This window comes from Streptomyces sp. NPDC087428, assembly GCF_044744085.1.
Lineage (GTDB): Bacteria > Actinomycetota > Actinomycetes > Streptomycetales > Streptomycetaceae > Streptomyces.
In genome coordinates, this window is record NZ_JBIUXR010000011.1 from 317,411 (window position 1) to 361,541 (window position 44,131).

Annotated in this window: 30 protein-coding genes (1 of these 30 only partly in view); 16 read left to right on the forward strand and 14 right to left on the reverse strand. The window is 71.8% G+C overall.

Annotated elements, in window-relative coordinates; all coding sequences use genetic code 11:
* Both ACIO3R_RS25070 and ACIO3R_RS25075 read right to left on the reverse strand, forming a co-directional pair.
* Positions 1 to 640: the 5' portion of a Rossmann-like domain-containing protein gene (locus ACIO3R_RS25070; protein ID WP_402108825.1), read on the reverse strand. Its footprint begins 212 nt before the window's first position; 640 of the gene's 852 nt are visible here — the first part of the coding sequence; it begins with the start codon at positions 638 to 640; the stop codon falls past the left edge of the window.
* The gene (locus tag ACIO3R_RS25075; RefSeq protein ID WP_402108827.1) at positions 637 to 1,893 is read right to left on the reverse strand and encodes an ATP-grasp domain-containing protein; all 1,257 of its coding nucleotides are present in this window, start codon (positions 1,891 to 1,893) and stop codon (positions 637 to 639) included. Before ACIO3R_RS25075 ends, ACIO3R_RS25070 begins: the two co-directional genes overlap by 4 nt.
* 267 nt (positions 1,894 to 2,160) lie before the next feature.
* On the opposite strand from ACIO3R_RS25075, the gene ACIO3R_RS25080 reads away from it, so the two are divergent.
* Positions 2,161 to 3,072, forward strand: a complete 912-nt coding sequence (locus ACIO3R_RS25080) for an NADP-dependent oxidoreductase (RefSeq protein WP_402108829.1) — start codon at positions 2,161 to 2,163, stop codon at positions 3,070 to 3,072.
* 30 nt (positions 3,073 to 3,102) lie between these two features.
* On the opposite strand, the gene ACIO3R_RS25085 is transcribed toward ACIO3R_RS25080, so the two are convergent.
* From ACIO3R_RS25085 to ACIO3R_RS25100, 4 genes are read right to left on the reverse strand one after another with little or no spacing between them, the layout of a single operon-like run.
* Positions 3,103 to 3,735 carry an isochorismatase family protein gene (locus tag ACIO3R_RS25085; RefSeq protein ID WP_402108832.1) on the reverse strand — a complete coding sequence of 211 codons (633 nt, stop codon included), beginning with the start codon at positions 3,733 to 3,735 and terminating at the stop codon, positions 3,103 to 3,105.
* A 60-nt stretch (positions 3,736 to 3,795) separates the two neighbouring features.
* Positions 3,796 to 5,421 carry a (2,3-dihydroxybenzoyl)adenylate synthase gene (locus ACIO3R_RS25090; protein ID WP_402108834.1) on the reverse strand — a complete coding sequence of 542 codons (1,626 nt, stop codon included), beginning with the start codon at positions 5,419 to 5,421 and terminating at the stop codon, positions 3,796 to 3,798.
* A complete protein-coding gene (gene dhbC / locus ACIO3R_RS25095; protein WP_402108836.1) occupies positions 5,418 to 6,623 on the reverse strand; it encodes an isochorismate synthase DhbC in 1,206 nt (401 codons plus the stop codon). Before dhbC ends, ACIO3R_RS25090 begins: the two co-directional genes overlap by 4 nt.
* 57 nt (positions 6,624 to 6,680) lie before the next feature.
* Positions 6,681 to 7,511 (reverse strand): 2,3-dihydro-2,3-dihydroxybenzoate dehydrogenase, encoded by an 831-nt coding sequence (locus tag ACIO3R_RS25100; protein ID WP_402108838.1) that lies wholly within the window; start codon positions 7,509 to 7,511, stop codon positions 6,681 to 6,683.
* Positions 7,512 to 7,843: 332 nt separating this feature from the next.
* Between ACIO3R_RS25100 and ACIO3R_RS25105 the strand changes: the two genes are divergently transcribed.
* The 8 genes from ACIO3R_RS25105 to ACIO3R_RS25140 all read left to right on the forward strand — a co-directional run bounded on the left by ACIO3R_RS25105 (position 7,844) and on the right by ACIO3R_RS25140 (position 24,202).
* Complete coding sequence (locus ACIO3R_RS25105; RefSeq protein WP_402108841.1) at positions 7,844 to 8,083, forward strand: phosphopantetheine-binding protein; 240 nt, start codon at positions 7,844 to 7,846, stop codon at positions 8,081 to 8,083.
* The gene (locus ACIO3R_RS25110; protein ID WP_385026976.1) at positions 8,080 to 8,931 is read left to right on the forward strand and encodes a siderophore-interacting protein; all 852 of its coding nucleotides are present in this window, start codon (positions 8,080 to 8,082) and stop codon (positions 8,929 to 8,931) included. Before ACIO3R_RS25105 ends, ACIO3R_RS25110 begins: the two co-directional genes overlap by 4 nt.
* Positions 8,932 to 9,031: 100 nt before the next feature.
* Positions 9,032 to 10,030 (forward strand): ABC transporter substrate-binding protein, encoded by a 999-nt coding sequence (locus ACIO3R_RS25115; RefSeq protein WP_385026979.1) that lies wholly within the window; start codon positions 9,032 to 9,034, stop codon positions 10,028 to 10,030.
* Entirely contained in the window at positions 10,027 to 11,052 is a 1,026-nt protein-coding gene (locus ACIO3R_RS25120; RefSeq protein WP_385026982.1) for a FecCD family ABC transporter permease, read from the forward strand. Before ACIO3R_RS25115 ends, ACIO3R_RS25120 begins: the two co-directional genes overlap by 4 nt.
* A gap of 50 nt (positions 11,053 to 11,102) precedes the next feature.
* A complete protein-coding gene (locus ACIO3R_RS25125; protein ID WP_402108885.1) occupies positions 11,103 to 12,044 on the forward strand; it encodes a FecCD family ABC transporter permease in 942 nt (313 codons plus the stop codon).
* On the forward strand, positions 12,041 to 12,826 hold the full coding sequence (locus ACIO3R_RS25130) for an ABC transporter ATP-binding protein (protein ID WP_402108845.1): 786 nt from the start codon (positions 12,041 to 12,043) through the stop codon (positions 12,824 to 12,826). The genes ACIO3R_RS25125 and ACIO3R_RS25130 overlap by 4 nt, the downstream gene beginning before the upstream one ends.
* A gap of 1 nt (position 12,827) precedes the next feature.
* Positions 12,828 to 22,805: an amino acid adenylation domain-containing protein gene (locus ACIO3R_RS25135; protein WP_402108847.1), complete on the forward strand. Its 9,978-nt coding sequence runs from the start codon at positions 12,828 to 12,830 to the stop codon at positions 22,803 to 22,805.
* Positions 22,802 to 24,202: a DHA2 family efflux MFS transporter permease subunit gene (locus tag ACIO3R_RS25140; protein WP_402108849.1), complete on the forward strand. Its 1,401-nt coding sequence runs from the start codon at positions 22,802 to 22,804 to the stop codon at positions 24,200 to 24,202. The genes ACIO3R_RS25135 and ACIO3R_RS25140 overlap by 4 nt, the downstream gene beginning before the upstream one ends.
* Positions 24,203 to 24,274: 72 nt before the next feature.
* Here ACIO3R_RS25140 and ACIO3R_RS25145 read toward each other — a convergent pair whose 3' ends face one another.
* Complete coding sequence (locus tag ACIO3R_RS25145) at positions 24,275 to 24,874, reverse strand: YdcF family protein (protein WP_385037195.1); 600 nt, start codon at positions 24,872 to 24,874, stop codon at positions 24,275 to 24,277.
* Between the two features lie 395 nt (positions 24,875 to 25,269).
* On the opposite strand from ACIO3R_RS25145, the gene asnB reads away from it, so the two are divergent.
* Positions 25,270 to 27,111, forward strand: coding sequence for an asparagine synthase (glutamine-hydrolyzing) (asnB, locus tag ACIO3R_RS25150; protein WP_385037193.1), 1,842 nt, complete (start codon positions 25,270 to 25,272; stop codon positions 27,109 to 27,111).
* Positions 27,112 to 27,195: 84 nt separating this feature from the next.
* On the opposite strand, the gene ACIO3R_RS25155 is transcribed toward asnB, so the two are convergent.
* A complete protein-coding gene (locus ACIO3R_RS25155; protein WP_402108851.1) occupies positions 27,196 to 27,612 on the reverse strand; it encodes a Fur family transcriptional regulator in 417 nt (138 codons plus the stop codon).
* 340 nt (positions 27,613 to 27,952) lie between these two features.
* Between ACIO3R_RS25155 and katG the strand changes: the two genes are divergently transcribed.
* The gene (katG, locus tag ACIO3R_RS25160) at positions 27,953 to 30,181 is read left to right on the forward strand and encodes a catalase/peroxidase HPI (protein WP_402108854.1); all 2,229 of its coding nucleotides are present in this window, start codon (positions 27,953 to 27,955) and stop codon (positions 30,179 to 30,181) included.
* Between the two features lie 67 nt (positions 30,182 to 30,248).
* Here the strand turns inward: katG and ACIO3R_RS25165 are convergent, their stop codons facing one another.
* The gene (locus ACIO3R_RS25165; protein WP_402108887.1) at positions 30,249 to 33,530 is read right to left on the reverse strand and encodes a GH92 family glycosyl hydrolase; all 3,282 of its coding nucleotides are present in this window, start codon (positions 33,528 to 33,530) and stop codon (positions 30,249 to 30,251) included.
* 444 nt (positions 33,531 to 33,974) lie between these two features.
* On the opposite strand from ACIO3R_RS25165, the gene ACIO3R_RS25170 reads away from it, so the two are divergent.
* Positions 33,975 to 35,153 (forward strand): acyltransferase family protein, encoded by a 1,179-nt coding sequence (locus ACIO3R_RS25170; protein ID WP_402108856.1) that lies wholly within the window; start codon positions 33,975 to 33,977, stop codon positions 35,151 to 35,153.
* A gap of 87 nt (positions 35,154 to 35,240) precedes the next feature.
* On the opposite strand, the gene ACIO3R_RS25175 is transcribed toward ACIO3R_RS25170, so the two are convergent.
* The 3 genes from ACIO3R_RS25175 to ACIO3R_RS25185 are packed head-to-tail and all read right to left on the reverse strand — an operon-like array spanning position 35,241 to position 36,949.
* Positions 35,241 to 35,696: a tellurite resistance TerB family protein gene (locus ACIO3R_RS25175; RefSeq protein ID WP_385355520.1), complete on the reverse strand. Its 456-nt coding sequence runs from the start codon at positions 35,694 to 35,696 to the stop codon at positions 35,241 to 35,243.
* A 49-nt stretch (positions 35,697 to 35,745) separates the two neighbouring features.
* Complete coding sequence (locus tag ACIO3R_RS25180; RefSeq protein WP_385041879.1) at positions 35,746 to 36,327, reverse strand: TerD family protein; 582 nt, start codon at positions 36,325 to 36,327, stop codon at positions 35,746 to 35,748.
* Positions 36,328 to 36,373: 46 nt separating this feature from the next.
* Entirely contained in the window at positions 36,374 to 36,949 is a 576-nt protein-coding gene (locus ACIO3R_RS25185) for a TerD family protein (protein ID WP_385041881.1), read from the reverse strand.
* 216 nt (positions 36,950 to 37,165) lie between these two features.
* On the opposite strand from ACIO3R_RS25185, the gene ACIO3R_RS25190 reads away from it, so the two are divergent.
* Both ACIO3R_RS25190 and ACIO3R_RS25195 read left to right on the forward strand, forming a co-directional pair.
* Positions 37,166 to 37,591: a BlaI/MecI/CopY family transcriptional regulator gene (locus tag ACIO3R_RS25190; RefSeq protein WP_385041885.1), complete on the forward strand. Its 426-nt coding sequence runs from the start codon at positions 37,166 to 37,168 to the stop codon at positions 37,589 to 37,591.
* A gap of 3 nt (positions 37,592 to 37,594) precedes the next feature.
* Positions 37,595 to 38,527, forward strand: coding sequence for a M56 family metallopeptidase (locus tag ACIO3R_RS25195; RefSeq protein ID WP_402108860.1), 933 nt, complete (start codon positions 37,595 to 37,597; stop codon positions 38,525 to 38,527).
* 57 nt (positions 38,528 to 38,584) lie between these two features.
* Here ACIO3R_RS25195 and ACIO3R_RS25200 read toward each other — a convergent pair whose 3' ends face one another.
* Together ACIO3R_RS25200 and ACIO3R_RS25205 are read right to left on the reverse strand one after the other, a co-directional pair.
* Positions 38,585 to 40,795, reverse strand: a complete 2,211-nt coding sequence (locus tag ACIO3R_RS25200) for a HelD family protein (protein WP_402108890.1) — start codon at positions 40,793 to 40,795, stop codon at positions 38,585 to 38,587.
* Positions 40,796 to 41,005: 210 nt separating this feature from the next.
* Positions 41,006 to 42,106 carry a GH25 family lysozyme gene (locus tag ACIO3R_RS25205; protein WP_402108863.1) on the reverse strand — a complete coding sequence of 367 codons (1,101 nt, stop codon included), beginning with the start codon at positions 42,104 to 42,106 and terminating at the stop codon, positions 41,006 to 41,008.
* A 154-nt stretch (positions 42,107 to 42,260) separates the two neighbouring features.
* Between ACIO3R_RS25205 and ACIO3R_RS25210 the strand changes: the two genes are divergently transcribed.
* Both ACIO3R_RS25210 and ACIO3R_RS25215 read left to right on the forward strand, forming a co-directional pair.
* Complete coding sequence (locus tag ACIO3R_RS25210; protein WP_402108865.1) at positions 42,261 to 43,133, forward strand: peptidoglycan DD-metalloendopeptidase family protein; 873 nt, start codon at positions 42,261 to 42,263, stop codon at positions 43,131 to 43,133.
* Between the two features lie 81 nt (positions 43,134 to 43,214).
* Complete coding sequence (locus ACIO3R_RS25215) at positions 43,215 to 43,790, forward strand: GNAT family N-acetyltransferase (protein ID WP_402108867.1); 576 nt, start codon at positions 43,215 to 43,217, stop codon at positions 43,788 to 43,790.
* Positions 43,791 to 44,131: the final 341 nt, after the last annotated feature.

Consider the following 44,131-nt stretch of genomic DNA (forward strand, 5'->3'; position numbering starts at 1 on the left):
GCGTCATTCCGGACACGAGCAGGGCGTCACAGCGGCCGGCCGCGGCGAGCGCGTCGGTGACGACCGCATCGCCCCACTCGGTCAGTCCGCCCTTCAGGTCGCACGGCACATAGCGCAGTCCGCGCGAACGCAGCTGCTCCAGGAGGGAGTTGACGACACCGACCACCAGCACGGTCGCCCCCGGCGGCAGATCGAGCAGCTCGACGACGGCGTTCGCCCGGCGCCGGGACTTCTCCAGCGACGTGCCGGCGGGCAGCGGTGCGGGCCGCGCCCCGTTCTGCGGAGTGTGCGGGGTGACGTGCATCAGATAGGCGTCCAGCGCGGCCACACGCACCGGGAGCAGGGGATGGTCCAGCAGCCGGGCCACGTCCGCGCCCACGCAGTCCTCGACCGCACCGTCGGGCAGTGCCCCGGGCTCGACCGCGCACGATCCGACGGCCCCGGCCAGCCGCAGGCTGAGGACCTCATTGCGGTATCCGGTGCCCCGGCCCGCGTGCCGTACGGCCTGCCGCGTGGTGAAGGCGACGGAGACGCGCTCAGAGGCCGGATCCGGCCCCAGCCCGCCGGCGCGGGCGTGCGCCACGAGCTCGTCGTACGACGCGTACGTCACGGACGCCGCCGTGCGGGTCGCCGCGGTCATCGGATCACCATCGCGGAGCGCAGCTCGTCGAGGAGCGCCTCGGCACGGTCGCGGGCGCCAAGTCCCTCGGTGTCGCCCGTCATGATGTGTCCGAGGTAGTCGTTGTTGCTGCCCGCCGCCGTCACTTGCGCGCCCGGCTCCGCGAGCCGTACCTCCAGGACACCCGGCGCGGCCCGGAGCCCGCCACCGTCCAGCGAGGTGAGCGTGCCCGAGGTCTCCGGCACGAGGAAGCCGATGGCCGCGCTGCGCAGCCCGGTGCGGCCGCCCCGCACATCGGGCTCACGGCCGAGGGACACCTCCACGAAGCACGCGGTCAGGTCGATGCCGGTCACGTGGCGGACCAGCTCGGTGATGCGGTTCCCGGCGGGCCGGGGGTTCACCTCGACGACCCGCGGACCGGCGGAGGTCAGCTTGACCTCGGTGTGCGCCACGACGCCGTCGATGAGGCCGAGGGCCGTGACCGCGGCGAGCGCGGTCTGCTCGGCGGCCTCGGTGTCCGCGGCCACCAGGGCGGCCGGGAACATGTGCCCGGTCTCGACGAACGCGGGCGAGCCGCCGATGCTCTTGTCGGTCACCCCCACCACCTGGACCGCGCCTCGGTGCGACACCGTCTCGACGCTCACCTCGGGGCCGTCCAGCAGCTCCTCCAGCAGGACGGCGGGATCCCGCCGCTGCCCGCGGGCGTTGACCGGGAACGCGGTCAGCGCCCCCACGGCGGCCGCCAGTTGCGCCTCGTCGTCCACGCGGCGCACGAACATCCCCGCGCACAGGTCGACGGGCTTGACGACCAGCGGGTAGCCGATCCCCCGCGCGGCCCGCGCGAGGGCGGCCCACTCCTCGTGCACGGCGAAGCGCGGCCCTGGAACTCCGGCGGCGGCGAGGACCCGGCGGGTGGCGTCCTTGCGGCAGGCGTTCGCGACCGCGTCCGGCGCCGGGCCCGGCAGGCCCAGACGCCCGGCGATCCGGGCCGCTGCCGGCAGGTAGTAGTCGCAGGACGTGAGTACGCCGTCGAAGCGGAGCACCTCGTGCAGCCGCTCGATCAGGGGAAGCAGGGTGTCCAGGCCGTTCGTGTCCGCGGTGATGACATGGCGGGCGCCGAGCAGCGGGTGCGCCGCCCCCTCGGGCGCCGAGCGGAGGTAGTGGCGCAGGTCCCGGGTGAGGAAGGTGAACGTGTGCCCGCCCTCCCGGATCGCCCGTGGCAGCAGCCTGCTCATTGACCCGACCCAGCTCTCGACCATCAGCAGATGAGCCACAACTCCCCTTTTCACGCACTTGGTTCAGACGGCAGAGCGGTAGCCCGGAGCACCCCCGGAGGGAAGTGCCGGACACCGTGCACCACATACGGTATCGATAATCATTTTCATTTACCACTTCCGTGCCGCCTTCGGTCCACTGCGCGCAGAGCATGATCGGGTACGTTGACGGTGGTCCTCGCGGAGATGTACGGACTCCGGCAGGGCAGTCCCGGCCGCCGGATCCGGCCGAGGAAGCCGCGACACCCGGGGCGGGATCGGAGCACGATGAAGGCAGTACGTTTCAGCCGGTTCGGAGGCCCTGAGGTCCTTGAGGTCGTCGATCTCCCCGATCCGCGTCCGGGCCCCGGCCAGGTCCGGATCGCGGTGTGCGCGGCAGGCGTCAACCCGAGCGACTGGAAGAAGCGCCAGGGCCTGATGGACCAGGAACTCCCGCAGACCATGGGGTACGAGGCGGCGGGCCGCGTCGACGAGCTCGGTGAGGGCGTCACCGACGTGGCCGTCGGCGATCGCGTGTTCGGCTTCTCCGCCGACGGGGTGGCCCAGGCCGAACTGGCGGTGCTGTCCACCTACGCGCCGGTCCCGCCGTCGCTCGACTTCCCCGGCGCCGCCGCGCTGCCGGCCGCGGTCGAGACGGCCACGCGCGCGCTCGACCAGCTCGGCGTCGGGAGCGGCGGCACGCTGCTCATCAGCGGCGCCTCCGGAAGCGTCGGCAGCGCAGCCGTACAGCTCGCCGTGGTGCGCGGTGCGCGCGTGATCGGCACCGCCAGTGCGGCGAACCACGCGTACCTGCGTTCGCTGGGCGCCGAGCCCGTCGCGTACGGCGAGGGACTTGTCGAGCGGGTCCGCGCCCTCGCGCCCGGCGGCGTCGACCTCGCGCTCGACGTCGCCGGGAGCGGTGTCCTGCCCGAGCTCATCGGGCTCGCCGGCGGCCCCGGGCACGTCGTGACGATCGCGGACTTCGCCGGCGCGCGTGAGCACGGGGTGCGGTTCAGCAGCGGGGACGCCGGCCGCGCGGTCCACGCGCTCGGCGGAATCGGCGAGTTGATCGAGTCCGGGCGCTTCTCGCTCCCGGTCGCGCGGACCTTCCCGCTCACCGAGGTCGCGGAGGCGCACCGGGCCGGCGAGGACGGCCGGGTGCGCGGGAAGCTCGTGCTGGTGGTCGGCGCTCCGGCCTGATCCGCACGAGCGGCCCCGGGGCCGCCGAGGTCAGCTCCCTTCGAAGACGGCCCGGGTGCTGGTGACGACGGCGCACTTGCCGGCTGCCCAGCGCAGTGCCATCGCATGGTCCCCGGCGGAGAAGTCGGCCACCGCGTCGGCCACCACGAAGGCCTGGATGTCCTGCATCCACGCGTCGCACGCCGTCATGAGGACGCCGATGTGGGCGTAGACACCGGTGATGACGATCTGGTCCCGGCCCTGTTCGCGCAGCCGCTCCAGGAGATCGGTGCGCACGAAGCCGCTGTACTTCCACTTGGTGAGCACCGTGTCGGACCCGGTGGGCGCGACGTCATCCGCGATGGCGGCGGCGTGCGGGTCGTCCGGCAGGCCCGGCCCCCAGAAGTCCTGCTGCAGGCCGCGCTCGTCCGGACTCTGGCCGCCGGGCTGCGCGGTATAGAGCACCGGTACGCCGATTCGAGCCGCCTCCTTCTTCAACTGGGCCACGTTCGACAGCAGTTCGGGGATCGGTGAGGACCGGCGGTCGTAGGCCGAGAGGAAGTAGTTCTGCAGATCGTGGACGAGGAGCACCGCACGCGCGGGGTCGACGGTCCACTCGACCCGGTTGGCGGGCAGTTCGCCGGCGATCGGCATGGGGTACGGGGCAACGGCGGGCAGGGCCATGGTGCTGGAGTTCCGTTCAGGGTTGGGGGAGGGCCGGTGCGGCGGCGGGCCAGGGAGGGTTCAGGCGGTCGTGCCGCGGGCCGCGGCGGTGCGCAGGTCCTTCTTGGAGATCTTCCCGACGCCGGTCTGCGGGAAGGTCTCCACGAACTCGACCCGGTCCGGCACCTTGTACGCGGCCAGACCCCGTTCCCGTACGAACCGTTTGATGTCCACCGGCTTCAGCGGGGCCGCGCCCGGGTGCGGGATCACGTAGGCGCAGACGCGTTCGCCCAGATACGGGTCGGGCTCGGCCACCACGTTGGCGTCGTGCACGGAGGGGTGGGCGAGGATGTGGTTCTCCACCTCCTCCGCGGCGATCTTCTCGCCGCCCCGGTTGATCTGGTCCTTGGCGCGCCCCTCGACGACGATGTGCCCGCTCCCGGTGACGCGGACGATGTCGCCCGTGCGGTAGAAGCCGTCCTCGGTGAACGAGCGGGCGTTGTGCTCCGGGGCCCGCCAGTAGCCGCGGATCGTGTAGGGCCCCCGCGTCAGCAGGTGGCCCGTCCCGCCCGGCGCGACCTCGCGGTCCTCGTCGTCGACGACCAGGATCTCGTCGTCCGGCGAGATGGGCCGTCCCTGGGTGGTGACGATCGTCTCGACGGGGTCGTCCAGCCGGGTGTAGTTGACCAGCCCCTCGGCCATCCCGAAGACCTGCTGCAGGGTGCAGCCGAGCGCCGGCCGGACTCGCCGCGCCGCCTCCTCGCTGAACTTGGCGCCACCCACCAGCAGGACGTCCAGGCTGCTGAGGTCGTGCGCGGTGGTGGTGGTCGCCCGGGTCCACAGCAGGGCCAGCGGCGGGACAAGCCCGGTGAGGGTGACCCCCTCCCGCTCGATCAGCGGGAAGGCGGTCTCCGGGGAGGGCTGCGGGCACAGCACCACGCGCCCGCCGGCGTAGAGCGTGCCGAGCGAACCGGGCGAGGAGAGCGGGAAGTTGTGGGCCGCGGGCAGGGCGCAGAGGTAGACGCTCCCGTCGTCGACCCCGCAGATCTCGTTGGAGCCGCGCAGCGAGTAGATGTAGTCGTCGTGGGTGCGGGGGATCAGCTTCGGTACGCCGGTGCTGCCGCCGGAGAGCTGGAGGAAGGCGAGATCGTCGGGGCGCGGGGTGTCGTGGCCGACCGGATCCCGCGCCACGTCGTGGAGTGCCTCGAACTCGCCCGGGTGCCCGGTCGCGACGAACACGTGCCGCAGTGAGCCCGCACCGGCGCGGGCCTTCGCCGCCAGCTCGCGGTAGTCGAAGCCGTCGTGCTCCGCCGCGATGACGTACGCGACCGCCTCGGTGAACTCGCAGAAGTACGAGATCTCCGTCTCGCGGTGGGCAGGCAGCGCGAAGACGGGCAGTGCGCCGATCCGGAACAGGGCGAAGACGACCTCGAAGAACTGCGCGATATTGGGCAGTTGCACCACCACCCGGTCGCCCTTGGTGATGTTCCGGGCGAGGAGGCCCGCGGCGAGCCGGTCGGCGCGCCGGTCCAGCTCCGCGTAGCTCCACCGCGTTCCCGCGACCGGATCGACCACGGCGATCCGGTCCGGATGTGCCTCTGCGCGCTCGCGGAGCACGGAGCCGAACGTCTCTCCGCGCCACCAGCCCGCACGCCGGTACCGTTCGGCGAAATCGGACGGCCAGGTGGGTGCGTCGTCCGGGCTCACAGCTCGGCCCCCACGGCGCTGAGGAAGGTACGGAACTTGGCCGCCGTCTCGGCGGTCTCCGCCTCGGGCTCTGACGCCGCCACGATGCCGGCGCCCGCGTAGAGGCGCAGTGTGCGCTCCTCGGCCTCGGCGCAGCGGATCGTGACGACCCATTCGCCGTCGCCCCGGTCGTCGCCCCAGCCCACCACTCCGGTGAAGAAGCCGCGGTCGAACGGCTCGGTCTCCGCGATGACCTGACGTGCCGTCGTGGTGGGGGTGCCGCACACGGCGGGGGTCGGATGCAGGGCGCAGGCGAGGGCCAGGGCCGAGATGCCGGGGGAGGCGAGGGTGCCGGTCACCGTGGTGGACAGGTGCCACATGGTGGCGGTGCGGATCAGCGTCGGCCGGGCGGGGACGGTCAGCTCGGAGCAGTGCGGGGCCAGGGCCTGGTGGACGGCGTCCACCACGACGGCGTGCTCGTGCAGGTCCTTCACGGACTCCAGCAGAGTGGCGGCACGGCGGACGTCCTCGGCGAGGTCGCTGCTGCGCGGGGTGGACCCGGCGAGCGGATTGGCGACCACCCGCTGTCCCTGCCGGGAGACCAGCAGTTCGGGGCTGGCGCCGATGAGGGTGCGGCCGGCACCGGTCGGCAGCGCGAAGGTGTGGCCGACGGGGTCGCGGCGGGCCAGGCGCTGGAGCATCGCGGGCAGGTCCAGCGGTGCGGAGGAGGTGAGTTCGAGGGTGCGGGCGAGCACCACCTTGCTGAACTCCCCGCGCCACATGCGCTCCACCGCGGAGGCGACGCCCGCTCCGTAGACCTCGGGTCCGGGCACCGGGCGTATCCGCCAGTCCGCGGTGCCGGACACGCGGACGGGCAGCGCGATCAGTGGATCGGTGGCGAGCGGTGGCGCGATGCGCAGCGCCGCCGGCACGCTCAGGGCGGCCGGTGCCTTGTGGTCGAACGGGATGGCGCCGATGACCACGGGCGATTCCTGCCCGGCCGTGCGGGCCTCGGCCAGGGTGGCGGTCACCCGCTCGTCCAGGGGCCGCGCGTCGTGCGGTACGGGGCGTGCCGCACCGTGGGCCAGCAGGGTGCGGCCCGGAGTGGCGAGGAAGCGGTCGCCGGGTCTGTAGCCGTCCAGCAGCGAGGTGGCCGCGCCTACGGCCGGGTGGGCCGGAGGGGCCGGGGGTACGTGCGTGGCGACCTTGGATGCCGTCGGCACAGGGACTCCATTCTCGGTGTTCCGTCAGTGGGGGTGTACGGAAGGGCTGGGCGCGGTTCAGCGCAGGGTCGCGCCGCCGTCGACGTACAGCTCCTGCATGGTGATGTGGCGGGCGCGGTCGGAGGCGAGGAACGCGACGGCGTCCGCGATGTCCTCGGGGGCGGCGATCCGGCCCAGCGGTATGCCGGTCCGGTAGGTCGCCGGGTCCCCGTCGATGACACGCTGTTCGGCGCCGGAGTCGGTCCACAGGGCGCGTTGCATCGCCGTGTCGGTGGACCCGGGTGCGACGACATTGCAGCGGACGCCGCTGCGGGCGAGTTCGAGGCCCAGACATTTGGTGAACATGACGGCCGCCGCCTTCGACGCCGCGTAGGCGGCCATGCCGGTGCGGGGGATCCCGGCGGCGTTGGAACCGACGGTGATGACGCAGCCGTTGCCCCGGCCGGCCATCAGGGGTGCGACGGTCTGCGAGACATGGAACACGCCGTCCGTGTTCACGGAGAAGGTCTCCGACCATTCCTCGGCGGAGAGTTCGGCGGCGGGGCCGGTGCGCAGGACGCCCGCGACGTTCACGAGTACGTCCACGGGGCCGAGTTCGCGCTCGACCCGCGCCACGGTGCGCTGTACCGAGAGCCGTTGGGTGACGTCCATGACGTACGGCTCCAGTCGGCCCGCCGAGCGTTCGCTCCCCGGGCTCTTCGTCTGCCCTTGATTCCACTGGGCGGCCAGGGCGTCCACGCCGTCCTGTGCACGGTCGGTGACGGCCACCCGGGCGCCCAGGTCGGCGAGCAGTTCGGCGACGGCCGCTCCGATGCCTTGTGCGGCACCGGTCACCAGGGCGGTACGGCCGTCGAACTCACCACTTCTGCCCGGTATGTGCTCATGCATGAGCAGCCTCCTGCGGGTTGCTTAGGTAAGGGTAACCTAACTTAAGTGGTCGATCGATGCGAGTGGGGTCGACGCGTCTGTGCGCGTGGCGATGTGACGGACAGTCACTTATGGGGGTGCGGGTTCGAGGGGGCGTGTGGGGTCGAAGTCGCGTTCACGCGTTCGGCGCTTGTGGGTTAGGTTAGCCTTGCCTGACCTTAAGGTCGACGGGGTCGCTGAATTCCCCCGTGAACGCCATGACCGGGTGCGCGCGTGCGCCGCCCGTCGCGTCGTAACCATCGCCGCCGACGCGCTCACCGCGCTGTCGGCGCCCGTCCCGCAGGAGCCGTCCGATGAACCAGACCATGTCGCCCGAACGGGTCCGCACCGATGTCGCGGAGATGCTCGACTGCGACCCCGCCGAGATCGCGCCCGGGGAGAACCTGGTCGACCTCGGCCTGGACTCCATGCGGATCATGGTCCTGGTCGAGCGCTGGCGGGCCGCCGGAGCGGCCACGCTGGAGTTCCCCGACCTTGCCGAACAGCCCGAACTGGCCCACTGGACAACGCTGCTGACGGGTCGTGCCGCATGAGCGGGGCCGATCACCGACACCGGCACCTGGACCGGATCGCGGAGGTCCGGACGGGGTCGCACGCCGAGAAGGTCGGCTACCCGATCGGTATCCGGGCGACCGAGGTCGTACGCACCGCCATGGTCGGCACCGGCCTGCTGCGGGTGACCCTGGGCGGGGCGGGCACCGAGGGGTTCGAGGCCCACTCACCGGACGAGCACGTGAAGCTGATCTTCCCGGATCCCGACGGGACACTGCGGCTGCCAGAGCCGAACGGGGCGATGCTGCGCTGGCCGCGCCCGGCGCTCGTCTCGCGCGAGTACACCGTGCGGCGCTACGACCGGGTCGCGGGCGAGATCGACATCGACATCGCCCCGCACGACGGCGGCCTCGCCTCGGACTGGGCGCACGCGGCCCGGCCGGGCGACGTCATGCATGTCGCGGGGCCGCCCGGCGGGCTGATCGTCCCGGACTCCTACGACCGGTATCTGCTCGCCGGTGACATCACGGCGCTGCCCGCGATCGCGCGCCGGCTGGAGGAGTTCCCGAGGGGTGCGAAGGGCTGGGCGTTCATCGAAGTCGCCGATGCCGCACAGGAGATCGAGCTGTCGGCGCCCGAGGGCTTCGAGGTGCGCTGGCTGCACCGCGGCGACCTGCCGGCGGGGGCCGGTGACGCGCTGGCGCGGGCCGTGACCGCGGTGACCGTACCCGATGGCGAACGGGTGTACGTGTGGGTCGCGGGGGAAGCGGGCCAGATCAAACCGCTGCGCCGCTGGGTCCGCGACGAACTGCGGCTGGAGAAGGCGGACCACGACATCACCGGCTACTGGAAGTGCGGCGTCGCCGACTTCGACGAGGACGAGCACTGACTGACCGGCCGGAGGGGGCAGGCGTGACGCCGGCCGCTGGTTGCCCTGCCGAAAGATCATCAAATAAGGTAAGCCTTACCTAAGTAACAAGGAGTTTCGCATGTCCATACGCAGATCGTCCGTCCTCGTCGGCGCGGTGTCGCTGACCCTCCTCCTGGCCGCGTGCGGGTCGTCCTCCGAGGGCGGGTCGGACGCGTCGGGGGAGGCCGGGACCCGGGTGTTCGCCGCGGACAACGGCAAGATCACCATCCCGGCCGACCCGAAGCGGGTCGTCGCCACCGGCTACGCCGTGCCCGCCATGATCGAGGCCGACGCACCGCTGGTCGGAATCTCGTCGTGGCAGCGCGGCGAGCCGATGATGACCAAGGACGACCTGGCCACGTACAAGAAGCTCCCCAAGGTGGCGGGCGAGCAGGCGGCAGAGACCAACTACGAGGCCGTCGCCGAGGCCGAGCCCGATCTGATCATCATCGGGGTCCCCGCCCCGGTGCTGGGCGACATCGACATCAAGCGCCTGGAGTCCATCGCCCCGGTCGTGGCGATCGGCCCGACCGTGCCGTCCGCCTGGCGCGAACTGTCCCGCAAGCAGTCCGACGCCGCGGGCGCGCTCAAGCAGTTCGACGTCGCGAAGAACGCGTACGAGGAAAAGGCCGCCGCGCTCACCAAGAAGTACAAGGACGTGCTGCCCCAGCTCAAACTGGGCCACGTCGGCGCGTACGGTGACGCCGCCAAGGGCACCTTCCAGCGCGAGTTCGACGGTTCGTGGGGCACCAACATCGCCGTCGACATCGGCGCGAAGTACTACGGCAAGGTAAAGAAGTCCGGCCCCGGCTCGCAGTCGGTCAGCGAGTACCCGTCCATCGAGGAACTCCCGGCCGCCTTCCGTGAGGCCGACGCCATCACCTACTCGGTCAACGCCGACGGCAGCGTCCCCAAGCCCGTCAGGTACGTCCTGGACTCGAAGCTCTGGAAGAACCTGCCCGCCGTCAAGGCCGGGAAGGTCTTCCCGTTCCGCTACACAGAGGCCGCGACCTACGGGGAGGCCGTGAAGACCCTGGACGCGATCGACACGTCGCTCGCTCCGCTGCTGAACCGGTGACCGTCGCGGGCCGCGCGTCCGGGGCGGCGAGATCCGGGCGGGCCGTGCCACGGATCGGCCTGCTCGCCGGCGGACTGGTGCTGCTGGCCCTGGTCGCCGTACTCAGTATGGGCATCGGGGCCCGCCACGTTCCGCCCGGCGAAGTCGTGCGGGCACTGTTCGACTTCCGGGGCGCCGACGACGACCACGTGATCGTGCGGGACATCCGGGCGCCGCGCGCACTGCTGGCCGTCGCGGTCGGCGCCGCGCTCGCGGTGGCCGGCGCACTGATCCAGACACTGGCCCGCAACCCGTTGGCCGAGCCCGGCATCCTCGGGGTCACCGCGGGCGCCGGGTTCGCCGTCACCGTCGGCTCGGCGCTCGGCCTGGCCACCGGCCAGACCGGCGAACTCGGCTTCGCGATCACCGGCTCCGTCCTCGCGGCGCTGCTCGTCGCCGCGGTCGGGCAGCGCTCACCGCTGCGCCTGGTGCTCACCGGCGTGGCCCTGACCGCGGTACTGGGCGGTGTCGCGCTGGGCATGCGGCTGATGCTCCCGGACATCTTCGACAGCTACCGGTTCTGGTCGGTCGGGTCACTGGCCGGACGCGAACAGGCGCCCCTGGCGCTGCCGTTGGCTGCGATCGGAGTGTCCCTGTTCGGCGCGCTGCTGCTGAGCCGGGCCCTCAACGCCCTGATGCTCGGCGAGAACGTGGCGCACACGCTGGGCGCCGGCGTGGGCCGGGTACGGGCCGCGGCCCTGGTGCTGATCACCGTGCTCAGCGGGGCGGCGACAGCGGTGGCCGGCCCGATCCTGTTCGTCGGGCTGATCGTGCCGCACCTGGCCCGCAGGCCGGCGGCCGGCTCGGTGCCATGGCTGATTCTCTACACGATGGTGCTGGGCCCGGTCCTGCTGCTGGTCGCCGACATCGCCTCGCGGGTACTGCTGCCCACCGGCGAGGTGCCGGTGGCCATCGTGACCGCCTTCCTCGGCGGCCCCATGCTGATCTGGGCCGTCCGCCGACACGGGGCGGGATCGCTGTGAACGCGCTCGGACCGAGGGCCGAACGCCGCACGGTGGTGCTCGTCGCCGCGATGGTGACCCTGATGCTCGCCCTGGGCCTGCTCGGACTGTGCTACGGGGCGTCATGGTCCTCCCCGGGCAAGGTGTTCGCCGTGCTGACCGGGGCGGACCACTCCGTGGTCATCCGGGACTGGCGGCTGCCCCGGGTACTGGCCGGGCTGGTCTTCGGCGCCGCACTCGGTGTGGCGGGGGCGATCTTCCAGAACCTCACCCGCAACCCGATGGGCAGCCCGGACGTCATCGGCCTCGACGCGGGCGCCTACACCGGCGCCCTGGTCGCCATGACCGTACTGTCGGGCACCTCCGCCCAACTGGCCACCGGCTCGGTGCTCGGCGGGCTGCTCGTCGCGGCCGCCATCTACCTGCTTTCGATTCGGAGCGGCTTCTCCGGACTGCGGTTGGTGGTCATCGGAATCGCGTTCAACGCGATGGTGACCGCGATCAACTCCTGGATCGTCCTGCGCGCCGAGCTGGAGGTGGCGATCGCCGCCGTCGGCTGGAGCGCGGGCTCGCTCAACGGCGTCGGCTGGTCCGACCTGGGAATTCCGTTCACGCTGATCGCCGTGCTGCTGGCCCTGATGACCGCACGGTCGCACGCCATGCACCAGGCCTCGCTCGGCGACGCGATCGCGGTCACCACCGGGGTCGGGCTCGGCCGGCTGCGCCTGCTGATGGTGCTGGTCGGCGTCGGCTGTACCGCCACCGTGACCGCGGTGGCCGGGCCCATCGCGTTCATCGCCCTGGCCGCCCCGCAGATCGGCCGCAGGCTCGCGGGCGCCGCCGGAGTACCGCTGCTCCCGGCCGCGCTCACCGGGGCGGTGCTCCTCCAGGGCGCCGACCTGATCGCCCAGATGCTGCTGGCGCCCGTCGCGCTGCCCGTCGGCGTGGTGAGCACCGCGATCGGCGGCTGCTATCTGATCTGGCTGCTGACCAAGGAGGTGAGGCGCGCGTGACCGCACGCCTGACGGCGCGGGAGATCACCCTGCGCTACGGAGACCGCGTCGTGTCCACACGGCTGAGCCTCGACATCCCCGACGGCGCGTTCACCGCCATCGTGGGACCCAACGCCTGTGGAAAATCAACCCTGTTGAGCGCACTGGTCCGGCTGCTGCGCCCGGACTCCGGCCAGGTGGAACTCGACGGCCGCGACATCGGCGGCTACGCGACCAAGGCCCTGGCCAGACAGCTCGGCTTCCTGCCGCAGGACCCGCTGGCACCCGACGACATCACGGTCCGCCGGCTCGTGGGCCGGGGACGGTTCCCGCACCAGTCGATGCTGGCCCTGTGGTCCGCGGACGACGAGGAGGCCGTCACCGTGGCGATGGCCGCCGCCGGCGTCGCGGACCTGGCCGACCGGCCGGTGCAGGAGCTGTCCGGCGGACAGCGGCAACGGGTCTGGATGGCCATGGTGCTCGCCCAGCAGACGTCCTGGCTGCTGCTCGACGAGCCGACCTCGTTCCTCGACATCACCCACCAGTACCAACTGCTCGCCCTGCTCGCCCGGCTGCGCAACGAGGGCCGCACGGTGGTCGCCGTCCTGCACGACATCAACCAGGCCTGCCGGTTCGCCGACCACCTGGTCGCGATGAAGGACGGCCGGGTGGTCGCGGAGGGCGACCCCGGGGACATCGTGGACGCCGCGCTGATCAAGGACGTGTTCGACCTGCCGAGCGTCATCATCCCCGACCCCGTGACCGGCACGCCGATGGTCGTACCCACACTTCAAGGAGAGTAAGTTGAGCACCGCAAGCGCGCCCTCGGACGGTCTTCTCGCCCTGACCAGTGCCCAGTTGGGCATCTGGAACGCGCAACGCCTGGAGCCCGACTCGCCGTACTACGTGGTCGGCGACGTGGTGGAGATATCCGGCACGGAGCCGGTCGACGCGGACGCGCTGGCCGAGGCGGTCCGGGCGACCACCGAGGAGGCCGAGACCCTGCGGCTGCGGGTCCGCGACACCCCGGACGGACCCCGCCAGGCAGTGAGCGAGGAACCGGTCGCGCTGCCCGAGATCCTCGACGTCAGCGGCGCGGCCGACCCCGCGGCCGCGGCCCAGGCGCTCGTCGACGCCGAGCGGGCACGGGCGGGCGAGGCCTGCCGGGGGATGGTGGACCGGGTCCTGTACGCCCGTACCGTCATCAGGCTGTCCGACCGCGAGGTCTGGTACACCCAGCTCGGCCACCACCTGGTCTTCGACGGCTACACCGCCGCGATGCTCGCCCGCCGCACGGCCGCCCACTACACCGCCCTGGTACGGGGGACCGAGCTGCCGCGATCGACCTTCGGCGGGTTCGCGGACCTCGTCACCGCGGACCGGGCCTACCGGGAGAGCGACCGGTTCGCCGAGGACCGCGCCTACTGGGTCGAGCGGTTCACCCCGCTGCCCGAACTCGGTCACCTCGACGGCCCCGGCACCGCCGCCGGCGCCCCCGACCGCACCCTGACCGCCCGCGCCGTCGTCACACCCGAGGAGACGGCCCGGCTGCGCGCGTTCGCCGGGCGGGAGGGCGTCGCGTGGGGCGAGGCGCTGATCGCCTGTTACGCCGCCTTCCTGCACCGCATGCTGGGCCGCACCGACGTGGTGTTCGCGCTGCCGCTGATGTGCCGGGCGGGCTCGGCCGAGCTGCGCACCCCCGCCATGGCCGTCAACGTACTGCCGCTGCGGGTGACCGTGCACGGCGGAGACGGGCTCGGGGAGCTGAGCCGGCGGGTCGCCTCCGCGATGCGCGAGATGCGCGACCACCAGCGCTACCGGGGCGAGGACCTCCCCCGGGACCTCGCAGCGCCCGGCGCGGGCGCGCTGCTGCACGGACGCGGGATCAACCTCAAGGCGTTCGACCTGGCGATCGACTTCGCCGGGGCCGGCGGTGTGATGCGCAACGTCGCGGGCGGACCGCCGGAGGACATGGGCCTGAGCGTCCTGCCCACCCGCGACGGCGGGCTGCTGCTGGGCTTCGAGGTCGACGCCCGGTCCAAGGACCAGGCCGCGGTCGACAGTCTGCTGACCGGGCTCCTGGCCCTGCTGTCCGCACTGACCGACGGCCTGCCCGTCGGCCGGATCGCCCTGACCGACGACGTGGACGGGCTGCTGGCCCAGTGGTCCCCGCCCGCCCTGCCCGGCACTCCGGTGGACCTGCCGGCCGCGTTCGACGCGATGACCGCCGCCGGACCCGGGCATACCGCCCTGGTCTGCGGTGACGACCGGCTGACCGCGGCGGACCTGGCGGACCGGGTGCACCGGCTGGCCCGTGCGCTGCGGGCCCGCGGGATCGGACCCGACGACGTCGTGGCCCTCGCGCTGCCGCGCTCCGCCGACTCGGTGGTCGCCCTGCTGGCCGTCCTGGACGCGGGCGCCGCGTTCCTGCCGCTGGACGCCGCACACCCGCCGGAGCGGCTGCGCGAACTGATCGACGACGCCCGCCCCGCGCTGGTACTGACCGCCGGCGCGACCGACGGACTGCCGTGGACCACGCTCCTCGCCGAGGCCGCCCCACTGCCCGGCGCCCCGCTGGCAGCCGACGAACTGGCCGCGCCCCGGCACCCCGAGCACCTCGCCTACGTCATCCACACCTCCGGCTCGACAGGACGCCCCAAGGGCGTCCTCGGCCGGTCCGGCGGCCTGGCCGCACTCCTGCACCACCAGCGGTCGACGGTCGTCGCCGAGGCCGAACGGGCCTCGGGCAGGCGGCTGCGCGCCGCGCACACCTACTCGTTCGCCTTCGACTCCGCGTTCGACCACCTGGTGTGGCTGCTGTGCGGGCACGAACTGCACGTCTACGACACCGAGACCGCCCGCGACGCGGACGCCCTGCTCGCCGCGTACGCGCGCGACGGCATCGACATCGTGGACACCACGCCGTCGATGGCGGCGCCGCTCGTCGACGCGGGCCTCCTGGACCGGCGGCCCACGCTGCTGGTCCTCGGCGGCGAGGCCACCCCGCCCGCGCTGTGGCGGCGGATCGCCGGGTCGGGCGTCACCGCACGCAACATCTACGGGCCGACCGAGGCGACCGTCGACAGCACCACCGCACGGATCGAGGGCGACGAGCCGATGATCGGCCACCCGCTCGCGGGCACCCGGATCTACGTGCTGGACAGCGCGCTGCAACCGGTGCCGCACGGCACGGCGGGCGAACTGTACCTGGCCGGACCGCACGTGGCCCGCGGCTACCTCGGCATGCCCGGGGCCACGGCCGAACGCTTCGTCGCCGACCCGTTCGGCCCGCCGGGCGAGCGCATGTACCGCACCGGCGACCTGGCCCGGTGGGTGCCCGGCCACGGACTGGAGTACCACGGACGGGGCGACGGCCAGGTCAAGATCCGCGGCCACCGGGTGGAGACCGGCGAGGTTGAGGCGGCGCTCGCCGCACTGCCCGGGGTCACCGCGGCGGCCGCCGGGGTGCGGTCGTCCCGGCTGGTCGGCTACATCGTGTCCGCCTCGCTCACCGGGGACCAGGCACGTGCCCGGCTGGCCGGGCGGCTCCCCGAGCACATGGTGCCCGCGGCGCTGGTGGTGCTGGACCGGCTGCCGGTCACCCCCAACGGCAAGCTCGACCGCGCCGCACTGCCCGCACCCGCACTGCCCGGCGGCGCGGGCCGGGAACCGGGCACCGCGCGGGAACGGCTGCTGTGCGCGGTCCTCGCCGAGGTACTGGAGGTCGAACAGGTCGGCGTGGACGACGACTTCTTCGCCCTCGGCGGGGACAGCATCACCGCGATCACCGTCAGCAGCAGACTGCGAACGGCAGGCCTCTCCCTGCGCCCCCGGGACCTGCTGGCACGCCGTAGCTTCGCCGCGCTGGCGGCCTCCGCCGAACTGCCGGCACAGACAACGGAGACGGCGGACGAGCCGGTCGGGCCGGTCCCCGCGCCGCCCATCGCCCGCGGCCTGCTCGACCCCCATCCGGACATCGGCGTCGTCGCCGGATACGCGCAGTGGACCGCCCTGCGCGTCGGTGAACTCGACCACGGCGACCTGGTCACCGGCGTACAGACCGTGCTCGACCACCACGACGCACTGCGGCTGCGGGTGGCCGACGGCCTGGAGATCCTGCCCCGCGGCACGGTGCGGGCCGTCGTCGGCGAGGCAAGCGGCGAGGACGTGACCGCCCTGGCCCGGCGGCTGGCCGGCGAACTCGACCCGGGATCGGGCGACCTGCTGCGGACGGCCCTGCTCCGTACCGGCGACGGCACGCCGGACCGGCTGGTCGTCGTCGTGCACCACCTCGCCATGGACGGTGTGTCCTGGCGCATCCTGCTCCCCGACCTCCACACGGCCTGCACGGGCGGCGCTCTCGAACCGGTCGGGGCGTCCTGGCGACGGCACGCGCTGCTCCTCGCCGGCCAGGGGGAATCCGGCGAGCGGCGCGGCGAACTCGACTACTGGCGGACCGCGCTCGGCTCCGCGTCCCGGCTCGGCGCCCGGCCACTGGACCGGACACGGGACACCGTCTCCACCGCCCACCGGTCCGTCACCGTGGCCTCCGCGGAGGCCACGGAGGCGCTCCTGACCACCCTGCCCGCGGCGTACCGCGCCGGTGTCGACGAGGTGCTGCTCGCCGCACTCGTGCTCGCCCTGCGCGGCTGGGGTCTGACGGGCGACGCGCTGACCGTCTCGATGGAGGGCCACGGCCGCGAACACCTCGACCTGGCCCGCACCATCGGCTGGTTCACCAGCGAGTACCCGGTACGCGTACCCGCCTCCGACGACGTGGGGCAGGCGCTGCGCGCCGCCAAGGAGGCCCGGCGCGGCGTCCCCGACAGCGGGATCGGCTACGGCGTCCTGCGCCACCTCGACCCGGAGACAGGGCCCGAACTCGCCGCCACCCCGCCGCCGGACGTGCTCCTCAACTACCTGGGCCGGTTCTCCCCGTTGTCCGGAACCGGCTGGCGCCTGCCGGAGCACGACGCCTTCTCGGTGATCGAGCCCGGTGCCAAGGCCCTGGAACAGATCCTGGCCCTCAACTGCTTCGTCCACGAGGAGGGCGCACCCCGGCTCGCCGTCGAGTGGACCGCCGCGACCGGCGTACTCGGCGCCGACGCCGTGACGGCGCTCCAGCAGTCCTGGGCCGCCGCCCTGGACGCGCTGACCGCGCACGCGCTCCACACCGCGGGCGGGCTCACCCCGTCGGACCTGCCGCTGGTCGACCTCGACCAGCCCGCCATCGACGCGCTCGAACGCACCGGCCGCATCACCGACGTCCTGCCCGCCACCCCCCTTCAGGTCGGGCTCTCCTTCCACACCCTGGTCCGCGACGACCAGGACACCGATGTCTACGTCGTCCAGGCCGTGACCACCCTGGCCGGTGAGCTGCGGCCGGACCGGATGGCCGAGGCCGCCCGCGAACTGCTGCGCCGCCACCCCGCCCTGCGCGTGTACCTGGGCACGGCGGGCGACGACGTGGTCCAGGTGATCCCCGCCGAAGTCGCCCTGGAATGGCGGCAGGACGACCGGTTCCCCGAAGCGGCCCGCGCCGATCTGGAACGCCCCTTCGACCCGTCCCGGCCGCCGCTGATCCGCTTCCTGCTGTCCCGTGCCGGGCCCGCCGAGCACAAGCTGGTGATCACCAACCACCACGCCCTGCTCGACGGCTGGTCGATGCCGCTGGTCGGCCGTACCCTGCTCGCCGTCTACGCCGAGCTGAGCGGCGGACCCGCCGCACCCGCCGCCCCACCGCTCTCGGAGTACTTCCGCTGGTTGGCGGGCCGGGACCGCGAGGCGTCCCTCGACGCCTGGCGGGACGCGCTGGCCGGCGTCGACGACGCGACACGGCTGGCACCCGCGAACATCGGGACCGGCGTCGAGCGGCCCGGCCGCGAGACCATCGGGCTGGGTTCCGAATTCAGCGACCGGCTGCGCGCGTTCGCCCGCGAACAGGGCGTCACCCTGACGACCGTGCTCCAGACGGCGTGGGGCCTGCTGCTGGGCCGGCTCACCGGCCGCCGCGACGTCGTGTTCGGCTGCCCGGTGTCCGGGCGGCCCGCCGAGGTCGACGGTGTCGAGTCGATGATCGGCCAGCTCGGCACCACGATCCCGGTACGCGTCAGGCACACCCAGGACCAGACCGCGACGGACCTCATGGCACAGGTGCACGCCGAGAGCGTCGCCCTCGCCGAGCACCACCACGTCGGCCTGCCCGCCGTCCAGCGGGCCGTGGGCGTCGGCGACCTGTTCGACACGATGCTGGTCATGGAGAACTTCCCGCTCTCCAGCCGGAAGCGCACTGCGCTCACCCCCGGCCTCGACCTGGCCGGGGTGGACATCACCGACGCCACGCACTACGCCCTGACCGTCATCGTGATCCCGGACGAGGAGATCACGATCGGCCTCGGCTACCAGCCGCGCGCCTTCGCCGCGGAGACCGTGCGCGACTACGGCCGCTGGCTCCGCAACCTCCTGCGGGAGATCGTCGACGACCCGGCACGGCCCGCGCTCCGGCTGCCCGCACTCGACGCCGACGAGCGGGCGGTGATGCTGCGTACCGGCACCGAGACCGCCGCCGCCGGGGCCCGCGGCCACTGGCTGGACGAGTTCGCCGCCTGGGTACGCCGCAAGCCCGGCGCGGAGGCCCTGGTCTGCCGCGACCGCAGCCTGAGTTACGACGCGCTGGACCGGCAGGCCAACCGCCTCGCCCAGGCATTGATCGCCCGCGGGGTACGGCCCCAGGACCCGGTTGCCGTTCTGCTCGGACGCGACATCGAGATGACCGTGGCGCTCTTCGGCGTGGCCAAGGCCGGCGCGGTGTACGTACCGATGGACGCGAGCTACCCGCGCGAGCGCCTCGCCTACATGTTCGACGACATCGCCCCGGCAGCGGTTGTGACCACCGGCGCCGAACTGCCCGTCGACCGCGACGTCCCGGTCCTGCGGCTGGACGACCCGGCCACCCTCGCGTCCGTCCCCGACACCGACCCGGCCGACGCACGCGCCCGGCTCACCGAGGACGCGCTCGCCTACGTCATCTACACCTCCGGAACCACCGGGCGCCCCAAGGGCGTCGGGGTGACCCACCGAGGCGTGCCCGACCTGATCGCGCTCCAGGAGGAGGTCGTCGGGGTCACCGAGCACGACCGCTACCTGCACTTCGCCTCGACGAGCTTCGACGTCGCGTTCTGGCAGACCATGGTGCCGCTGCTCTCCGGCGGTACGTCCGTGATCGCCCCCGAGGAGGTGCGCGTCCCCGGCGACGAACTGCTCGACTACATCACCGAGCACCGGGTGACCGGCGTCAACCTGCTGCCGTCGTTCCTCGCCGCGATGCCCGACGACCGCACGGTCGGCCCCGACGTGTTCTTCGTCGTCGGCGCCGAGCGCCTCGACCCCGAACTGGCGCGGCGCTGGGGCGAAGGACGCAGGGCACTGTTCAACGCCTACGGTCCGACCGAGGTCACCATCAACTCCGTCACATGGCGGTACGACCCGGACGACACCGGACCGCTGCCCATCGGCCGCCCCGACCCCAACGTCCGCGCCTACGTCCTCGACGGCGGACTCCAGCCGGCCGGCACCGGTGTGACGGGCGAGCTGTACCTCGCCGGACCGAGCCTGGCCCGCGGCTACCTCGGCAGGCCCGGCCTGACCGCCGCCACGTTCGTGGCCGACCCGTTCGGCCCGCCCGGCGAACGGATGTACCGCACCGGCGACCTGGTGCGGTGGCGGCCCGACGGACAACTGGTGTTCCTCGGCCGCGCCGACCACCAGATCAAGATCCGCGGCTTCCGCGTCGAACTGGGCGAGATCGAGTCCACTCTGACCGGCCACCCCGACGTGCGCGCCTGCGCCGTCATCGTGCGGGAGGACAGGCTCATCGGCTACGTCATCCCGACCGACGACGCCGACCTCGACACCGCACGGGTCCGCGCGTACCTGGCCGGGGAACTGCCCGACCACATGGTGCCGACGGTGCTCGTGCCGATCGACCGGCTGCCGCTGAGCCCCAGCGGCAAGCTCGACTCCGCCGCGCTGCCTGCGCCCGAGACCGCCACCGCCGCCCGGCGCGAACCCGCCACCGGCGCCGAAGCCGTCCTGCTCGGCGTGTTCCGCGATGTCCTCGGCACCGACGACGTGGGCCCCGACGACAACTTCTTCGCCATCGGCGGGGACAGCATCGTGTCGCTGCAAGTGGTCTCGCGGGCCCGGCGCCAAGGACTCGGCCTGACCGCGAAGGACGTCTTCGAGGGAGAGACGGTCGCCGGTATCGCCGCACGGGCCCGCACCCTCGACGACGGTGACGCACCCGCCACCGGCGACGCCCCGCTGACCCCCGTCATGCGGGACCTGCTGCGCCGCGCGGGGACGGCCGCCGACGGATTCTGCCAGTGGGTGGAGATCTGCGTCCCGCCGGGCGGCGACCAGACAACCTGGCGGTCCGCCCTCGACGCGCTGCTGGCCCGTCACGACGTACTGCGGGCCCACTTGGCCGGCGACACCCTGCACATCCCGCCGGCCGGCGCGGTGACCGCCGCCGACGTCCTGACCCGCGTACGGGCCTCCGGCGACCTGCGGGCCCAGGCCGACTCCGCGACCGCCGAGGCCCGGGAGTCGATGGACCCGCGCACCGGCCCACTGCTGCGCGCGGTGTGGGTGGACGCCGGACCGGTCCGGCCCGGCCGGCTCGTCCTGATCGCCCACCACCTGATCGTCGACGGGGTGTCCTGGCGCGTCCTGCTGGACGACCTGGAGCACGCCCACTCCGGCGGCTCGCTGGCCCGGCACGGCCAGTCCTTCCTCGGCTGGGCGCGTTCGCTGCGCGAGGCCGACCGGCGGGCCGAACTCCCGCACTGGCAGCGGATGAACGCCACCCCGGCGCTCACCCGCCCGCTCGACCCCGCACGCGACACCGTGGCCACCGCGAGGCACCACGAGATCCGGCTCGACCCCGAATCGACCCGCGCCCTGATCACGACCCTGCCGGCCGCCCACCGCACCACACCGGACGCCGTCCTGCTGACGGCGCTCGCCCGTGCGGTACGCGACTGGCGCGGGACACCGGAGGTACTGGTCGCGCTGGAGAGCCACGGCCGCCCGCGACAGGTCGACCTGTCGCAGACCGTCGGCTGGTTCACCGCCGTCCACCCCGTCAGGCTCGACGCGGACGACGACGTGAGGGCGGTCGGGGAGCGGCTGCGCGCCCAGGGCGACGGCCTCGGCCACGGCATCCTCACCACGGCAGGTCTGCTGGACCCCGTGGAACCGGAGATCGCCTGGAACTACCTCGGCCAGTACCCGGGCGCCCCGGACCGCGAGACACCGTGGCAGGCACCCCCTGACGCCGGCCCGCTCGGCTCGAACGGTTCCGACGCGATGCCCCTGCCGTACGGCCTGATGGTCAACGCCCTGGTACGCGACGACGCGCTCGGGGTCCGGATCACCTGGCCGGCCGCGCTCTTCACCGCCGCCGAGGCCGAGGAACTGGGGGAGTGCCTGCGGACCGAGCTCCTGCGCGTCGCGGCCGCCCCGGAGATCAGCGGACTCGACCACGACAGTCCGGTCGCGGACATACAGCCGCTGACCCCGTTGCAGGAGGTGATGCTCCGGCACTCGCGCACCGAACGCCCCGACCCCTACACCGTGCAGTCGGCGTTCTCCCTCGCCGGCCCGCTCGACGTCGACGCCCTGCGCGCCGCCGGCACCGACCTGCTGAACCGCCACCCGAACCTGGGCGCCAGGTTCCCCACGGACCTGGCCGTGATCCCCGTATCGCCCCGGCCGGACTTCCGTGTGAGCGACGGACCGGTCGAGGAGGCGCTCGCGGCCGACCTGGCCGAGCCGTTCGACCTCGCTCGCGGCCCGCTCCTGCGGCTGACCGTGATCCGGTGCGGCCCCGAACGCGCCGACCTGGTTCTGACCAGCCATCACGTACTGTCCGACGGCTGGTCGGCCCCGCGTGTCCTCACCGAACTGTTCGCGCTGTACACGGCGAGGGTGCGCGGCGAGGCCCCGGAGCTGCCCGACCCCGTACCGTTCACCGGCTACCTGACCTGGTGCACCGAGCACACACCCGACCTCGGCGCCTGGGCGACGGAATTGAACGGTCTGCCCGAGGGCGACTACCTGGGAGGCGGCCGGCCCGGCCCGGCCTGGCAGGAACCCGAGGTCATCGAGTTCGACGCGGGACTGGTGGCGGACCTCACCGGCCTCGCCGCCCGGCGCGGTCTGACCCCGAACACACTGGTGCAGGGCGCCTGGTCGGTGCTGCTCGCGCGGCGCTCCGGTCACCGGGACGTCTGCTTCGGCGCCATGGTGTCCTGCCGTCCCCCGGAGCTGGAGGGCGTCGAGGAGATCATCGGCCTGCTGGCCAACACCGTGCCCGTACGCGCACGGCTCACGGGCACGCTCGCCGACACCCTCGCCCGGCTCCAGTCCGGGCAGCGGGCGTTGATCGAGCACCACCACGTCCCCCTGGCCGACCTGGAACGGCTGACCGGGCTGCGCGGCCTGTTCGACAGCCTGGTGGTGTTCGAGAACTACCCGGTCGACCCGGACCGGCTCCGCGAACCGGCCCCCGGGCTCACGGTCGTCGGAACCCGCTTCCGCGAGGCCACCCACCACCCGGTGACCCTGACCGTCATGCCGGACGGCGACGGCTGGACAGGCGTGCTCGCCCACCGGATCGGCCCGGCCGCCGACGGACTCGCAGAGGAACTGCTCGACCTGCTCCGCACCCTGGACAAGCACCTCGACAACGACGTGCTCGACCTCCTGGAGGGCCGATGAGCGCGAACGCCGCTCCGCCGGACGAGCGGGTCGACCGGGACCTGCTGCGGATCGCGTTCATCCTGGTGCTCGGCACCTTCATGGCCACCCTGGACGCCACGATCGTCAGCGTCGGAATCGACACACTGACCGACGAGTTCGACGTCTCCGTCGCCGAGGTCCAGTGGGTCACCACCGCCTACCTGCTGGCCGTGGTCGCCGCCGTGCCCGCGTCCGGCTGGCTGGCCGACCGCTTCGGCGGCCGGCGGACGTGGCTCGCCGCCGTGGGCGTGTTCCTGCTCGGCTCGGTGCTGTGCGCGTCGGCCTGGTCGGTGACCGGCCTCATCGTGTTCCGGGTGATCCAGGGCCTCGGCGGCGGACTGCTGCCCGCGACCGGTCAGGCACTGCTGGCCCGCGTCGCGGGCCCCGGCCGCACCGGGCGGGTGATCAGTGTCGTCGCGGTCGTGCCGCTGCTGTCACCGGTGTTCGGCCCACTGGCCGGCGGCTCCATCCTCTCCGTGGCGCCCTGGCCGTGGCTGTTCCTGGTCAACCTGCCGATCGGCGTGGTCGCCGCACTCCTCGCCCGCCGCCATGTGCCGGTGATACCCCCGTCGGACCGGCGGACCCCGTTCGACCTGCGCGGCGCCCTGCTGCTCTCACCCGGCCTGGCCGTGCTGGTGTTCGGCCTGACCGAGGTCGCCCACGGCCGCACCGTCCCGGCCACCGCCGGAGTGTCCGTGGGGCTGGCGATGCTCGCCGCCTTCACCGTGCACGGCCTGCGCACCAGCCGCACACCACTGGTCGACCCCCGGCTGTTCGCCCGGCCCCCCTTCGGGGCCGCCGCCGTCGCCCTGCTCGTCCTGGGCGCGTCGGTGTTCGGCACGATGTTCCTGCTGCCGCTGTACCTCCAGACCGGCCGCGGGATGTCGGCCTGGGAGGCGGGGCTGCTCCTCGCACCCCAGGGGGTCGGCGCGGCGGCCGGATCGGTACTGGTCAACCGCACCATCAACAAGGTCGCGCCGAGAACCCTGGTGGTCACCGGCATCGTGCTGATCCTCATCGGCACGGCCCCGTTCACCCAGCTCGGCCACGGCCTCCCGGACACCGTGATCGCCGCGTCGCTCGCGCTCCGCGGCGTCGGCATGGCCATGGTCGGCGCGCCCGTGATGAACATCGTCTACAGCCGCATCGAACCCGAGCGACTCCCGCGCGCGTCCGGGGCGCTCAACCTCCTCAACACGGTGGGCGGCTCGGTCGGCACCGCCGCCCTCGCCGTGGTCCTGCAGAACCGGTTGTCCGCCCGCGGCCCGGACATCCCCGCGGCCTTCGGCGACACCTTCTGGTGGGTCCTGGGCTTCTGCCTGTTCGCCGCCGCGGGAGCCACGAGACTGCCGCGGACGCGGGCGAGGGGGGCGTGACGGGCGCCTGCCGATCGGGTGGAGGCCTCGGGGGAGGGCCACCGTTCGTGATGCCGACGGGACAGCGGCTGTTCACAGCGAAGTCCTCTGTTCACCGGTCCTGATCCCGCGGAGTGTCCAGAGCCCGTACAGAGCCAGCAGTGGTTTGGCGAGAACCCACTCGCCGGGGCGGTAGTCGTCCGCGCGCACCAGCTTCTCGGCCAGATCAGGGCGCTGCCGCCGCAAGTACACCCGGGCCTTGAACGCGTGCGCCGGCTGGGAGGCGATCTTGATGCGATCGACGTCCTCGATCAAGGGGATCACATTCGTGATGTTCTCCCATGTCGTCGCACTTCGGTCTTCGAGGAGAACGGCGCCGTCGAACTTGAGCACCGACTTCGCGTACTCAGCCATCAACTGGGCCTCCGCGGCACGCCTGCCGGTGGGACCACCGCTGAAAATCACGCGAGTGCCCCGCACGTTGTCAGCGGCAACGGAGCGAACTCCGGCGCGGACTCGCCAGCGGTTGATGAGGTTGGCCGTCGGTTGGGGGTTCCGGTAGCCCAACACGACCACGGCTTCGGACGCGCCCCCACCGCTGCCCACGAGGGCTCTGGACCAGCGCCAGTTCAACCACTCGCCCCAGGCCAGGGCCGCGACCCCAGCCATTGCGAATCCTGCCCTTCGTCGCATCCGGCGACTTTAGGGCACCGCGCCCCCGGACGGCATGCCCGCGACGTTCGGCCCCGCCGACCTGCGCTCCGCGGAGCCCGTCGCAACATTGAGTAAGTCTTTGCCCGTGGCCGGAACGTGTCGCTCCGTCCGGTCCCGCACCCCCGCCCGCGCGGGTGGGGTGCGGCGTGGCCCGTGGCGACGTGGCCCCGCGCGGTGCGGCGGGCGGCCGAAAGGCTGCGGGTCACGGGCCCCGTCGTGTTACGGCCACATTGACCGTATGCAATGAAAGGACGCACCCTCGATACGTAACTGCGCAGTACATCTAGTTCGGCCAGGAGTGGCGCAGACCTCGAATCCGCTGTTCAGCTGTGGTTCCCGGGCCCCGGCCGACGACAGCACGCAGGAGGTAGCGCATGTGTGGCATCACCGGCTGGGTCTCCTTCGAACGCGACTTGCACAGCGCGTCCGCGACCGTGGACGCGATGACGGAGACGATGTCCTGCCGCGGCCCTGACGACCGCGGCACATGGATCAACGGTCCGGCCGCCCTCGGGCACCGTCGGCTGGCGATCATCGACCTGCCCGGCGGGCGCCAGCCGATGACGGCCGACACACCGCAGGGCACGGTGGCCCTCGTCTACTCGGGCGAGACGTACAACTTCACCGAGCTGCGCCGTGAACTGACGGGGCGCGGCCACCGGTTCACCACGGACTCCGACACCGAGGTCGTGCTGCGCGGCTATCTGGAGTGGGGCGAGGCGGTGGCCGAGCGGCTCAACGGCATGTACGCGTTCGCCCTGTGGGACGGGCGCCACGACAAGCTCGTCATGATCCGCGACCGGATGGGCATCAAGCCCTTCTACTACTACGAGACCCCGGACGGCGTCCTGTTCGGCTCCGAGCCCAAGGCGATCCTGGCCAACCCGCTGGCCCGCGCCCGCGTCGGTCTCGACGGGCTGCGCGAACTCTTCGCGTTCGTCAAGACGCCCGGCCACGCCGTGTGGGACGGGATGCGCGAGGTCGAGCCCGGCACGGTCGTCACGGTCGACCGCAACGGCCTGCGCCGTCACGTCTACTGGCAGCTGGAGACCCGCCCGCACACGGACAGCAAGGACGACTCCATCGCCCATGTGCGGTCACTCCTCGACGACATCGTCCGGCGCCAGCTGGTCGCGGACGTACCGCGCTGCACACTGCTCTCCGGCGGTCTCGACTCCTCCGCCATGACGGCGATCGCCGCCCGTCAGCTCGCCGCGAACGGTGAGACGGTGCGCAGCTTCGCGGTCGACTTCGTGGGCCAGGCCGACAACTTCGTCGCCGACGAGCTGCGCACCACCCCGGACACGCCGTACGTCCACGACGTGGCACGGGCATCGGGCACCGACCACCGTGACATCGTGCTGGACTCGCACGCGCTGGCCGACCCCGAGGTGCGGGCCCAGGTGATCAGGGCCCGGGACATCCCGATGGGCTTCGGAGACATGGACGCCTCGCTGTACCTCCTGTTCCGGTCCATCCGCGAGCACTCGACCGTCGCGCTCTCGGGGGAGTCGGCCGACGAGGTCTTCGGCGGGTACCTGCAGTTCTTCGACGAGGAGGCGCGGCGTGCCAACACGTTCCCGTGGCTCGTGCGCTTCGCTCAGCACTTCGGGGACGACTCCGATGTGCTGAGGCCCGATCTGACGGCCGCCCTCGATCTCCCGTCGTACATCCAGGACAGCTACGACACCGCGGTCGCCGGGGTCCAACGGCTGGACGGCGAGAGCGATTTCGAGTTCAGGATGCGCAAGATCTGCAATCTGCACCTGACGCGCTTCGTACGCGTCCTGCTCGACCGCAAGGACCGCGCGAGCATGGCGGTCGGGCTCGAGGTGCGCGTGCCCTTCTGTGACCACCGCCTCGTCGAGTACGTGTACAACACGCCCTGGTCGCTGAAGTCCTTCGACGGCCGGGAGAAGTCCCTGCTGCGCGAGGCGACGGCGGACGTGCTGCCGAAGTCGGTCTACGACCGGGTCAAGAGCCCCTACCCCTCCACCCAGGACCCCAAGTACGCGCTCGCCCTGCAGGGTCACGCCAAGGACCTGCTGGCGCAGCCCTCACATCCGGTCTTCGACCTCGTCGACCGCGACCGGGTCGCGCGCGCGGCGCGGCACGACGCACCGCAGATCACCCAGGCGTCCCGGCGCGGCCTGGAGCGCACGCTGGACCTGGCGCTGTGGCTCGACCTCTACAAGCCGGAGATCTCGCTCCCCTGAGCGGCTCCGCACCGACGCGGCGCCGGTGAACGCGTCGAGGGACCTCCGGGGCACGAACGCCTCGGAGGTCCCGGGCTGTCCGGATCACCCGCCGGCGCAGTCGGGGCACAGACCCCGGTAGGTCACCTCGACCTCGGAGACGGTGAAGCCGAACCGTTCGGAGGGCGGCAGCCCGGCCAGCGGGTCGGTGTCGGGGTGGACGTCCCGGATGGTGCCGCACACGGAGCACACCAGGTGCTGGTGCGGGTGGTGCGCGTTCGGGTCGTAGCGTCTGGCCCGGCCGTCGGTGCCCACCTCGATCACCTCGCCGAGCGAGACCAGCTCGCCGAGCGTGTTGTACACGGTGGCGCGGGAGATCTCCGGCAGCAGGGCGGTGGCGCGTTCGAGTACCTCGTCCGCCGTGAAGTGGACGTGCTCGCCGGCGAGGACCTCGGCAACCACCCGGCGCTGCGCGGTCATGCGCCAGCCGCGTCCACGAAGCCGTTCCAGCAGGTCACTCATGCCCACCAGCCTAACTGTGCGTTGTCCGACGAATGATGTGTGCAGAACCGTCTGCCGTATTGACTTGGACTAGGTCCATCGTAGGATCGGTTCCGGCTGACAGCCAAGGGACAGGTCGACAGCAGGAGAAATTGAGTGGCTTCAGGAGACGGGTGCGCTCACGCGGGCATCCGGTCCGCGATGCCACCGTCCTGGGCTGCACGCCCCCGAGCCGCATCCCCCTGACCTTCACCAACTTCAGCTCCCTCAAACTCAGTTCCATCGTTCTCAGTTCCACCACCTCAGTTCCACCACCCTCAGTTCCACAGCAACGTGATCCGCCCCGTTCGGAAGGATTTCCATGACTGAGAACCACGACGCGATCGTCACCGACCCGAAGGCGGAGGAGGCCTCCGGCTGCCCGGTGGCGCACGGTCGTGCGCCGCACCCGACCCAGGGCGGCGGAAACCGCCAGTGGTGGCCGGAGCGGCTCAACCTGAAGATCCTCGCCAAGAACCCCGCCGTGGCCAATCCTCTCGGCGAGGAGTTCGACTATGCAGAGGCCTTCAAGACCCTCGACCTGCCCGCCGTCAAGCGGGACATCGCCGAGGTGCTCACCACCTCGCAGGACTGGTGGCCCGCCGACTTCGGCAACTACGGCCCCTTCATGGTCCGGATGGCCTGGCACAGCGCCGGCACCTACCGGATCAGTGACGGCCGCGGCGGTGCCGGAGCGGGCCAGCAGCGCTTCGCCCCGCTCAACAGCTGGCCGGACAACGCGAGCCTCGACAAGGCCCGCCGGCTGCTGTGGCCGGTCAAGAAGAAGTACGGCAAGAGCCTCTCGTGGGCCGACCTCATCGTCCTCACCGGCAATGTCGCCCTGGAGTCGATGGGCTTCAAGACGTTCGGCTTCGGCGGTGGCCGCGCGGACGTGTGGGAGCCCGACGAGGACGTCTACTGGGGCCCCGAGACCACCTGGCTCGGCGACGACCGCTACACCGGTGACCGGGAGCTGGAGAACCCTCTCGGCGCGGTCCAGATGGGCCTCATCTACGTCAACCCCGAAGGCCCCAACGGCACTCCGGACCCGATCGCCGCGGCCCGCGACATCCGTGAGACGTTCCGCCGCATGGCGATGAACGACGAGGAGACCGTCGCGCTGATCGCCGGCGGCCACACCTTCGGCAAGACCCACGGCGCCGGTCCGGCGGACAACGTCGGCCCGGACCCGGAGGCCGCCCCGCTGGAGCAGCAGGGCCTCGGCTGGCAGAGCACGTACGGCACCGGCAAGGGTGCCGACGCGATCACCAGCGGGCTCGAGGGCATCTGGACGGACACCCCGACCACGTGGGACAACAGCTTCTTCGACATCCTCTTCGGCTACGAGTGGGAGCTGTTCAAGAGCCCCGCGGGCGCACAGCAGTGGCGGCCGAAGGACGGCGCCGGTGCGGACACCGTTCCCGACGCCTTCGACGCGTCGAAGACCCACGCACCGACCATGCTGACGACGGACCTCTCGCTCCGGTTCGACCCGGCGTACGAGGAGATCTCGCGCCGCTTCCACCAGGACCCCGACGCGTTCGCGGACGCCTTCGCCCGCGCCTGGTTCAAGCTGACCCACCGCGACATGGGCCCCGTCGTGCGCTACCTCGGTTCCGAGGTCCCCGCCGAGACGCTGGTGTGGCAGGACCCGCTCCCGGAGCGGACGTACGAGACGGTCGACGCCGCGGACGTCGCCTCCCTCAAGGCCCGCATCCTCGAATCGGGCCTGTCGGTCTCCGAGCTCGTCTCCACCGCGTGGGCGTCGGCCTCCTCCTTCCGCGGCAGTGACAAGCGCGGCGGTGCCAACGGCGCCCGCCTCCGCCTGGAGCCGCAGAACGCGTGGGAGGTCAACGACCCGGACCGGCTGGCGACGACGCTGCGTACCCTCCGGGGCATCCAGGAGTCCTTCAACACCGACCGGTCCGGCGGCAAGCAGGTCTCGCTCGCCGACCTCATCGTGCTCGCCGGTGCCGCGGGTGTCGAGAAGGCGGCCAAGGACGCCGGCTTCGACGTCGAGGTGCCCTTCGCGGCGGGACGCGTCGACGCGTCGCAGGAACAGACCGACGTGGAGTCGTTCGTCGAACTGGAGCCGGCCGCCGACGGGTTCCGCAACTACCTCGGCAAGGCCGGCCGGCTGCCGGCCGAGTACCTGCTGATCGACCGGGCGAACCTGCTGACCCTGAGCGCCCCCGAGCTGACGGTTCTCGTCGGCGGGCTGCGGGTGCTCGGCGCGAACCACCAGCAGTCCTCGCTCGGTGTCCTCACCGACACCCCCGGCGTGCTGACCAACGACTTCTTCGTCAACCTGCTCGACCTGGGTACGGCGTGGAAGGCGACCTCCGCGGACGCCACCACCTTCGAGGCCCGCGATGCCTCCGGCACGGTGAAGTGGACCGGCAGCCGCGCCGACCTCGTCTTCGGGTCGAACTCGGAGCTGCGCGCGGTCGCGGAGGTCTACGCGAGCGACGACGCCAAGGAGAAGTTCGTGAAGGACTTCGTCGCGGCGTGGGACAAGGTCATGAACCTGGACCGGTTCGACCTCGTCTGATCACCGCGAACGGGCCGTCGCGGCAGGGCAACCCCCTTGCCGCGACGGCCCGTTCCGTTCCGGTGGCTCAGGCCGTGGCCGCCGCGAAGATGTGGATCACACCGCCGTCCGTGGTGGACGGCAGGGTCACGCTCGCGAGCTGCTTTCCCGCCCGGAGCGCGATCGGTGCGGTGGCGAAGACCTCGGTACCCACCGGGTCCGTACCGCCGCCCTGGACATCGCGGTACGTGGTGTGGACGGCGACCGTGTTGCCGAAGGACGGCTGCTGCGCGCCGCCGCCCAGCGTCCAGTCGCTGAAGCCGATCTCCGCCTGCTGCGTGGTGCCGTCGGTGTACGTCAGCGTGGCCCGACCGGAGGCCTCGCCCTCGGCCGCGCTGCCCAGCAGGCTGAGCCGGGTGTCCCCGGAGGCGGACGGAACCTTCAGCACCTGCGGTTCGGTCCCGGCCACCTCGATGTTGTCCGGGTCGCCCGCTCCCACCTCGGGCCAGTCGAAGTCGAAGCCGCCGGACGAGACCGTCCCACCCGGTGCCGCGCCCGCCGCGGCGAGTGCCTTGGCCGAGTAACTCCAGCCCTCACCGTCGAAGTTGGCCTGCGGGTTGTCGTCGTCGGTGGAGACGCCGGTGCTGTTGCGGTTCCACAGCATGCTGTTCCGCTCGGCGACGGTCAGCGCGGCCGATGTCTTCGGCAGCTCCTCTCCCGTGGACGACTTCAGGGCCACCGGGACCGTGTAGTGGCCCTCGGCCGTGTCCGCCGCGGCCGACACGGTGAGCTCCGCACTCACCGAACCGCGGGCCGGGACCGTGAAGTCGCCCTCGGACGGGGTGACGGTGACCCCGGCCGGGGCCTTGGCCGACCAGTGCACGGTGGTGGCCTTCGTCTGGATGCTCTGCACCTTGACGGTCGTCCCCGCACTGCCGGAACCCGGCTCGACCTTCAACTGCTCGGGGGTGGCACCGGTGAAGTACTTCAGACCGCCGCCGGGGAAGGACGGCGGTGCGTCGGCCTTCGCGGTGCCCCAGGTCTTGTCCGCCGTCGAGCCGAGGGTGTAGTCGAGCCTGCCGCCGCGGGTGACGAGCGAGGCGGGGACCCACGGCTTCGTGGACGTCCGGCCGTTGACCTTCAGCCCGTGGATGTAGGAGTTGTCCGCCGAGGCGGCGGGTGCGTCGACCGTGATCGTCTTCCCGTGCCCGGTGTGCACCACGGCGTGCGGGAACAGGGGAGCGGAGAGGGTGAGATCGGCCCGGCTCGGGTTCTGCGGGTACATGCCCAGCGCCGAGAAGACGTACCAGGACGACATGGTCCCCGCGTCGTCGTTGCCGGGGATACCGCCCGGAGTGTCGGTCCACAGCTGGTCCAGCTCCGCGCGGACCGTCTCCTGCGTCTTGTACGGCGCCCCCAGGTAGTCGTACAGGTAAGGGGCGTTGATGTCCGGCTCGTTGGTCGCGTCGTAGCGCGTGTCGTCCTTCGCCGAGAAGTCGAACTTCCCGTCCGGCGTGCGGAAGAAGGCGTCCAGCCGCTTCATCGCCCGGTCGTCACCGCCCATCGCGCCGGCCAGGCCCGCCACGTCCGAGTACACCATCCAGGTGTACCGCGCGCTGGACCCCTCGACGAAGCCGCTGCCGGTTCCCGGCGTGAAGGTGCCCGCCCAGGTGCCGTCGGCCTTGCGGTCGCGTATGTAGCCGCCCTGCGGGGTGGCGTTGGCGTCGAAGACATTCGTCCAGTTGCCCGAGCGGTCCAGGAACCTCTTCGCGTCGGCGGTCCGCCCGGTCTGCCGGGACAGCTCGGACAGGCCGTAGTCGGCCGCCGCGTCCTCCAGGGTCTCGGCCGCGCCTCCCCAGCAGTGGCAGTTGTCCGCCGGCACGTAACCGAGCTCCAGATACTTGTCGAGCGCGGGCCGCTGGCCCACGCACTCGACGTTGCAGCCGGAGCTGTCCGAGTCGTTCGCCGTGGGCACCGTCGCCGCCCGTACCAGGGACTTCAGCGCCCCCTTGACGTCGAAGTCATGGCCGCCGAAGGCGTAGATCCCGGCGAGAGCCGCATCCGAGGGGTCACCCGACATCACGCTCGTCTTGCCGTTCTCCAGCAGCCAGCGGTCCCACTCGCCGCCGCGCTGCCCCGCATAGTTGTACAGCGACTGCGCGTAGTCGCTGCCGGCCCGCGGATTGAGCAGCGTCATGAGCTGCACCTGCGCGCGGTACTGGTCCCAGCCGGAGAAGGTGCCGTACTGGGCCTTCTGGCCCCTGGCGAGCCGGTGCGGCTCGCGGTCGGCGCCGAGATAGCGGCCGTCCACGTCGCTGGTCAGGGTGGGCTCCAGCATGGAGTGGTAGAGCGCGGTGTAGAAGGTGGCGCGCTGGGCGTCGGTGCCGCCGCCCACCTCGACCGACCTCAGCGTCCTGTTCCAGACGTCGGCGGCCCGGTTCCTGACGGAGTCGAAGGTCGCGCGGGGCCCGTTCTCGGCCCGGAGGTTGGCCTCGGCGTTCTGCGGGCTGACGTAGGAGACGGCGACCTTGGCCCCGGCCTCGGTGGTTCCGTCGGCGAAGGTGATGTACGCGCCCGAGCCCTTGCCCTCCACGGCGTTGCCGGACGAGCTGTACCCCGTACCGCCGGAGGCCGTGGTGGCGCCGGACCTGACCGTGCCGTCCGTCCAGGTGCCGGTCTTCGCGAACGCCTTGTCGAAGTGCGCGGTGAAGTAGAGCGTGTAGAGGTCCTTGCGGTTGTTCGCGCTCTGCGGACCGCAGAAGTTGCCCGCCGTGACGGAACCCGTCACGGTCCGGGCCGCCTTGTCGATCTTCACGGTGGCGTCGGTGCTGCCGCTCTCCGAGTTCGAGGTGCGGAAGAGCATGCTCGCGGGCTTGCCCGCCGGGAAGCCGAACTTCCCGGAGCCGGTGCGGGCGGTGGTGGTGAGCGCGGCGGACGCGCCGCTTGCCAGGCCGACCTTGTAGTAGCCGGGCGACGCCGTCTCGTCGCTGTGCGAGAAGGTGTCGGCGTACTTCGCGTCGGTGGTGTCCGCGCTGGGCGAGGAGTCGACGTCACCCACGTACGGCATGATCGGGATGTCACCATTGGCGCCCGAGCATCCGACACCGTTGAGATGGGTGAGGCTGAAGCCGCGGATCTTCGTGGCGTCGTACTGGTAGCCGCCGGGAGCGGGCGTCGAGACCTGCTTCCCCCTCGAGTTCTGCGGACTCCAGGCCAGCATGCCGAACGGCTGCACCGCGCCCGGATAGGTGTTGCCCGCGTTGGACGTGCCGATCAGCGGATTGACGTACGACACGGGGTTCTTGACGGTGCCGTGCGGCGATGCCGCGGAGGCGGGGGCGGCCGTGGTGGCGGTCCCCAGCGCGGCCATGGCGGCGACCGCGACGGAGCTGATGACTCTGAGCCCGGTGTGCGTCCGATGGTTGTGCGTGTCTGACACCGTTCCTGCCCTTCGTGTGTGACGAGCGGTCAACGCGGCGGGAGCGGGCCCGCCGTGACCAGTCCGGAACGGCGTCGCTCCGACAACGTTGTCAACGACGTGAGGATGCTCCTCCTGCCGATCCGGGGTGTCAAGGATTCCCGGAATCCCGCCGTCCGTACCGGCCGGGCCGCGGCGGAGGGGGTACTCGGACGAACGGTGCATACCCCACACGCGGCGGCCGTGAGCTGGGCGGTCTCGCGGACGGCGCCGGTTTACGGGACGGGGGATCAGTGACTACCGTGCGGGGAATGTTCCGCAGCCACTCCCTTCCCGTAAACCCTCTAAGACGAGCGATGGTGCGCGCAGGTTCCACCGTTGAGAGGGGAGAAATACGTGAGTGAGCCACGGCCGTCCGGGCATCGGGCGGCGGCGCTCCTGCCCGCACCGGAGACGCCGGGACGGGACGAGCGGTCGCCGCGATCCGCCTCCCCGGAGCCGGTGGCACCCGCCGGGACCGGTGGCGCCGGGGCGCGCGACGCGTTCTTCGACAACGCCAAGTACCTGGCGATCGTGCTGGTCGCGATGGCACACGCGTGGGAGCCGCTGCGGGGTGACAGCCGCGCCGCGGCCGCCCTGTACATCACGGTCTACACGTTCCACATGCCGGCGTTCATCGTGATCTCCGGCTACTTCTCGCGCAGCTTCGACGCGAGCCCGAACCGGGTCAGGCGGCTGGTCACGGGTGTGGCCGTGCCCTACATGATCTTCGAGGTCGCGTACACCGTCTTCAAGTGGATCGCCGACGACGACCCGGGCTACCCGATCAGCCTGCTGGATCCGTGGTACCTGACGTGGTTCCTCGTCGCGCTGTTCATCTGGCGGCTGACCACACCGCTGTGGAAGAACGTCCGGTGGCCGCTGTCGCTGTCCCTCGCGATCGCGATCCTGGCGGCGGTGTCGCCCGACATCGGGGACGACCTCGACCTGCAACGCGTGCTGCAGTTCCTGCCGTTCTTCGTACTCGGGCTGGTCCTGGGGCCCGAGCACTTCCGGCTCGTCCGCCGCCGGGAGGCCCGGATCCTGGCGGTGCCGGTCCTCGCCGCCGCGCTGGCCTTCGCCTACTGGGCGGCTCCCCGTATGAACGCCGCCTGGTTCTACCGCCGCGACAGCGCCCAGGAGCTGGGGGCGCCGGGCTGGACCGGCGCCGTCATGACGCTTGCCATGTTCGGCTGCTCGGTGGTCCTGGTCGCCTGCTTCCTCGCGTGGGTGCCGCGCCGCAGGACGTGGTTCACGGTCCTCGGCGCGGGCACGCTGTACGGCTACCTCCTGCACGGGTTCCTCGCCAAGGGCTCCCGCTTCTGGGGCTGGTACGACGCGCGGTGGCTCGGCACACCGCTCGGTGAGATCGCGGTGACCCTGATCGGCGCCGCGGTGATCACCGTGCTCTGTACGCCACCGGTGCGGCGGATCTTCCGGTTCGCGATGGAACCGGAGATGGCGTGGGCCTTCAAGGCGCCACGGCCGGACGCCGAGGCGTCGCGCCCCGGATCGTCCCGGGGGAACGGACGGTAGGTCCCGGCCGCGCCCCGCGGGCTCGTCGGGGCGGGAGCCGAGTGGGCGTGCCGCGTACGGACGGCGGCACGCCCGGGACCCTGAGGCCTACAGGTCGAATTCGTTCGGCGTGATGCCGGCCGCGAAGCAGGCTTCGCGGACCACGGCGCGCTCGGTGTTGTCGAAGTTGCCGTCGGCGCCGCCGATGACGATGCCGATCTGGATGACCGCGCGGGCCTCGGTGGGCTTCTTGCCGACCTTGCCGATGGTCTGGAGGAGGCTGACCTTCCCGAACTCGAAGTCGGAGGTCAGCTGCTGGCAGTAGTCGTTGAACCGGCGGTGCAGATCCTCGGCGGGGAAGTTCTGAAGAACCTCGTTCCCCGCGATCAGAGCGGCCACCCGCTGCCGCTCCGAGGGGTCGATGGAGCCGTCGGCAGCGGCCACGAGGGCGCACATCGCCATGCTCGCGTCGCGGAAGCCACCGCTCTTCAGGTCGTTCTTCTTGGCGTTGAGCTGCGTCTGCATCGTCGAGGCCGATTCCTTGATGCGGTCCCACAGTGCCATGCGAAATACTCCAGGGTCGGTCGTAGTGGTGAGTGCCGGCGGGCAGGTCCTACAGGTGCGCGGCGACGGCCGGCATCAGGTCCTGGAAGGTGCGCCCCTCGGCCGGGCTGCCGATGGCCGTCATCTGCCATCCCGCGCCCGCCCGCTGGACCTTGGCCATGATCTGCGCGGTGTGGCGCCCGCCGCCGGTCAGCGTGTACCGCGCCAGTTCCTGCCCGGTCGTCTCGTCGACCAGACGGCAGAAGGCGTTGTCGACCTCCTCGAAGGTCTGGCCGGTGAACGAGTTCACGGTGAAGACGATCTGGTCGACATGGGCCGGGACGCGCTCCAGGTCGACGACGATCGACTCGTCGTCGCCGCCCTCGCCCGCGCCGCCGACCCGGTTGTCACCGGTGTGCCGCACCGATCCGTCGTCGCTCGTCAGGTGCTGGAAGAAGACGACGTCCTGCGGGGCCTGGCCGGCGAAGAGCACGGCAGAGGCGTCGAGGTCGATCTCACGGGCGGTCAGCCGGGCGAGGAACCCCCTGCGTGGCGCGGACTTCCAGCCCAGCCCCATGCGGACGACGGTGAGTTCCCCGCCGCCGGACTTGGTGAGGCTGATCTGCTGGCCCTTGGTCAGATTGACGGTCATGGCTCCACTTTCGGCAGGGGGCGGTACGAGGGTGACCCGGAACGGGTCAGAGGCTGACTCCGAAGTCGGCGACGATGCCGCTGAGTCCGGTGGCGTAGCCCTGTCCGACGGCGCGGAACTTCCACTCGGCGCCGTTGCGGTACAGCTCGCCGAAGACCATGGCGGTCTCGGTGGAGGCGTCCTCGCTGAGGTCGTAGCGGGCGATCTCGGCCCCGCCCGCCTGGTTGACCACGCGGATGTACGCGTTGCGGACCTGCCCGAAGCTCTGGCCCCGGCCCTCCGCGTCGTGGATCGAGACGGGGAACACGATCTTGGCGACGTCGGCCGGTACGGCGGCGAGGTCGACCTTGACGATCTCGTCGTCGCCCTCGCCCTCGCCGGTGAGGTTGTCGCCGGTGTGCTCGACCGAACCGTCGGGGCTCTTCAGGTTGTTGTAGAAGACGAACCGGTCGTTCGAGGGGACCTTCCCGGCCTCGTCGCACAGCAGGGCGCTGGCGTCCAGGTCGTAGTCCGTGCCCGTGGTCGTGCGGACGTCCCAGCCCAGTCCGACGAGGACCGCCGTGAGTCCCGGCGCCTCCTTGGTCAGCGAGACGTTTCCGCCCTTGGCGAGGCTCACACCCATGTCTTCTCCCTTTACGCATCGTTGCGCCCACGCGTGACCGAGCGGGCACCGAATGACAGCACCTGAAATCTACAGCACTGTAGAGTTTGCGTGCGGGGGTGCGGCACCGGGCTCCGCCGGGCCCACGAGACGTCCGGGCGGCCGGGTAATATGCCCCGGCGCCCGGCACGTGCACGAGCTGCCGGGCAGTCGCGTGAAAGGGGCTGCGTCGTGGGCGTGGAGAAGGACGGCCGGCCGGGGGAGCCGCGGGCCCGCCGGCGCGGGCAGGGCGAACTGGAGACCCAGGTGCTGACCGTGCTGGGCGGGGCGAGCGAGCCCGTCACCGCGGCATGGGTGCAGGAACGTCTCGACGGTGGCCTGTCGTACAGCACGGTCATCACGATCCTGACCCGACTGCTCGACAAGCAGGCAGTCACCCGTACGGGTTCGGGGCGTCCGGTGCTGTGGCAGTCCACGGCGAACGGGGCGGGTCTCACCGCCTTCCGGATGCGCCGGCTCCTCGACCAGCGGGACGACCGGGACGCCGTGCTCTCCAGCTTCGTCTCCGCGCTGTCGCCGGACGACGAGGATCTGCTGCGGTCGCTGCTCGGCGAGAGCGGCCCCGGCCCGGCCGCCAGGCCCACGGACGAATCGGAGAGTTGACCGATGGGTGTCTTCGTCTGTCTGCCCCTGGTCCTGCCACTCACGGCGCTGCCCATCGCACGCCTGGCGGAGCAGCACCTGCACCCGCGAAGCGCCGCCCGTCTGCTCGCGACCATCGCCGTGATCCTGGCGTCGTGCAGCACCCTGTGCCTCGGTCTGCTGGTGGTGGTCGGCACGGCCCAGCTGCCCGGCAACCCGCTTCCTGACGGCTGGTCCGACGACGAGGTCAGGAAGGCCGTTCCGCACGACAGGTTCGTCGGCAAGACGGCGATCGCCGCACTCACGGCGGTGGCCGTGGCGTGCGCGGCCACCGTATGGCGCCACTGCCGATTCCGTTCCCGCGCGCACCGGACACTGGCCGGGCTGTCGACGACGGCCGAAGTCGCCGTGCTGCCCGACTCCGTGCCCTACGCGTACGCCCTGCCGGGCTCGCCCGGCAGGATCATGGTCTCCTCCGCGATGCTCGACTGTCTGACGCCGGCCGAGCAACGGGCGCTCCTCGCGCACGAGCGGGCCCATCTCGCCGGCCGGCACCACCGCTTGCTGCTCGCCGTTCAGCTGGCCGGGTGCGCGAACCCGCTGCTGCGGCCGCTGCGTGCGGCCATCACCTACAGCACGGAGCGCTGGGCCGACGAGGAGGCCGCCGTCACCACCGGGGACCGGCGGCTCACGGCCCGTACGGTCGGCAAGGCTGCGATCATCTCGCACCGGGCCGCCACCGAGACCGTCCCGGCGTTCGCCGCGGCCGGCCCCGTCCCCCGGCGGGTCGCCGCGCTGCTGGGCCCGGTGCCGCCGGAGCAGGGCTGGCCACCGGTTCACACCCCGACGGGGATCGCGGCGTCCGTCGCCGCGGTGGGAACAGCCCTGTCCACGCTCTCCTCGCTGAACGCGGCCTTCGCGCTCTTCGTCGCCCTCGAAGCGGCGACGCCGCTGTAGCCACCGGGGCGCCCGGATCGCAGGCCCCGGCGGCCGGCACTCCGCCCCGGCCCGCCGTCAGCGCAGCGACTCGGGCAGCTTCTCCCGGTGGACGATGCCCAGGCGCTGCGTGGCACGGGTCAGCGCCACGTAAAGATCGCTGGTCCCGAACCGGGCGGGCTCCACGACCAGCACATGGTCGAATTCGAGCCCCTTGGCCTGCCGCGGGCCGAGCAGCACCACCGGGCGCGCCAGATCGGGTTCGGCGCCGGCCGTGACTCCGTCCAGCGGAGCCGCGATCTCCTCGTGGAGCGCCGCCGGCGCGATCACCGCGAGGCGCCCCTCGTCGGGCGTCAGCTCGGAGACCGCCCGCGCCACCGCACCCGCCAGATCCTCCCCGGACTCCCTCATCCACGGCACCTCGCCGGTGGACCGTACAGAGCCCGGCGGCTCGAAGGAGGGGTCCTCGGCCCGGACGACCCCGGCGGCCAGCTCCATGATCTCGGCAGGCGTGCGGTAGTTGACCTTGAGCGTGGCGTGTTCGAAGCGGTCACCGACGTACGGCGCCAGGATCTTCTCCCACGAGCCGACGCCGGCCTCCTCCGAGGTCTGCGCGGGGTCCCCGACCAGGGTCATCGCGCGGGTCGGCGAACGGCGCATCAGCAGCCGCCACGCCATGGGCGACAACTCCTGCGCCTCGTCGACGATGATGTGGCCGAACGCCCAGGTCCGGTCGGCGGCGGCGCGTTCCGCCGCGCTGCGGTGATCGGCCTCCTCCTGCCGCTCCGCCATCCGCTCGGCGTCGATGATGTCGTGCGCGGCGAGCGTCTCGGACTCCTCGTCCTCGAACTCGTACGACTCCGACCCCCTCGACAGCTCCAGAACGCCCTGCGCGTACGCGATCCGCTCCTGGCGCTCGGCCTCGGCGGCGGCCCGCTCGGCGCTGTCGTCGACCCCGAGGAGTTCGGCCACCTCGTCGAGCAGCGGGACGTCGGCCGGCGTCCAGGTCCCTTCGCCGGGCGTACGCCGGATCGCTTCGGCGTCCTCGGCCGGTACGTACACGGGACCGGCCAGATAGTCGGTGAGGAACCGCTCCGGGGTGAGCGGCGGCCACAGTTCGTCGACGGCGGCGTGCACCTCCTTGCTGAGGGCGACGTTCCTGCCGAGCTGGGCGATGTCGTCGGGACCGAGGAAGTTGGGACCGCCGTGCGGGTCGGCGCCGATGCGCTCGGTGAGCTGCGAGGTGAGGGCGTCGATGATCCGGAACGCGAAGTGCGGGCGGGCGAGGTTGTGGGGCAGGCGGGTGTCGCGGGCCGCCTGCCGGGCCTCGTACGCGATCTCCCAGTCGAGGACGAGGTCGCCGTCGTCGTGCGCGATGACCAGCGGGGCGCCGGGCTCGGGCAGTTGCTGCCGGTCGCGGACGGCGAGGGCGAGCGCCTCCGCCATCGCTTCACCGCCCTTGACGGCTGCGGCGCGGCCGGTGTCGGTGCCGTCGGCGTGGACGCCGGGGAAGAGCTCGGCCTGAGTGGCGAGCAGGACACCGGTCTCACCGAGCGCGGGCAGCACCTCGCCGATGTAGCGCAGGAAGGCCGGGTTGGGCCCCACGATCAGGACGGCGCGCTTGGCGAGCAGCTCGCGGTGCTCGTACAGCAGGAAGGCCGCCCGGTGCAGCGCCACCGCTGTCTTGCCGGTGCCGGGTCCGCCCTCGACGACGAGAACACCGCGGTGCGGGGCGCGGATGATGCGGTCCTGCTCCGCCTGGATGGTCCGCACGATGTCGCCCATGCGGCCGGTGCGGGCGGAGTTCACGGCGGCGAGCAGCACGGCGTCGCCGCTCGGGTCCTCGAAGCCGGTGCGCTCCCGGTCCCCGACGTCGAGGATCTCGTCGTGCAGCTCGGTGACGACGCGGCCCTCGGTGGTGATGTGCCGGCGCCGGCGCAGGCCCATGGTCGTGTGACCGGTGGCGAGATAGAAGGGGCGGGCCACGGGTGCGCGCCAGTCGATCAGCAGAGGTGTGTGCGCGCTGTCGTCCTCGCGGATTCCGACCCGGCCGATATGGTGCGCCGTGCCGCTGGAGAGATCGATCCGGCCGAAACACAGCGAGCCGTCCACGGCATTCAGGGCAGCCAGCAGACCTGAGCGTTCAGCGACGAGCACATCGCGTTCTAGACGGGCCTGCAGACCGGTTCCGACCGGCGTCAGCGCGTCCTGGACGTGCTGGGCGGCTACTCCGCGCAGCACGTCGACACGGTCGTAGAGCCGGTCGATGAATTCCTGCTCCCCCTGCAATTCGGAGCGTTCCCGAGTTGACAAAATGGCTCCCTGCCGGATAAGGTTTTGCTTAGTGGCCCCCAGTGAGGGGCCTTTTCTGTGGGCGCACAGAAACACTCAATATACTCGGGAGAATCCCCGGTCCGCAATTGCGGACCGGGGATTCCTTGTGCCGCCGGACAGTCGTTCCTCCTGCTCCGGGCGGCTCCGCGGGGGGTGTGGTGTGGGTCAGTTCCAGCGGTCCTGGTTGATGAAGTGGCTGAAGCCGCGCCAGGAGTTGGGGCCCATCTCGCCGTCGATCGGGCCGGTGTAGCCGTTCTGGGCGGCCAGTCGCTGGAGAGCGGCCCAGGTATTCGTGCCGGGATCCCCGTCGATGGGTCCGGTGTAGCCCCAGTTCCGCAGGTTCTGCTGGAGCGCGGCATAGGTATGGGTCCCGGGGACCCCGTCGATCGGGCCGGTGTAACCCGACTCGATCCGCAGCCAGTTCTGCGTCCGCTGCCACATCACCGGACCGGGAACACCGTCCTCCTCCGTCGACGTCTTCGGCAGCCCACCACCTGACGGCGGGTCGGTCGGCTCGGTGGGGTCGAACGCCCAGGAGCGGGCGCGGCTGATGTCGACGGGGGACACGCCGCCGGCGGAGCCCACGGACGCGTACTGGTGGGCGGCCCAGTCGGGGTAGTGGCCGCCGAGGTCGGGTGCGCCGGGCCAGGTGCCGTCGTTGGCCCCCCAGGAGGCCGCCCACAGGTGGGCGCCGGCGGCGATGGTGGCGGTCCAGGTGCTCGCGCGCAGTGCGCCCGTGCTGATGTAGAACCAGGGCACGTAGCTTCCGACGCGTGCGCGCACCCGGTTGAACCAGGCGGACACATCGGCGTCGTTCCACAGGCGGGTGGAGTCGTCGAGTACCTCGACGTCCAGTGCGAGCACGTCACCGACGCGGTAGTCGTGCAGGTGGTCCACGAAGTAGTCGGCCGCGGCGACGGGGCTGAGGAAGTCTCCCGACATCCAGTAGTGGCCCACCCGCAGTCCCGCGGCGCGGGCGCCGTCGATGTGGCCGGGGTACGAGGACGAGGTGTAGGGGCCCTCGGCGAGCTGGCATCCGCCGGCCTTGACGATGACGAACTGCCGCCCTTCCGCGGCGACGCGGGTGTAGTCGATGCCGACCTGGTTGTTCGAGACGTCCAGGCCCTCCAGGTCGGCCGCCCGGGTGCGGGGCTGGCCGGCGGCGGTCGCGGTCCCGGCGGCGGTCGCGGTCCCGGCGGCCGTGAGCAGCCCGGCCGGGGCCAGGGCTGTTGCCACGGCGGCGCGAATCAGGTCTCTCCTGCGCATGTTTCCTCCGGTGTGGGGGTGGGGCTCCCGGCAGTGGGTGTGCCGTGCGCCCGTCGGGGATGTGTCATGTGCTTATCAAAATCTATGCGCGTAGGTTACCGTGGCTCCGCCTCGCTCTGGCAAGTCAAGTCGTAGTAATGACAAGGGAGTTGACGTGCGCAAGAATCATGGGACCGATGACGGCCAGGGGGTTCGGCCGCGGATCGAGATGAGCCGGCGCACATTGCTGCGGGGCTCGGTCACCACGCTGGGCCTGGCGGCCGGCGGGGTGCTGTTCTCGGGGAACTCCGCACAGGCGCTGGACATCTACAACCCGTTCAGCGGATACCGGATCACGGGTACCTGGCAGGACCACCTCAACGACGGCTCGCTGGGCGGACTCGACTACGGGATGGGCGTCGGCACCGCGCTGCCCGCGGCGGGTGCCGGTGTCGTCACGAACATCCCGGACAACGGTACCGGTGGGCACACGGTGACCATCACCCACAGCGACGGGTACCGGACGCAGTACATGCACCTGTCCCAGTTCCTGCTGGCCAACGGCACCTCGGTCGGCAAGGGAGGGATCGTCGGGTACTCCGGGGGTGCCGTCGGGGCCCCCGGCTCGGGCAGTTCCACCGGACCGCACGTGCACTGGCACCTGATCACCCCGGGCGGCACCCGGGTCAACCCGCTGGACTACCTGGGAGGCGGCGGCGGTGGTGGGCTGCCGAAGACGTCGACGGAGGAGGACGGTGTTCCCGGTCCGGTGATGTGGCAGCGGACGCAGAACTGGCTGCGGATCGAGTCGGGTTACACCGGCCCGATCGACGGGGTCCCCGGGACCCATACCTATGCCGCGCTCCAGCAGAACCTGCGGAACTGGGGCTACACCGGACCCATCGACGGGGATCCCGGCACGAATACCTGGGCCGCTCTCCAGCGACTGGCCGCCCAGAACGGCTACACCGGCCCGATCGACGGCGAGATGGGCCCCAACTCCTGGCGCGGCTTCAGCCACTTCATCAACCAGGACCGCTGGAACTGACCCACACTCCCGCAGGGCATCCGCAGGTATCCGTGGGCCAAGGATGCCCTGCGGGGCTCGGGGCTCGCTAGGCTGCCGGTCATGAACACGGCTTCGACCAGCGGCGGAACCCTTGAGCCGGTCATCCTGGACGCGATGGAGCTGACGTCCGATCCGGACCTCCGGGCCCGCTTCGCGGCATCGGCCCATCGCATCCTGGCGGACCTGGTCCGCGAAGGGGCGGCGCTGGGGTGGACCGATCCCCCCTCGCGCGACGAGGTGTCGGAACTCCTCGACCACGTCTTCGCCGCGGTGCACGCGGGCGACGCCGCCCTGCGTGCCGCATACCTGGACGGCCGGCTCGTCGGGCTGGGGTACTGGCTGCGCCATACACGGCCCACTCATCGTCCGCACGCCGATCTCGAAAAGGTCGCGGTGGCCGCCTCGGTCCACGGCCGCGGCATCGGCCGGGCACTGACCACCGCGCTGATCGCGGATGCCGGACGGGTGGGGATCGAGGTCCTCACGCTGGACGCCCGTGGCGACAACAGCGGTGCCCTGCACCTCTACCGGTCGCTGGGCTTCACCGAGTACGGACGGCTGCCCGACTTCGTCGCCGTTGGCGAACGCCGCTACGACAAGGTGTTCTGCATGTTGGACTTCCGCCAGGAGAGATGACAAGGCGCATTGACGTCAGGCCGTCAGGCCGTCAGATCGTACGGTGTGGAGGCGTTGGAGCGACGCACTCGCGTTCCGTGGGCCTAAGGGCTGTCCCGCAGTCCCTGGCGGGCGCGCGACGACAGCTACGACACCTCGCCGCGTTGTCGGAACATCCGCATACATCCAGTGTGCGAACGTCCCTCCGCCTTGCGATGCACCGCATCTGACGACGCGCGCTGATCCGCCAGGAATTGCGGGACAGCCCTTACGAGCTCGTGCATGGTTAGCGGTGACGTTGGCCCTGCCGGTTCGTTAGGCCGTTCGTGGTGGGGATACAGGCACGTGGGTTGATCATGTCG

Bases quoted from the DNA above. Each gene is read 5' to 3' on its own strand.
- ACIO3R_RS25080 (WP_402108829.1), top strand. From the start codon at position 2,161: ATGAAGGCAGTACGTTTCAGCCGGTTCGGAGGCCCTGAGGTCCTTGAG.
- ACIO3R_RS25085 (WP_402108832.1), bottom strand. From the start codon at position 3,735: ATGGCCCTGCCCGCCGTTGCCCCGTACCCCATGCCGATCGCCGGCGAA.
- ACIO3R_RS25100 (WP_402108838.1), bottom strand. From the start codon at position 7,511: ATGCATGAGCACATACCGGGCAGAAGTGGTGAGTTCGACGGCCGTACC.
- ACIO3R_RS25105 (WP_402108841.1), top strand. From the start codon at position 7,844: ATGAACCAGACCATGTCGCCCGAACGGGTCCGCACCGATGTCGCGGAG.
- ACIO3R_RS25110 (WP_385026976.1), top strand. From the start codon at position 8,080: ATGAGCGGGGCCGATCACCGACACCGGCACCTGGACCGGATCGCGGAG.
- ACIO3R_RS25115 (WP_385026979.1), top strand. From the start codon at position 9,032: ATGTCCATACGCAGATCGTCCGTCCTCGTCGGCGCGGTGTCGCTGACC.
- ACIO3R_RS25125 (WP_402108885.1), top strand. From the start codon at position 11,103: ATGGTGACCCTGATGCTCGCCCTGGGCCTGCTCGGACTGTGCTACGGG.
- ACIO3R_RS25140 (WP_402108849.1), top strand. From the start codon at position 22,802: ATGAGCGCGAACGCCGCTCCGCCGGACGAGCGGGTCGACCGGGACCTG.
- ACIO3R_RS25145 (WP_385037195.1), bottom strand. From the start codon at position 24,874: ATGCGACGAAGGGCAGGATTCGCAATGGCTGGGGTCGCGGCCCTGGCC.
- asnB (WP_385037193.1), top strand. From the start codon at position 25,270: ATGTGTGGCATCACCGGCTGGGTCTCCTTCGAACGCGACTTGCACAGC.
- ACIO3R_RS25155 (WP_402108851.1), bottom strand. From the start codon at position 27,612: ATGAGTGACCTGCTGGAACGGCTTCGTGGACGCGGCTGGCGCATGACC.
- katG (WP_402108854.1), top strand. From the start codon at position 27,953: ATGACTGAGAACCACGACGCGATCGTCACCGACCCGAAGGCGGAGGAG.
- ACIO3R_RS25165 (WP_402108887.1), bottom strand. From the start codon at position 33,530: ATGGCCGCGCTGGGGACCGCCACCACGGCCGCCCCCGCCTCCGCGGCA.
- ACIO3R_RS25175 (WP_385355520.1), bottom strand. From the start codon at position 35,696: ATGGCACTGTGGGACCGCATCAAGGAATCGGCCTCGACGATGCAGACG.
- ACIO3R_RS25180 (WP_385041879.1), bottom strand. From the start codon at position 36,327: ATGACCGTCAATCTGACCAAGGGCCAGCAGATCAGCCTCACCAAGTCC.
- ACIO3R_RS25185 (WP_385041881.1), bottom strand. From the start codon at position 36,949: ATGGGTGTGAGCCTCGCCAAGGGCGGAAACGTCTCGCTGACCAAGGAG.
- ACIO3R_RS25195 (WP_402108860.1), top strand. From the start codon at position 37,595: ATGGGTGTCTTCGTCTGTCTGCCCCTGGTCCTGCCACTCACGGCGCTG.
- ACIO3R_RS25205 (WP_402108863.1), bottom strand. From the start codon at position 42,106: ATGCGCAGGAGAGACCTGATTCGCGCCGCCGTGGCAACAGCCCTGGCC.
- ACIO3R_RS25215 (WP_402108867.1), top strand. From the start codon at position 43,215: ATGAACACGGCTTCGACCAGCGGCGGAACCCTTGAGCCGGTCATCCTG.